Raw genomic sequence first — 57,671 nt, 5'->3', positions numbered from 1 at the left:
TCGTTCCGGCTATAACCCGCATAGTATGGCAGACTTCTTCGAAGTCATGCATCGCTCGACCAGTCGCTTAAGCTTCCTGCCGGATTTCTGGTTTACTCATCCATTGACGACTGAGCGTATGAGTGAAGCACGTTTACGTGCCAATCAGCTGCCTGCGGTCAAACCTAAGCTGAATGATCAGGACTTTGAGATTATCAAATGGTATAGTAGGGTGCTGTCTCGCCAGACCAGTGAGGAGCAGCTCAGTTTGATGAATCGGCAGAATAATTTTGCCGGTCAGCTTGCTTTGGCTGCCTACCAGATACAGCAAAGTGATTTTCAGGCCGCACAGGCTGCTTTAGATCAGGCGAAAAAGCATAACCAGATGCATCCTTTATTGGTCTTGTTTCAGACTGATATTTACTTAGGTCAGAACCAGTTGAATGCAGCGCTGAAAAGTGTGGCTTCAGCAGCGCGAATCATGCCGGAAAACCGCGCGCTCAATTATAAATATGCAGAAGTCTTGATTCGTGCCCAGCAACCAGATCAAGCTAAACAGATTGTACAAAAATTTTTGAATGCCAATTCCCGCGATGTGAGCGGCTGGCGACTGATGCAACTGGCGACCAATGCAGAGCCTGCATCGGCAATCAAGGCCGCCAATGTGCTGCGTTATCGTGCAGAAGTAGAATACTGGTCCGGTTATGAGGAAACTGCCATCAAGTCATTATTACATGCACAGCGTACAGCGAAAAATAATCAATCTTTATCTGCAACCATTAACCAACGCCTGAAACAGATGCAGCAGGCACGTCAATATAAAATTTAAGCCTTAGTCAGGTTTTAAGCTTTTTATATCAGGATGATATGGTCAGGATATACTGAATCGGGCTACAATCTTTTTTTAATGATCAGTGCGATTAAATCTGAAGCATGCTATGAAGAAAATATTATTGGGCATCTGTCTATTGGGGTGGAATTATGCGGTATTTGCTGCGAGTGCTGTTGAGTATGTAGATGCGGTAGAGCGTATTAATACTGACTATAAAAAGGAATCGCGTCAATTCTTGGGTGGTTTGAATCCGCAGCAACAAGGTTTTAGCGCAGCACAGAATTCACATTTTTGTAGTATTGTGCAACGTTATGCCGATCGCTTATATCAGGCGGCTGACCAAAATCGTGCTTATCTGGATCGTCAGTTTCAGAAGATAACTAAACAGGATGTGATTATAGAAGTGAAATCTTCAAAAGAGATGCAATTGCTGAAACGTTATCAGGTTGACTGTTATTTGCAATAAGAATACGTTAAGAACTGTCTTTTATAAAAAGTCAGTTCAACGTTAAAGATCGAATATTAGAGAAGTGGGATTAAGCAAGTTTCGCTTTAATTTTAGCTGAAACTTGTGCAGGATCGGCGCGCCCGGCTATGAGCGGACGCAGAGAATTCATCACCTTACCCATATCTTTCATGCTAGTAGCTTCTTGCGCTGCAATCGTTTGCGCAATGATGGAATCAAGTTCTTCCTCAGTCATAGCTTCTGGTAGAAATTGAGATAACACCTCAACCTCGGCTTGTTCCTTACTAGCTAAATCTTCTCGACCAGCACCATCAAAGGCCTTGATCGATTCTTTACGTTGTTTAATTTGTTTTTCAATGACCGCAAGAACTTGAGCGTCGTCAAGTTCTTTGCGCTCATCGACTTCTATTTGCTTAATTGCCGCCTGTAGACCACGTATGACCGTCAGCTTGGACATTTCTTTTGCACGCATTGTTGCTTTCAAAACATCCGTGATTTGGTCTTTTAAAGTCGTCATTATTTAATCCAGGCAGTCAATCACAAATTAATCTTAGTAAAGGCGAGTCGTACGTACTGATTCACGTGCCAATTTCTTTTGGTAGCGTTTAACAGCAGCAGCTTTTTTGCGCTTACGTTCTTGAGTTGGTTTCTCGTAGAATTCACGCTTACGTACGTCAGCTAGAACACCCGCTTTTTCGCATGAACGTTTGAAACGACGGATAGCTACGTCTACTGGTTCGCCTTCTTTCAATTTAACTTGTGGCATGAAGAATCCTCATAAAGTTATGGATAAGATCGCAGGCCGAATGCCTGTGATCACAAGTGAAGGTCAGTATTTTACTCATTTACATCTCATACCACAAGCATATAATAGTGACTGCAATAGAATTGATACAGGTTATAGGCAGTTTAATGATCGTTTTAGGCTTGGAAACGTCGTGTGATGAAACAGGACTTGCGCTGTATGACAGCGAGTTGGGTTTACGCGGGCAGGTGCTTTATAGCCAGATTAAACTGCATGCAGAATATGGCGGTGTGGTTCCAGAGCTGGCGTCACGTGATCATGTGCGTAAACTGATTCCATTAATGAATGAATTATTGGAGCAAACTGACGTCAAAAAATCGGAAATTGATGCCATTGCCTATACACGTGGGCCAGGTTTAATGGGCGCATTAATGACAGGTGCGTTGTTTGGTCGAACTTTGGCCTTTGCATTGAACAAACCGGCAATTGGTGTTCATCATATGGAGGGGCATATGCTCGCACCATTGTTGTCTGAAACAGCGCCAGAATTTCCATTTGTGGCGCTGTTGGTCTCTGGTGGGCATTCACAACTGATGGCAGCCTATGGCATTGGCCAGTATGAATTGCTGGGTGAATCGATTGATGATGCAGCCGGAGAAGCATTCGATAAAGTGGCGAAAATGATGGGTCTGCCCTATCCAGGTGGGCCAAACATTTCCAAACTGGCTGAACAAGGCAATCCTGCTGCTTTTGCTTTCCCACGTCCAATGCTCCATCAAGGGCTGGAATTCTCATTTAGCGGTTTAAAAACTGCTGTATCTGTACAAATGAAAAAACTGGGTGATGAAAACCGTGATGCAGATATTGCAGCAAGTTTTCAGGAAGCCATTGTCGATACCTTGGTGAAAAAGTCAGTTAAAGCATTGAAACAGACGGGCTTGAAGCGTTTAGTGATTGCCGGTGGTGTCAGTGCCAACAAACGCTTACGTGAGCGTTTAGAAGCAGATTTAGCCAAAATTAAAGCGACTGTTTATTATGCAGAACCGGCACTCTGTACTGATAATGGCGCGATGATTGCCTTTGCCGGTTATCAGCGTTTAAAAGCAGGGCAACAGGATGGCTTGGCGGTGACGACGACACCACGTTGGCCAATGACGGAATTAACCAATCCTGCGGAAGTATAAATTCAGCTTGACAGAAAGAGGCTTAGGCCTCTTTTTTTATTTGCTTAGTTACGGATGAGGTCAGAGTTGATCAGGCTGCCATGTTTTTGTTTTGACATCATATTTATACTGAACTTTATTTATATAGGTTGATTGGAAAGAGGTGTGTTTGCCTTCTTTGATCAGATGGAAGCAATTACGTATATTGCTATAAGTTTCATGTGTGCCAACATCACCATCGTACTGTGAACCCATGATACATACTTTTGAATCTTTCAATGAGTAAGTGTAACTAGGCTTTTTGATGATATTGTCTTTATCATCGTCCCAGCCAGTAAACTGATAAGTGAGTGGATATGCAAGACCTGTTCGAGTGTCTAATGCCACCATTTAATAGAATATATTGATAATTAAAATTTGCTTTTGATGTTTTTAAAGCATGTCGATATTGGGCAATATTTGTTTTTGAGCAAAAGTTTCCATTAAAAAGATCGGATTGACAGTCGGATGCTTTTTGAACCGACCCATTCGTTTGCGCATAGATTGCGGTAGTTGAAATCAGAAAATAGGCTTATAAATATTTTATTGAACATTGTTGTCATCGTTTTAGTTGTTTTAAGAATAAGAAAAGACGCTATCAATAGTTGTGAATTGATAGCGAAATTGTACGGGATTATAGGATTTTTAACTGCTGCGACCCAATCCAGTGCTTGGAAAACTGATACGCGGCACGTCCCGAACGTTGACCGCGTGCCTGACACCAGCGCAAGGCTTCGGCTCGGGTTTCCGGGGTCAATTCCATCTCAGCCTTTTTAAGATAATGCTCTACAATTTCCAGATATAAATTCTGATCCATTGGATAAAAAGACAGCCATAAGCCGAAACGGTCAGATAGCGAAATCTTCTCTTCAATTGCTTCCTGAGGATGTAGCTCAGTATATTGCGGAACATCGACCCGGGTGACAGGCGTATTTTCATGCATAAATTCTGGCAGTAAATGGCGGCGGTTACTGGTCGCATAAATCACAAAATTACTCGAACCCGATTGCAATGAACCATCTAATACACTTTTTAAACTGCGATAATTTTCATCTTCTGCATTAAAGGCCAGATCATCACAATAGACAATAAACTTTTCAGGACGGTCTGCAATCAGTTTTTGAATTTCCGGAAGTTCTGACAAGTCATCGCGTTCAATCTCAATCAGGCGTAAACCTTGCGCTGCGTATTCGGTCAGCAGGGCACGAACGATAGAGGATTTACCGGTGCCACGCGAACCAGTCAGCAAGACATCATTGGCAGGCAAGCCATTTAAGAACTGCAAAGTATTCTGGATGACTTTTTCTTTTTGTCGCTCAATCCCTTTTAAATCGGCCAGTTCCATCTGTCTAAGCTGATGAATGGGCTTGAGTTCACCCTGTTGCCATTTATAGGCATGTGCAGAAAAATCAGGAGCATGTTTCAGCTCGGGCAGGCTTTGCTGAAGTTGCAGCAGAACAGTCGAAAGGGTATTCAAGATATTGTCAGGTAACTCAATTTTCGCCATGATCTCAGCATTACAGATTTAAAATTATGTCTAGGATACTATCACCCTAAAATTCACAGTCAAAGCCTGAAAAGTGTGATAATTTGCTTAAAGCAGAGAATTTTCGCTATTGTTGTTATGAACAGATCGGTGCATATTTTCTACGCAGTGCAAGATGAATGAAAAATACAATATAGGGAAGAAGGCAGATGCTGTTTAAAGATTTTACTCAGGACATTAATCCACATCAGGCCTATCGTATTAAAAAACTCAAGCAGCAGCTGCAACAAGCTGAGTCCTATGAGGAATGGAAATATATTGCGCTAAAAATAGATGAAGAATCCGGGGCGCAAGAATGGAAATTCGACAATAGTTCTCCCTATTTTGATGCAGAAGTTATTGCGCATCGTTTGGGTAAATTAAGACGCTATAGACAACAGAAACGTACCCACGACCTGATGTATATTCTGCGCGAAGGTCTAAGTTACGATATCGCCAATATTGCCCATCCTTTATTGTTCACCGAAGCCTATGTCGGCACCAAAAGAATTATTGAAGATTATGTGGAGCAGGTTAGTCAGGGGCTGGCACATATCGCTTCAACAGACTGTAGCTGCTTAAATATGGAAGAAAAAATTGAATTTTTTAAAGGCTGTCAGCGTGCTTATGGTCAGCCAGCCTTGATGTTTTCCGGTGGCTCGACCTTGGGTCTGTTTCATACCGGCGTTTGTAAGGCTCTGATGGAGCAGGATTTATTGCCAAAGGTCATGTCAGGTTCTAGTGCAGGTGCCATCATGACGGCAATGTTGGGTGTATCCAAACCCTCGCAGTATGTCGATCTTTTGAAGGGGCATAATTTTTTTCATGAGGCTTTTCATTTCCGAACCATGAGTGAATTGCTGAAAGGCAATGGAGGTCTGGCAGATGTCAAATACCTGAAAAAATTTCTGGTCGAAAATTTAGGCGATCTGACCTTTGAAGAAGCACTCAAAACCTCAGGTCTGCATATCAATATTGCTGTTGCCCCCTATGATTCGGCGCAGGATGCCCGTATTTTAAATGCCTATACTTCTCCGGATGTGCTGGTCTGGAGTGCGGTATTGGCCTCTTGTGCAGTCCCTATTCTGTTTCCGCCAGTACGCCTGACCAGTAAGCGTTATGATGGTGAATATACCCCTTATATGGGAGCAACACGTTGGGTCGATGGCAGTGTACGCAGTGATTTCCCGCAGGAAAAAATGGCCCGGTTATACAATATCAATTACACCATTGCCAGCCAGGTCAATCCGCATATCGTGCCATTTATGCAAGATGATGTCGCACGTTTCCGCAAAGGTACCTTAAGCTGGCCACAACGGATTGTACGCCGTCAGGGTGCGGTGATTACCAAAGGAATGATGGATTTTGCCCGGGAACATGCCGGAAGCTTGCCACCTGTACGCCGCATACTCGATCACGGCTATGGGGTGGTCGATCAGCGTTATTATGGCGATGTGAATATTGTCGGTAAATATAGCCTGCGCCACTATAGCTATATGCTGCAAAATCCACGGCCCTATCTCTTTAAAATCTTGCAGCGCGAAGGCGAACGGGCCACTTGGCCAAAAATTTCCTTAATCGAGACTCAGGAACGGGTGGGGAAAACTATTCAGCATTGTCTGGAACTGCTAAATTATCAATATACTGCTGATCCAAAGCCTGAATATATTGCAACCACTTAATTTAGATCATCTTGATACTTTCGATTTTCAACCAAGAACCAAAACCCGCAGTCTGGGTTTTGGCCGACGCCTGTATTATGCTGCGGGTCAGCCCGCATTCTGGCTAAAAACTCAAGTGTCGACTAAATCTGACAGCTCAATATCATCTCCGCATGCAGAGCTGGGCTGGCAGCAGGAGCTGAATTTTTATCAAACGCATAGCCGTTCGAGTGATCTGAACTTTTTCCTTCCCCATCAAATTATTCAACAGCCATTCACCATTCAACATGAACAATTTGAACAGGCTTTGATTCTGGTCGATGCACCAGCACATTTTCAGATCATGCCAGATCAACTTTCTGTAACGCAGATTCGACAACATTTGCTGCAAGCGGTAGAACCTTTACTCTGCCTGCAACAGCTGGGCTATTTACATGCGGATTTAAAGCGGGAGCATTTTGTTGATGCTCAGGGCAGGGTATGTCTGCTTGATTTTGAACAAGTGCAAGCTCTGGATCAGAAAGTGGATGAGCTGAATGCCACACCACGTTATATGGCACCGGAATTATTCCAAGGAAAAGCCAAAAGCTTGCAGAGCGAAGTTTATGCTTTGGGCGTGATTTTTTATGAATGGCTGAGTGGACAGCGCTTGCAGGCAACTGACTATCTGGATTGGGCGTTTTTACATTGTCAGCGCCTAAAAGTTGAGTTGCCTGAACAAATTCAGATTTTTGAAAAGTTGTTAGCGCTGATGCTAGGCAAGCAAAAACAGCATCGGTTGGCAGATTTTAAAGCGGTTAAACACTACTTAGTGACTGAAATCGAATGAGAAAAATACAATAAAATCGGGATTGTTTCTTATTTAATCAAACGAGTGTTTTTTTCTTATAAACGGCTTGTCAGCTGGAAATGATCTCTATAATATACACAGCCATTGGGGACGTGGCGAAATTGGTAGACGCACTGGATTTAGGTTCCAGCGCCGCGAGGTGTGAGAGTTCGAGTCTCTCCGTCCCCACCATCATATTAAAGCAAGGCTGATGCCTTGCTTTTTTATTGCCTGAAATTTATTTAATCAAGATAAAAAGAAAAGTCCGTCGAAACGGACTAAAGATTGGAGAATAGAGTTGCTGAATCAGTGGAATAATTTATTTATTTTTCTGATTGAAAATAACCTGAATCAGGCTTTTAAATGATCTTCAAATTCCTCACCCAGCTGGATCGCGAGTGCATTGCCGGCCAGATCACAGGTGACCAGACCGTATTCTTTTTTGAAACTGAAACTGAAACCACGATCATCAGCCAGGGTGCGTACGGAATATCCTAATTTTTCTAACCATAGTCGAAATGCAATCAGATTTTTAGCTTTAACCACTTTTTTCACGAGATCACTCCTTCATCATTGTTCTATCTTAAATAAGGGTGAGAAATTTTGTTTTAAAGGGCAAATTCCCATATTTAATTAATTTAATCTAATTTGAATGTTTAGTGAACATCGTATGCTCGCTAAAGAAGCAGTTTATGACTTAAGTAAATGATTTTTATCATATTGAATAGGTTGTAACTAAATATTAAGTTTTTATAGCATGTAAATAAACTTAATTATACTTTAATTTCAAAGGCTTATTTTGCTATTGATCTAAATTTGAACTTTATCAACGCCATAAAATGTAAGAATAAGGGAATGCCGAAGCATCGGCATATTAAGCTTGCATTGATTATTTAATCGGATCATTAGCAGCTGCTGGTTTTCTGAGCTATCGTTTGAGATGCATGCCCTATACTATCAAAAATGTAATTCTTGAATTAAATACGATTGCCATGACTGAACTGACGATTGAACACAATGTGAATCAGAAAATTGAATGGATGCAGCAACAGGGCTTAGATCCGGTTGCTGTGATGCTGGGACATGAGGACTGGTTGAATTTTACAGTGCAATCGAAAGTAGCCTATACGCCGTTTGGTAGTGCACGTCGTTATCAACCGGCCTTAGCTGGTTTGCTGCTGGTACGTGTTGACGAAATGCAGGCAGTGCGTGTCGTCACTCAAGACGAACTGGATGCTTATGCGCAAAGTCACCAGATTCTTTAACATGGATCTTTAACTCTAGAACTGATCTTTCAGGGTTCTCAAGCGCTGAAACTCTTCCACACTATCCGCACGCAGGAAAGGATTGGTTTGTAATTCATCTTCAATGCTACTTGGCAGCGTACACTGGCCTAACATACGCAAGCGTTCGATATGCTCGAAGCGTTCCAGAATTGCCTGATTGTCCGGTTCGACGTGTTTGGCAAACTGGGCATTCGACAGGGTATATTCATGCGTGCAATAGACCTGCGTACGCGGCGGTAAGGCTGCCAGACGTGACAGTGAATGATACATCTGTGAATAAGTACCTTCAAAAACCCGGCCACAGCCCATGGCAAATAAAGTATCGCCACAGAACAGCACATCAATCGCATCAATGAAGTAAACGATATGGCCTAATGTATGGCCTGGTACTGCGATCACTTGAACATCTGCCCCATGAAAGCTGAACTGTTCTTCATGCTCAAGTGGATGCGTGATAAACGGAATTTTACTGAGTTCTGCACGCGGGCCATAAACAGGCAGATTTTGTCCCTGAATTAAGCCGGGCACACCGCCAATATGGTCTTTATGCCAGTGCGTTAACCAGATTTGACTTAAGATTAAACCGTGTTCGGCACAATAATCTTGCACCAATCCTGCTTCGGTCGGGTCAATGACTACGACCTGATGAGAAGCCGTATGTTCCAGCAACCAGATATAATTTTGCAGCGAGTTCTGGACATCAATACAGTGAATTTTAAAAGGCATCATAGCGCATCAGACCAAATGAAGATTGAGAATAAAGTAGCATAATTTCAGATGCTCTGGGCTTGCAGATATTATCTGCTCATCCGGGATAATTTTTGTTTATGTCCCATTTAAAAAATCATAAGTCCGAATCATCAACGCTTACCGCCTTGCCAATGCTATAAAATTGTACACCAGTCACATGATGAGTACTTTTCCATTCTTCACTCACTACATGATAATGCCAGTGACTGTCGCGGAAGACTGATCATCGGCATAGGCCGCAATCAGCTTGCCAATAAACAGATCATGCATTTGCTGGTTATGCGGCCCGGGAATCAGCTCGCAGAGTATTTATGCAGCACAGCCTTGCCCAGAGAAATATCAAAACCAGAGAATTTAAATAACCTTAGGCCAGATGGTGCCAATTTTTCAGGTACATCATGCAGGCTCAGCCTACCTAGCCGATAGGATTTTTCTAGGAGAATACTTTGAAGATGGGGGTTGGTCATACCGCATCATTCACTATATTGATGTATTTAAGTGGCTAGATTAGTTAGATTATTAGCATATTCAAGTTCACTCTTGCAAAAAAGCTTTTAAACTAGAGATTACTATATTCAGGACTTCAGAAAATGAAAATGTACCAGGTCGATGCGTTTACCACGGAACTGTTTAAAGGAAATCCAGCTGCAGTGATTGTGCTGGAGGACTGGCTCGAAGATGGCCTGATGCAAAATATCGCCTTGGAAAATAATCTGTCTGAAACAGCTTTTGTGAAAATAATTGATGCAGAAAATTATGCCATTCGCTGGTTTACCCCGACCAAGGAGGTGGATTTTTGTGGTCATGCAACCTTGGCCAGCAGCTTTGTATTATTCAATCAATTTGGTACGGCAAAAACGATCCAGTTTCATGTGAAAGATCTGGGGATCTTTGTGGTTGATCAGGATACAGATGGCAAGATCAGAATGAACTTTCCAATTCGCCGCGCAGTAGCCGTCACAGAATATCCTGAAGCCTTAAGACAGGCATTGAGCAAACCGTTTAAGCAGGTTTATCTGAATGCACAAGGTTATATTGTCGAATATGAGTCAGTACAGGATGTGCTAGATGAATCACCTGATTTTGAATTATTAAAACAATTAAATGGCAAGCGTACCGCGATTACTGCTCAGAATAGCTTTTTAGATGTCGCGATTACCTCGCAAGATACACAATATGATTGTATTTCACGTTATTTTGCACCGAGTAACGGAATCAATGAAGACCCGGTCACAGGGTCTATTCACACCGGAATTGCGCCACTTTGGGCAGACAAACTGGGTAAAAATGAACTGGTCGCTTATCAGGCATCAGCGCGCGGTGGTGTACTTTATTGTGCCTTGCAAGATCAGGAACGAATTGAAATTTCGGGTTATGGCAAATTATATATGCAGGCTGAACTTTATCTTTAATCTCTGATTACATAGATATGCATGTCGTCAGGCAAGGCGGCATGTTATTTTAATGATTCAATTTAGAAAAGACTATTCAGAATAAGAATCATTCTCTAAAATGAGCGCGAATAAAAATTTACATTTAAAATCTGGATGAATAATGTTGGTACGTTATAAGAATTTAAGCTTGGCGATTTTGTTGTCGGGTTGTAGTGCGCTGAGTTTTGCACAACCTGTTTTGGTGAAAACTGAACAGAATGTGGAGGAGTATCGTCTTGATAATGGTTTACGAATTATCCTGGCACCGAATGATAAAGAAAATAAAATTTTTATGAATACGGTGTATTTGACCGGTTCACTGAATGATCCTAAAGGAAAAGGTGGTCTGGCGCATCTGCTGGAACACTTGGCTTTTAAAGGCACTAAAAATGTCAAAGGTGATGAATTTCAGCGTCGGCTCGATCAATATACCTTAATGACCAATGCCAGTACCGATTATTATTCAACCAAATATACCAATGTCATTCGTCCTGAAAAAACGGCGCTAAGTGAAGTAATTTTCCTTGAAGCCGAGCGTATGGATCAGCTGGTTCTTCAGGAAAAATATGTACCGACCGAAATTGATATTGTAAAGCGCGAACGCGAAATTCGTCTGGATCAGCCATTTTCAGTACTCATGGATCAGGTGTTTAAGTCGGCTTATGGCAATCAGTATTTGGGCCGTTTACCGATTGGTGATCTGAATGAGCTGCAATCCATCAATATGCAGGAATTGAACCAGTTTTACCGGAGCTGGTATGCACCGAATAATGCCTTTATGGTGATTTCAGGCAAGTTTGATAAGGCAGAAGTATTAAAGCAGATTGATAGCCATTTCAGTCCGATTCAATCGCGAAGTGTACCGGCGCAAGTGAAAGTTCCGGCTTTAAAACCTGAGCAGATTCAACAGCGTGAATTTACTGTGCAAAAGGGCAGTGATCTGGCCAAATTCAATATTTACCTGAATGGCCCGGATGAAAAGATCAAGACTGCTTTGGCTGTTTCACCGACGCTCTATACCTTGCAACCGAGCGGGCATTTATATCAGAGCATGGTGGAAAGTGGAAAGTCGACCATGGTGCAATCTAGCACCTGGTTAGATAAAGACTTTAATCTGGTGTTTATGGGCGCGATCTATGCACCCAATCATCAGCCAAAAACTGTGGAACAAAGTTTGATTCAAGGCGTAGAGCAAAGCCAGCCATTTACCGAGGCCGAATTAAACCGAGTTAAAAATCTGACCCGCAATCAGGCTGATAATATTAAAAATAGCGCGACTGCTTTAGGTTCACGTTTAAGTGATTATGCCGTGGCTTATTCGGGTGACTGGAGCCAGTATTTTAAAGATCTGAATGCGATTGAAAACCTGAATGTGAGTCAGGTTAATCAGGTCTATAAAGGCTTTCTAAAACCTGAATATCGTATTTCTGGCAATATCCTGCCAACACCGGAAGATCAGAAAAAAGCGCAGGAAGTGACACAGACGGAAGCACCGAAAAAAACACTGGACCAACAGGCTGAGACAGAAGAGCCTTTAAAGGATGTCAGTGTTTATCAGGCGGAAGTGAAGCAGTATGTAGCGCAATCCAAGCAGTATTTATCTGCCAAGGACAAGCAGATTCAGCGTGGTAAGTTAAAAAATGGCATTAAATACGCGCTATTCCCAACCAATATTCGCGATGACAAGGTGTATGCCACAATTTCTCTGGATTTTGGGACTGCGCAAAGCCTGATGAATAAAGGCGAGATTCTGGATCTGACCGCGTATTTAATGCTGCGCTCATCGGAAAGCCAGAGCTTGCAGCAGATTGCTGACAAAATTATCGAAGTAGGCGGTTCAGCGACTGCCAGCCCATCGAGTAATGGCCTGAACATACAGATCAGTGCCAAAAAAGAGAAGTTTGCAGAGTTTTTCCAATATGTGGTTGATGTACTAAAAAACCCTGCATTTGAGCAAAGCCAGTTTGATTTGATCAAGGGTCAGACCTTATCCAGTCTGGATCGTCCTTATACTGAGCCAGATACAGTGTCGAGCCTGACTATGGCGCGAACCATTGAAGTTTATCAACCCGGTGACATTCGTTTCCATTTTGAACCTGAACTGGCCACCAGGCAGTTTAAAGCAGCCACTCGTGAGCAAGTGGTCGCTTTGTATCAGCAATTCTTTAAAACGCATCATGCACACATTGCAGTGACTGGGGAATTTCAGCCAAAATCTATACAGAAAATGCTGAAAAATAGTTTCGCGGACTGGAAAGCGGTACAGCCTTATGAACGCCTGAAATCAGAATATCGAAGCTATCCAGCCCAAAAAATTCATGCCTTGTCTGAACAACGTGAGTTCGGTAGTTATCAGGCATTGCTGACCTTCCCGGTGGGGGCAGACCATGCAGATGTACCTGCTTTACAAGTCTTCCGTCATATTCTGGGTGACTCTCAACTGTCTTCCCGTTTGGCTCAGGAATTACGTGAAAAAAATGCGCTGGTCTACGGTTTTAGTGCCCATGTTCAGTTTAATGAATGGGCCGATTCAGGTGCTTTGGCACTGGGTGCCAATTATACCGCAGGTAAATCTGCACAGGTTTCTCAAACGGTGCATCAGGTACTCAATGAGCTGTTAACAAGTGGTGTAACTGAACAGGAAGTGGAAGCGGCCAAAGCCAGCATTTTGAAAAAACGTGTCAATGCACTGGAAGATGATCGCCGTATTCACAGTATGTTGGTTCCTCAACTGGAAAAAGATCGTAAGCTGATTTACCGTGAAAAACGTGATCAGGCGATTGCCCAACTGACAAAAGCCGACATTGATGCCGTGATTAAAAAATACATCAAGCTGGATCAGTTGGTCGAAGTGATGGCCGATCAATATGGGAAAGAAATCAAAAAATCATAGAATTGATCTACATTAAAAAAAGTCCTCCTCTAATAGGGGGACTTTTTACTTCTCATTGTTATTAGAAGCTCTAATTTAAGTTGCTTTTCTGGTAAGCAGGATTCTACTTAAAACGCCAGATAGCACAGCACTGGGTAAGCTCCACCAGAAAGTGGCCAAAAGAAACAGGAAAATCCCAGCTGATACTAATATTGCTCCAACAGCGATATCTTTCTTAAAAGCGAAGTGAATAATATGTTGGTAATAATATGATGCGATTAAACTAGAAAAGATTGCTCAGCAAGTATAGAAAAGCCTATCTGACCCAGGACTCGTGATTATTTCCTTCCAGAGCATATGTATTTTCCTTCTTTCTTTAAAAATCCAGACGCTTCTTATAATTTATAAAATGCTTTGGCATTCTCATAAAAAACTGGCTTTAACGCGTTTTCATCATAGTCCTGCACAATATCGCTAAAAGCATCAATGATATTCACGAGTGAGCTGCTGACACTGTCCATTGGAAAGTTGGAGGCAAACATCAGGCGTTCAGAACCAAAGCAATCTAAGGTATGCTGAATCAGGGGAGCTGCACGTTCCAATAATTCCTGTTTAGTTGCCAGCCGTTTCTGCTGATGAAAATCATGACCCAGCACCGGCATAAACAGGCCAGACATTTTAGTCGATACATTTCTGCACTCGGACAGTTCAGCCAGTTGATCTTGCCAACTTGAAAATATCTGGGCACGATCTTGTTCGGTCTTGCCTGTAGCTTTGCCCACCTTGCCAAATAAGCCGGCAGGCGTACCGAGGTGATCTAGTACGATGGGTGTGTCCGGAAAGGCTTTGGCCAGTGCAGTCACATTCGCAATCTGGCTCGAATAGACCCAGGCATCAAAACTTAAGTCTTGCTGGGCCAGTTCTTCAAAGCCCTTCAGGAAATCTTTATTGCGATAGAGATGCGGCTCATCGGTCCAGGCATGAATCCCTTTGTCTGGATGTACCGCAGCCATTTTACGGATGCCGCGAAATTTTGGAGAAGCTTCGCGATGCAATTGAATCAATTGCTTAAAGTTTTTCTGCCGCGGATCCGCCGTAGCGACAATGCCACCGAGCTGGATATTATGCTGATCAAAAGGAAGTCCGGCCACAAAACGGGTTTCATCAACCACGCCTGTACCTTTCTGATCATGCCAGCTGGCTTCAACATGCACAATTTGTTCGACTTCATAATGCCCTAGATCTTTGTTGTAGTTCGCAGGCAGATAAGGGGCGGTCAGATGCTCGGTCAGGCCAATGGTCTCAATCACATCTTTAGGTTTGAGCAGCCGCACCATTTTGTCCAGTAATTTAGGATATTTGCCAAACAGTTTTACGGCAAATGCTGCCGCGTGTGGGGTGTTGTACGGATCCCATTGGTGAATATGTGGGTCAATGATCGGGAAGGGAAGTTGCTGCATGCTATGCCTTGTTTTAGTGTATTTATTATTCAATTTATATGGGGCTAAAATCAGTTCGAAGTCAAGATGATAAATTAAGGCAAATAAAAAAGCCCCGCGGGGCTTTTCATATTTTAATCAATGATCGTGCTTGTGATCATGGTTATGCTTGTTGGCATGAAACTCTTCATTGTGACGGAAACGTAAATAGTTTTCGAACTGTTCACAGTATTCATCATAGTTATCTTCCAGCATCATTTGGAATTGCTGCATAATATAAGACATCACCTGATCTTTGGCATCGCGCATTTCGTTGCCATCTTTAAAGTTATTCGCTGCCACCCAGGTATTGAAACGGGCAGTACCAAATAACATGGCTGCACTGACTTGACCGCGCTTATCACTCGGTTTTTCCTGCGAGCCTTTTTCTACGCGACAAAACTCGTTGGCTTGTTGAATAAATTCATCAGCACGTTCAAAGAATGCCGCATTTAACGCTTCTTCTTCGGTTACATCGGTTGCTTCAATCTTTTGAACCATGAATTTTTCCTGACCATCATAAAATCTTAATGGCTAATTATAGGCAAAGCCTTGCAGAAACTAAACCTTTGCCTTAATCTAAAAATAGCCTAAGCATATAAAAGTGAATGCCATGCAGGATGCGATTGCGGTACAAAGTCTGAAAAGTGATATTGCCTTATTGCGCCAGAATATCTGGCCACCGGCAAATCTGGCCAATGTCGAAGGTCTGCCGATTTATTATGGAACCAAATCGCAGGTCGAAGAATATTACACCCAGTGGCTTGGTCTGATTGAAAGGGCGCAGGATCTGTTCCAACCTTTCATGGACGATGAAACCCTAGATGCTATCCATCTTCCCAGTCATTTAAACTTGCCGCTGTTTTATTTTCATGTTGACCGAATCAGGCTAAATAAAACCCGGGCCAAAGAATCTAAAACTTTTCGTGGTGTGGCCAGCCTGATTGAAAAATGCGGGCAGTTTGAACCCGAACAGATCGCAGCCATGCGACACTGGCTCGACAGTGACGATACCGCGGCTTTGGTGGCACACCGCGAATTTGTAGACTTACGTACTTATGTGTTTCAGCATGGTCAAAGTGAATATACACGTACCCGTTTTTATGTGAATGGTATCGTGCTGAGTGTCGAGCCACATTTTGAGCTGATCGATGCCCGTGATAAACCACGTAAGCAACGCAGTGATAGTTATAATGACCCTCTGGCCGATAATAATACCTGGAAAGTGTTTGGTAAATATCGCTAGCCCGGTTTTTACCAGAAGGGTTTGGTATTTTCAGCAAACTGTTGTAAACGCTCGGCTGCTTCACTCGACAAACGCTGCTGTTCCGCGCTTATCCAACCCAGCACAAACCAGGCTTTACTATTTTGCTTGACATACGGTCTAAACAGTTCGTCTGCCACAAACAGGTCGTTATAATGCCCCAAGCTTTCCTGTAAGGGTTTTAGGGCTTTCAGATAAGTTTTCACATCCTTTTCAGGAAATAAGCTCTGTAAAAATTCTACGTTATAGCGCAAGCGTTTCACCCGTTTACGCGTGCGATGCCGCGATTCAATATCCAGTTCCTGATAGTTTTCGGTATCCTGACAAATTTGCTGATGTAACTTGCTCAAACCTTTACACAAAATTTTATGCGAAGATTTGGCTTTGCTATGCGTTTTTTCCTGACTAAAGCTGAGTAGTTGCAGTATCAAGTCCACTGTAGCTGAATGTCTGAACAGCGCGCTAATATCTGGCTGTTTTTGTCGGTGTGGTGGTAATTTTAATAAGGGTGAGCCGGCTTTTTCCAGTTGCGGAATCAGACTTTCTGCAAGGGCATCGCGATCTCGGGTAGAACCCAGTTGCTGAAAAATATCTCGCAGCTGTTCCGGCCATTCTGGCCGTACATGTTCAGTCACAGACTGAAAAATTTTAAAGGCACTGCGTAAGCGCCGGATCGCGACACGTACCTGATGCACATGATCGCTGTTATAATGATTAGCGGCAATCGCAGTTGCATTCGGAAAAAGATGAGCCAGACAGTTGGCTACGATTTTCTTTAAAATAGTAGCAATCTGATCTTTCTGCTCAAGTTCTAATGGCAGCTGATGCTGCACAGGCAGACTTTCTTCACCCTGTAATAGGGCATAACCGCGTTCCGATTTACTCCGCGTATCCAGCCATAAATCATAACGTTGAATCCATGGCCGAATGAAATCAATCAATTCGCTCAATTGACCGGATTTTAGCTCAAATTCGACTTCATAAATATCAATGGCTTGATCCTTATGGCGAATTTCCCCTACATCAAAGGCAATCTCAATCTGGCTATTTTGATGTGTTTCGGTCAGCACATAACGCGCGACATCTGTTTCAAATTGCAGAATAAGCGGTATATCCAAATCGCCAAGCGCCTGTTTCAGAATCTTTTTTGCCGGTTTGTGTTTGCGATATAACTGAAAATCACAGCTTTCAGGTGGGCTTTTTAATGTATGTTCAAGTTCAAAACGTTCAAATTGCTGCTCAGTAGGTGATTTCAGGGTTTGTACCCATTGCTGGTCTTCTAGACGTTGTCGCAAGGCGATTTGATGTTGTTGGAGTTGTTGTGCTTCAGTATCGAAGTAACGCGCACATAAACGATGCCGAGTCGGCTGAAGCTTCTGGAAGTCCTGTTCAAATTGTGCACGTGACTGTGACGGAATCTGGAATTTAAGCTCTATTTCTGCCATCGGGTCATTCCTTCTCGATGTAGGTTATACAGATCAATATAGCTCAAAGATTAGCCACAGTGTGATGTGCTTCTGCAACAAAAAAAGCACGCCGTAGAGGGAGCGTGCTTTGAAATGTTCTTAAAGATATTTATTTGAGGAATTTACGGCTCACCAGGAACTGTTCTGTCGCCTCAAGCAGTTTCTGGGCATAGACTTCCTGTTTAGCAGTCAGCCAGCCTAATACAAACCAGTCACTCGCTTCCAGTTCAGTTTGCTGAATATACACTGCCGAAGAGGCCAAGGTTTGATATTCACCGGCTGCAAGTTGTGCATCATTCAGCGCTTTGCTGTACTTCTGCAAGTTTTTGACGTCATAGATTGTGGTTAAAATCGGGAAGCTGAATTTGAGTTCCTGAATCCGGCTTGCCAATTGATCCAGACTTTCAAAATTGTTAATTTCAGTCTGGTTCATCTGTTCTTGCAGCACTTTATACTGTTGTTGCAGCGTGGTTTGTGCAGCAGTTTTTAAATCCAGAGCAGCATGTTCATCTTCAGTTAAACTAAAAGTCAATAACTCCAGATAATGATGCACATTTTGCGTTGATTTGACTAGATTGCCCAGTTTTTCCTGAGCATACAGAATATCTTTACTCAGATTTTCCGCAGTGGTCGGATTTTGCAGGAAGCTGGCCAAGCTGTTTTGCATATGCTGCAAATGTTGTAAATGCTCGAACTGCTGCTTAAAGGCAGCCATTTGATGTGCCCATTTGTCCGAAAGCTGCGGATGCCAGTCTTTAAACAGCAGCAAAGTGAGATATAGCTGATCCAGTGCCAGTTGAGCCTGCTGAATATGTTCCTGCTGTGCAACCTGAGCTGAAATCGCGGCGATATTTGGCAATAAATGTTGCATCTGCTGCGCAATCAGACTGCATAGGGTTTTACCAGCGCTGTCTTTTTTACTGATCTGGAACTCTTTGGCGAAGGTGGCCGGGCTCACGCGTTGTGAGGTGGCCAATAAATTACCAATTTCTGCCTTGCTGCGTACATCGAGCCAGAGCTGATATTTCTTGACCCATTCAAAACTGAATGCCAATAAATTGTGTATCAACCCACTTTTTAGCTCAAACTCGACTTCATGTACCTCTTGTTCAGCATTTCGGGTACGGATCTGCCCAATATCCAGACTGACTTCGATTTGTGTGTCTTGGTATTCAATTACACGCAAGGTGCGGGCAATATCGGTTTCGAATTGCAGTTGTAGCTGATCAGACTGATTGCCGAGCGCATGGCTCAGAATCGCCTGTGCTTCTGGGAACTGGGTATAAATACTTAAATCCAGTTCAGGAGATTCAGTTAATTCCCCCAGATCATGATTATGTTCAAAGCGTTCAATATGGCTTTTACCGGCAGCTTTCAGGGTTTGCACCCAGCGCGTACCTTCCAGACGCTGACGTAGTGCTACCCCGTGCTGGGCCAGTTGACGGTCGGCAGTATCATAATATTTGGCTTGAAGCTGGATCTGTTGAGACTTTTTCGGATCAAGTGCCTTGAGCAGCGCAGTGCGTCGTGCCGCAGGAATCTGGAACTTGAGTTCAACTTCAACCATAATGATTTTCCTATCTGTTTAGTACACGCCAGCATGTACTGATATTTTTCGCTTTAATGAGATGCTGAAAATTCGGCGGGCAATCGCCGCAATTATATTTTTAGATGTATGCGTGGCAGATTGTAACCAAAATCAAAATGCATGTAAGACTTGACCTGCATATAAAAATATTGAACAGGAATTTAAATATTGGCTTTGAGCTGTTAATAGGGTTGCAAAGCGAGAGGAATTGCGGCTTTGCTTGGAAAATATCTAAGAATATTCGAGCAAATCAAGAGACTGTTAATTGGCCAAAATATACGCTAAGGTAAAAGAAAACATCAGGACGATGAGAAATGAATGTACAAGTACAGCCAGAGAATACCCATGTGATCGCGCATCAACCCCAGATGCCGATTGGCAATTATCATGAGTTTTACCGCTTTTATTTGACCGAACACCGGCATATGGTCAGTCGCCGTTTACATGTCGCAGGTAGCAGTATCGGCCTATATTGTTTTACTCAAGCCATTCGTCAAGGCAAACCGCGATATTTTGCTTATGGTTTGCTTTCAGGCTATGCCTGTGCCTGGATTGGCCATTTTATCTTTGAACGCAATAAACCGGCCAGTTTTAAACAGCCGGTGTATAGCTTTATTTCGGACTGGCGTATGTTTGCGGATGTCCTGCGTGGTCGTCTCAGTCTGCTTGATCGCAAATACGATAAGATTTCAAGTTAAAATCAGGTAACTTTCATCGGATTGTGTGGCTAGGGAACATGATCTTTCGATAAAAGACTTGCAAGTCGCCATTTATTATTCTATTAATTGTGTTATTGCTTATTCAGTTTGATGGAATTTGATCAAAAGTTATAGTTTACTGAATAAAACAGTTTTCCAAGCCTGGAGCGACCTTCTCCGGGCTTTTTTTATATCTCTATTTTTTAAATAAATTTACTGACTTCGTTGCCATTATTGCGTAAATATTTATAGAACAAGTCATGCGGATCATACATAAAGAAAATGATCCTTTCTAGCTTTGAAACGTCTCCCCACAAACGTATTATTCAAAACTAGAAAGGATCGGGTGTCACCAACACAGGTATTTATTTTTCTGGTTATTTTCTGTGTCTAACGCTATTTAAGTCTCTTTGAGCTAATTGGGCCATCCCTGAAATTGGGTATTTTTTAATCTTTTTGAGTTTAATCTTAAAGAGGCTTAACAATATTGAAAATTTAAAGGTAAAAAAAACCGCTCTTAGAATTTTGCAACTTCTCCACCAAGTTATCTGCAAAATCCTAAAAGCGTTTGTCGGAGGGCGTAAGCATTAACACTTTATTATTTTTGTTATAAAGCGATTAAAACCCATATTTTATAGTCGGTATATCCCTGAAAATGGTGATATTTTAGATTTAACTGGAAAATTGCGCTAAAAAACTGCAAATCTGTTGCTACCCGGTCGCGGAAACAGCAGGACTGCGGCAATTAAACCGAGTTATGCCTATAATAGAGCCATCCTAGCAAGTGGCGAGCAAGATGCGCGGTTTATATTTAATTACCAATGATGATCCCGTAGAACTTTTATTGGCAAAACTGGAAGGCGCAATGGCCAATGGCGGCATTGCAGTATTGCAATATCGCCGTAAAAAAGTCGCCAAACAAGATCAAATTTACGAAATCGAGTATATGAAAGCCATGTGTGCTGAATATGGTGTGCTTTTTGTGATTAATGATGATCTTGAAATGGCCGTTAAATACGGGGTGGGTGTGCATTTGGGTCAGGATGACGGGTCTATTGTCGAGGCAGTTGCACGCTTGCCGAAAAATGTCTTGATTGGTCGTAGCTGTAATAACTCGCTTGAGCTGGCTGAACAGGCCATTGCCGATGGTGCAAACTATGTGGCATTTGGTGCCATCTATGCCACCGACAGTAAACCTGAAGCCGGTAATATTGGCTTGGAAACTTTAAAACTGGCCAAAGAGAAATTGAACGTGCCTTTATGTGCCATTGGCGGTTTAACGGTTGAAAATTCCAAAGAAGTCATTGAGTCAGGTGCGGATTATTGCGCCGTGATTAGTGATATATTGGGCTTGCCGATGAATGCCATTCCTGAACGTTTAGATGAATGGTCTGCGCTTTTTCAAGCTACAGCATAAAATTTTTTGATTGATTTAATTTTGAGTCGAGTGCCTTCATGAGCTTATCTCCAAAGCAAGAACAATTGTTCAAACAAGCCAATAAACATATTCCGGGTGGCGTCAACTCACCTGTACGCGCATTTAACGGCGTCGGTGGTACACCGGTCTTTATCGAAAAAGCCCAAGGCGCATATTTGTATGATGTAGACGGAAAACGTTATGTGGACTATGTCGGTTCATGGGGACCGATGATTCTGGGTCACGCCCATCCTGCAATTATTCAAGCCGTTCAACAGGCCGCAGTAGATGGTTTAAGCTTTGGTGCGCCAACAGTTCATGAAACCACGCTTGCCGATATTATTTGCGAGATCATGCCGTCGATTGAATTGGTACGTATGACCAACTCGGGCACGGAAGCCACCATGACAGCGATTCGTTTAGCGCGCGGTTATACCGGCCGTGACAAGATTGTAAAATTTGAAGGTTGTTATCACGGTCACTCAGACTCGCTTCTTGTAAAAGCAGGTTCGGGCTTGTTAACTAAAGGTGAGGGCGAAGCAACGTCTGCGGGTGTTCCAGCTGATTTTGCCAAGCATACTATCACGCTTCCATACAATGACATTGCGACTTTAAAAGAATGCTTTGCCAAGTTTGGTGCTGAAATTGCCGGCGTGATTGTGGAGCCTGTAGCTGGCAACATGAATCTGGTGAAACCAATTGACGGTTTTCTGCAAGCGATTCGTGATGTTTGTGATGAGCATGGTTCAGTCTTTATCATCGATGAAGTGATGACCGGTTTCCGTGTTGGCTTAGGCGGTGCGCAGGCACATTATGGCGTAACTCCGGATTTAACCACATTGGGTAAAATTATTGGTGCAGGTCTGCCAGTCGGTGCCTTTGGCGGTAAACGTGAAGTGATGGAATGCATTGCGCCACTGGGTAAAGTGTATCAAGCAGGAACATTGTCGGGTAATCCATTGGCAATGCGTGCCGGGATTGAGATGTTCAAGCATCTTCGTGCTGAAGGTTTCTATGAAAACCTATCTGCGCAGTTGTCAAAACTTCTTGCAGGTTTACAAGCAGCAGCAGACGAGGCGGGCGTACCCTTTAAAACCCAACAGGTCGGTGGGATGTTTGGTCTGTACTTCACCGATCAGGAAGACATCACCAGCTTTGATTCGATGTTGAAATGTGATATCGATGCTTTTCGTAAATTTTTCCATGGCATGTTGAATCGGGGGGTGAATTTAGCACCTTCTGCATTCGAAGCTGGCTTCTTCTCGGCTGCACACAGCGATGAAGATATTGAATTTACCATTCAGGCTGCGATCGAGACTTTTGCTGAGATGAAAGCTTAAATTTTAATTTTTTAAAAATCCTCCCTCTTGCGAAGCGGTGCTTTTCACTTTTCAAAGGAGGGAATTTTATCTGTACAAATAATAAATTTCCCCTCTTTTCCTTGTGCCATATCTGGCTCAGGGTTAGGGGAGATTAAATGCTAAAATTATGGATATTCATTCATGCAAACCAAACATTATTTGACTCTAAGTGATGCGGAATTTCTATTGGATCACACCCATCAATATGCAATTCAGAACAGCTTCAATGTCAGTATTGCCGTAGTCGATGAAACGGGCAATTTGCTTGCGATGAAACGTATGGATGGTGCAGCACCGATGACTGCAAATCTGGCCATTGAAAAAGCCAGATGCTCGGCGATGAGTCGTCGTCCATCCAAGCTGTTTGAAGACATTATCAAAAGCGGGCAGATGGGCTTTCTGACTATGGAAAGTTTCTCGGGAATGCTGGAAGGTGGCGAACCAATTCTGTATCAAGGGCAACTGGTGGGTGCGATGGGTGTATCAGGTGTGAAATCATTTGAAGATGCAGAGATTGCGCAGGTGGCGATTAAGAAGTTTTTGGCGCAGCAGGGCTAAACATTATACGCTTGAGAATGTACTTATCTTCTCAAGTCTAAGTTAAAAATAACTATCGGATAAGATAGTGATGCTGTTGTTTAACCATTTCATTATATTCTGTCGAGTTATACAGCTCTAAACAGCTCATTAATATGGCTGGCCTTGCTTGATTTTTATATACCTCAGTTTTTGCTTTCATAGATTGGTTTATATATTCTTTCAAATTTTTATACGCGGGTTCTTCATATGAACCCTGTTGGAAATACCCGCCCATCGCTAGAGCAGCCTCAGAACTGAGGGATTGATCCTGAGCCCTCGTCAGACAATAACTAAAGCCAAAATTTTTGATATTGAGCTCATCCGCATTTGATATGGATGGAATTAAGTCTTTTGCATAACATGCACTTATCACTAGACAACTAAAAAGTACAGCAATTATTTTCATTATCTTAAATTCCAAAACAGAATATCTGTGGTTCTTAGGCTCGGTGTATCATGAATAAAGTAGCAACTATCTCCACAATCATTTCCATTCCATAAAGTGACATGTCCAGAAGCATCTCCCCAGCCAGAGACTTTGAAAATAATAATTCCTTTTTTTTCTTTTAATTGTAATGATAAATCCTGGTTATTTTGAGGCTTGAAGGAGAGATCTGCATTTCCTAGATTTTGTTCAACAAAGGTGATCATCTCGCGAACCCTAAGTAAATAAGGTTTATGATCAGCGCCTCTGACTTTATAACCTCTGGTTGACTGTTTAATTGGCATTCCGCCGTAGTTGAAAGATCTACTTAATCTTAAAGCACAAGCATTTGCGTATCCTGTAGGATTTTCTTGATATAAAGCCATAGCTTGACCTCCCACCATAGAATACACATCACTTGCTGACATTTTTACCGGATAATATTTCCATAATTCGGAAAATAAAGGTCTTTTTGCTTGTATGGTCGAAGACCGACCACCAGCCCTTGCAGTTATACTCACCATATTTAATATTCCGTATCAATTATTATAGTTTTTCCTTTAAAAATATTTTTAAGTACTCCCTTACCTTCAGTATCAATATCAAGTGAAATCGTAAATGGATGAAATGAGTTGATCTCAGAAGATTCTGGTTTTATTTCTATATCAATAGTATCTCCTCGTGCATAACCTGAAGTTTCTATATGCAAATTCAAGTCATCAAAAAATCTAGATTTTCTTTTTAGAAGAATAAGGTTATCTCCATAACTCCAATAAATATTATTAATGATCTTTTCTTCTTTTTCTTCAATGTATTTAGTAGCTGTATCTGATATTAATTGATCAATTTTACTTGAGATAATACCATTACTTATGACAGCCAAATCAGAAGTTTTTAGAAATTTTGAACCACAAGTTGATGTGTCTCCTGCCGCAACAATGCTTCTACCCAGGACGACTATAAAGCCTCGGTTAGAAGCAAGAGCTTTCGCTAGGACATTACATTTAGGACAATAATGTACCATTCCATCCAAATGCACAGCTTTTCCTTCCACCAGAAAGGAAGGGTCGCCAAAAGTAATGATTCCCCCATGATCGGTTTTACAGCCGACTGTTATTAATGCTCTCATTATTATTTGGTTATTATTTTTATTAAAGACCATAATAACATGACAATATAAAATGAAAGGTTTAGTTTAAAATTCATTTAATCAGTTTGTATATAATGACTGAATGTATCTGAATATAGATACAAGCATTTTTGCTTTTAATTTTTTAAATATAGCCCTGTTGACTTTTAAAGTATTGAGTAATCCTCAATCTGAGTTAGCATATACAGTTACGAAAAAGCCGACTGTCTGAAGCCAAAGAGTCTCCCATGCTGTACCCAATGCCCAAAAAAATCCAACTTGCCCCATCTCAAGCCAAATGGCAGCTTGCATCGAACCAATCGGTTTTGGTCTTAGTCGGATTACAAAACTTGCGTATGCAACAGGGCATACAAGAAAGTGCACTCATGGCAAATTTGATTCAACTGACCAATAAAGCCAAAGCACTGGATATTCCCATTGTCGATTTATATGGTGATGACCTGATGCAGGGCATGCAACAGCTTGGTGAATATGCCTCCACGCATCCACAACTGATTTTTGCCGGGCAGGTCACACCGATGCTCAAGCAAATCTTACCGCATTTGATGAGTGTGACGGATCAAATAGGTGTGGTCGATGACGCAATCTTATTGGCCAATCAGGAACAGCATATTCAGTGGATCGAAAATATTTCCAGTCAAGGTGTGCATCACTTAAATACTTATAGTCTGACCCGGTTGTGGGATTTAAGTGCGCCCTCAGACTATGTCTTATCAACCAAAGGTATTATGTTGGCTGTGGCAGAACAGCTAGACATAGATGCTCTGGAGATTGATCCCTATGTCGATTTAAGAAATTATGGATTGGACTCTGTAGCCGTGGTGAGTTTGGTCGGTGTATGGCGTGCACATGGTGCCAATATTCGTTATGAAGATGTACGACAGCATGCATCTTTGCATGAATTGGCAGGCTTCATTTTACAATCCTCAGGTTGATACGCTGCGATTGAGCATTTTTATGACCTAAATCGGAAATTTCATCAGCATTTATATAAAAGCGCATTGTAATTATGGGCGAAGCTTTCTATCATGGCCGCCTTGTTTTTCGCGATCAGCCTGGGATTGAACTTTGAGTAATTTTCTAACCGAACATCTGATACATCGTGATGACGATTTCATGGTCATCCACAAACCTGCAGGTTTACTCACAGTTCCCGGGAAAACAGAAGATTTACAAGATTGCCTGATTAACCGATTATTAAAAATAGAACCAAAAACCTTACTGATCCATCGACTGGATCGCGATACTTCCGGCATTCTCGTGTTTGGTCTCACAAAATGGGGACAAAAAACCATTTCCCGCCAGTTTCAGGAACGCCAGACCGACAAAACCTATCAGGCCGTGGTTGCCGGTACACTCGAAGGTGAAGGTAGCATTGAGGTGCCCGTGGTATATGACCCAAGCCGTCCGCCCTTACATATCGCAGATCCCGCACATAACAAGCCGGCCATCACGCATTGGCAGGCGATCGAACACTTTAATATTCAGGAACAAGCCGTGACTCGGGTGAAACTTACGCCAATTACCGGCCGTTCGCATCAGTTGCGTGTGCATATGCAATATCTGGGGCATCCGATTATCGGCGATACCTTATATGCGACACCTGAACAGCAACAGCTCAGCTCGCGTCTACATTTACATGCTGAACGTTTGAGTTTTTATCATCCTCAAACAGATCAGCTGGTCGAATTTTATTGTCCGGCGCCGTTCTAGGAAATACTTCTTGAATCGGCGTGAATTATGCTCACTTTTTAGTGGGCTTTATGTCAAAATACATTGCTTGAAGGTGTGAAATTTTGCTCCAATGACGTTTCGTGATTGAGCCTAATATTCATAATCTTGTACTTAAGATAAAGGTGGAAAAATTGCAGCAATTTGCTATTGGTCAACGTTGGTTATCAGATACTGAAACAGAACTCGGTTTAGGCGTTCTTATTGATGTTGATGAGCGGTCGGTTAGCATTTTATTCCCGAAAAGCGATGAAACTCGCGTCTATGCACGTAGCAATGCACCCTTATCTCGTATCGTATTTAATGTGAAAGATGAATTACAGGATCAGGAAGGGACCAAATGGATTGTAGAATCCGTGGAAGACCGCAATGGCGTGGTGCGTTATCACGTCATTCGTACCCTGGAAGATGGGACTGAAGAACGTAAATCGCTGAATGAGACCCGCATTGGTGCCACCATCCAGCTGTCCAAGCCTCTAGACCGTCTATTGGCCAGTCAGGTCGATTATAAAGAATGGTATGACTTGCGCATTGAAGCGCTGCTGATGCAGGCCAATATGCAAAGCAGTCCACTGCGCGGTTTGGTCGGTTCACGTGTCGGCCTGATTCCGCACCAGTTGTATATTGCGCATGAAGTCGGTCAGCGTTTTGCTCCGCGTGTATTACTGGCCGATGAAGTCGGTCTGGGTAAAACCATCGAAGCGGGTTTGATTATCCATCAACAGCTGAAAACTGGCCGTTCTGAACGCATCCTGATTTTAGTACCAGATTCGCTGCAATATCAGTGGATGATTGAGATGCGCCGTCGTTTCAATCTTGAGTTCTCGTTATTTGATTTGACCCGTACTGCATCAATCAAAGAGCATGATCCTGAACAAAACCCATTCCTGACCGAACAAAAAATTATTGCCTCTGTCGATTTGATGGTCGACCATGAAGATCTGCGTGAACAGGCGCTCGAAGCCGGTTTCGACTTGCTGGTGGTCGATGAAGCACATCATTTGATGTGGAGCGAAGAAGATGGCGGTAATGACCGTTATGATCTGGTCGAAGAACTGGCTGAACATACGCCGGGCGTATTGTTATTGACGGCAACACCGGAACAGCTCGGGGTAGAAAGTCACTTTGCACGCCTGCGTTTACTCGATCCGCAGCGCTTTAACTCGCTGGATCGTTTCCTGGATGAAGAAGCGCAATATCAGCACACCGCTAAAATTGCAGAAGTGTTGATGTCAAATCTGCCACTTGAAGCAGAACATTTGACTGCGATTGAGGCCTTGTTGGGTCATTCAATTGAAGATCATCCTGAGCAGCGTTTCCGTGCCATTCACGAACTTTTAGACCGTCATGGTACCGGTCGTATCCTGTTTCGTAATACGCGTGAAGCCATTCAGGGCTTCCCGGGTCGTGACTGTCAGCCGGCACCATTACCAGCACCGGAACACTGGTCGAAAGATGGTAAGTTGCGTGAGCAAATGTGGCCTGAAGAAGCCCAGCTCGATGGTGCATGGATGGAAGCCGATCCACGCGTGATGTGGCTGATGGAGCGTTTACGTACCGATCTTAAACACAAGAAAGTCTTACTGATTGCGCGTAGCGGGCCAGTGGTTGAAGCGCTGGAAAATGTACTTCGCTTACATGCCGGTATTCGTACCGCGATGTTCCATGAAGGCATGAGCTTGTTAGAGCGTGATCAGGCTGCCGCTTATTTTGCTGAAGATTCGTATGGCGCGCAGATTTTACTTTGTTCGGAAATTGGTTCAGAAGGGCGTAACTTCCAGTTTGCATCTGATTTAATTCTGTTCGATCTTCCTGCCAACCCGGACGTTTTAGAGCAGCGTATTGGCCGTCTGGATCGTATCGGTCAGGAAAACCGGATTCAGATTCATGTGCCGTATCTGGTGAGAACTGCGCAAGAACGTATGTTCCGCTGGTATAACGAAGCTTTAAATATTTTCGGCAATATTTCCCCAACCGCACAAACCTTGCAAGAAAACTTTATTGTTCGCTTGAAAGACTGTCTATTGGCAGACAAAGGTCAAGTGTTTGAAGACCTGCTGGAAGAAGTCAGCGTGCAACGTGAAGCGCTGGAAGCTGAATTGCAGGAAGGCCGTGACCGTTTGCTAGAGTATAACTCTTGCCGTCCGGTGGTGGCACAGGAAATTGTCAAGGCACTTGAAGACTATGATGACAATACTACTTTGCCGATCTTCATGAAACGCTTTATGGCGTCCACGAATATTGACTTTGACGAGCAAAGTAACGGTACCGTGATCATCAAGCCAACAGATCAAATGCAGGTTCAAGGTTTGACGCTGGATGAAGAAGGCATCACTGCCACTTTCTATCGTGATCAGGCACAAATCCGCGAAGATGCGCAATACCTGACCCTGGAACATCCATTCACTGAAAGTGTGATGGAAATGATCAATACTCAAGGCTTTGGTAGCACCAACGTTGCGGTATTAAAATCTGCGGCACTGCCACAAGGTTCGGTATTGCTGGAAGTCTGGTTCAAGGTCGATGTGGTTGCACCGAAAGCATTGAACTTGCCATCAAGCCTGCCGCAACAATTGGTTCGTGTGTTATTAAGCGAGAAAGGTCAGGATCTTTCACAAAAAATTGCGCCTGAAATTTTAAAACCGTATCTGCATCATTTAGATGGCAACAGCTGCCGCCAAGTAGTGAAAGCACGTCGTGATGTGATTGAGGCACGTTATCAGCAAGCACTTGAATTGGCACGCAGTGCATTGCCAAACTTCAAGCAGCAAGCCAAAGAAGTGTATGGTAATAAATGGCAATATGAAATTGACCGTCTGACCTATCTGAAACAGTTTAATCCAAGTATCCGTGAAGATGAAATTTCACGTTTACAGAAGTTGCAGAAAGAAGGTCTCGGCCTACTGGATGGTTTATCTGTGACGCCAGAAGCCATTCAGGTGATGGTAGTCGTCAAGCCTTAAGTTTTAAGCAATTAAAAAATGCAGCTTTCGGGCTGCTTTTTTTATGGCCGAAATTCGGCTTTTATATTGTTTTGGTCGGGGAATACTGGCCTGTCATTTTTCTTGTGTTTAAAATCAGTCTAACCAATAACCAGAAATAATAAACATGTCCAAAGCCTTTATTGGTCTGGGAGCCAAAACCACCCACGGTGGTATTGTGGTAGAAGGTGAGCCGTCTTTGATTATGAATGGCATCGCCGTACATTTAAATGGCATGACGCATTATTGTCCCAAATGCCAGACCATGGTCACCGCAATCTCCAGCGATTTATCTATTACTGTCAAAGGACGGGCAATGCTTATCGCAGGGGATAAGACCAGTTGCGGCGCGACTTTTCTAGCCATGCAGCATTTGACGGTATCGCAGAAATAAATCTTAAATTCGTTTAATAAAATAAGAAGAGCTGACTTCAAGGTCATGCTTTGAGCGTTTTGGCACTATCACATGACTTTTCAGATCAGTAAGCTCATCCGATGATTTCAGGATGAATACGCGCTGCGTTTGGAAAATAATGAAACAAGCCCTACATTTTACCCATGCCAATGGCATCCCTGCGGCAACCTATCAGAAATTTCTGGACTGTTTCCAGCCAGAATATGAGGTCAAAGCGATTCCCTTGATTGGCATGAAGTCGCAATATCCGATTACGCCAGACTGGCGCTATCTGGTCGATGAAGTCATTGCAGATATCGAGCAGCAATTTCCTCAGCAGCAGGTGGTGGGTCTTGGACATTCCTTTGGTGGTCTGGTGACTTTGATGGCAGCGTATCGACGTCCGGAACTGTTTTCCAAACTGTTAATTATGGATCCGCCATTTATTATTGGAAAAAACAGCGCCATGTTTGAACTGGTTAAAAAGCTGAATCTGAAAAGTATCGATCGCTATACACCTGCAGGAATTACGCTAAAACGCAAGGATCACTGGCCATCGAAACAGGCCGCAGTTGATGCACTCAGATCAAACCGCTTATTTAGCAATTTTGATGAGCAATGTTTTGCTGATTATATCGAGAGTGGCATTCAGCCAGAACCTGAACGCGGTGGGGTGACTTTGAGCATTCCAAAACAGGTAGAAGCGGAGATTTTCCGGACTGTACCGGCATGGTGGTGGCGTACGCCAAGACGACCACCTGAAGTGCCGATTCATCTGATGACTGCAGAGCAGAGCCAGTTTTATCAGCAGGGTTTGCCTCAAGGCATGCACAAGATTTATCGGATCGATTATTCAGTGGTCGAGGGCGGACATATGTTTCCGCTTGAGTATCCGGAAGAGACTGCAAAGGCGGTCAAAGCTCAACTTGTACTGTTGTAATCGTCATAAAAAAGAGACGACTGGTACCACTACTGTTCCACAATTTTAACTAGGCTATAGTTTGAATTGTATGGAGTAATAAAAGCAATTCGATAGTGTTTTTAAATATCTGATATTTATACTTGGATATTGCGCAGCCTCATCTTTCCTTTAAAAGTTTAAATGGATTTGTGCAGGCGCAACCCTACTTTGGAAAGCCCCAAAGTAGGCAAAAGTCTCTTATTACCCATACACGACGTCCTGTCGTGATAGGTAGTGTGTGGCATCCCTGCCACACGCGCGTAACTTAAAGCTAATCACTTTAACTTTGGGACAGTAATCCGTCTAGTACGTCTCTTTTTATATCATTTTACGCAAATTGGAAAATTAACGCAGCTGCGAATCTTCCAGATGGCGAGCGCCTTCCAGAATCATCCGAATCATGAGCATGGTCTGTTCGGCAATTTCCTGGCGGTCTTCAGCCGGCATGTCAATGACATTGGCCCCCATGTTAAACACCAGTTGAGTAATGGCTTTGGCGGCAATATCGGCATGTAATAACTTTCTATTATTCAGGCGTTCCAGACGAATCAAATCATCCTGCAATTCCTGCTGAAAATAATTTAACTGGCGTTCTACAGCCTGTTTATACGATTTTGAACCGGTATAACCTTCACGCAATAACAGGCTTAAATTGCCTTCATCTGCATCCAGCTGGGCAATAAAAATTTCGACCGAACTACGAATAATACTGCTTTGTCGGGAGGCTTTTAAGCGTGCTTCATGCAGAATCTGACGTAATACAATCCCGGCACGATCAATCAGCTCAATGGCCAGCTCATCAATATCTTTAAAATGACGATAGAAACTGTTTGGCGCAATGCCGGCCTCACGTGCGACTTCGCGCAGGCTCAACGATGCAATACTTTTTTGTGGACCAATCAGATTTAACGCTGCCTGAAACAGTTCTTCTTTGGTAATGGTGGCCTTGCGACCGACACTCCGTACGATAATCGGCTCATCAATGCTTTTCGATTGTAGTAGAGATGCGTCACTGCTTATTTTCATTGAAGGCTCGTTCATCAATAGGTTCATGCATGAATCGTTTGATTATAACCGAGCACGACAGGCTTGTGAAATGAATGAAAACAATACACATGTATATACAAATATATATACATGTGTATAATAATTCAAAACCTCAAGATGATGTCGATAACGATGCATGTACTCCAAAAACTTAAAATGCCGTTGAATGCACTGTCTGACAGTGTCATTGATCAGCATGCGATTAATTTCTGGATTCAGAAACTCAATCCGATATGGTCGTTGAATCAGCCATTGGGCAAGATTGTGCACAAGGAAAATGCTGCACAGGATATGCTGAGTCTGAAAATTCAAGTGAATCGTTTATTTAAGTTTGGTGAAGCGGGGCAACACCATCCAGTGTATGTGGTGGTGAAGGGCATCCGTTATGAACGTAGCTATAGTTTGACCCGTATAGATGCCCAGCATGTGTTATTGACCGTGAAAAAAGTCCATGCCGGTAAAGTCAGCACCTGGTTTGCAGAGCAGGCGCAAGTGGGTGATGTCATCGAATTTGGTCAGCCTTATGGCGATATGACTGTGCCTCAGCAGGCGAGTCCACTGATCTTGCTTGCAGCAGGCAGCGGAATTACCCCAATGCTGAGCATGCTGGAAAGCCTGAGCAAAAAGGGTGAATTATCAACACCAGTGAGCTTGTGGTACTGGGTTAAAAAACATCAAGATGCAGCATTTAAAGCACGTTTCGAAGAACTTGCTCAGAAACATGCAAATTTCTCATTTCATGTTTATGCCACGCAAGAACAAGCTGCGGCAGCTCGTCTGAATGAAACTTATCTGACAGATTTGCAAAATCTGGAAAATAGCACGGTCTATTGCTGCGGCCCGTCAGGTTTTGTCTCGACTGCAGAGCAGCTGTTTGCTTCAGCCAAAGAGTTTAAGGGTGAAGCCTTTAGCATGAGTCTGGCGGATCAATCCGATATCGGCTTTATTAATGTCACCCTGACTCAGTCGAAAAAAATTGTCAGTATTCCAAAAGGCCAGTCCATTTTGGTGAGTCTGGAACAACAAAATATCAAACCGACACATGGTTGCCGTATGGGCATTTGTAATAAATGCGCCTGCAATAAAGTGGAAGGTTCGACCAAGAATTTGGTAAACGGCGCACGAAATACTGAGCCAGGTAATCTGCTCAAAATTTGTGTTAACTCAGCGCAGACTGATCTAGTCATCGACCTATAAGCGAGTTTTATCCTATGAATATGCCAGTAAAATTTCAATATTTTAAAAATCCTAAAAACCGTGAATTATCACAAGTAGAACTTGATGAACTTGCACGTGAACTCGATGCGATCAAGCAAGAAGTGCTGGATGACTTAGGTGAAAAGGATGCGAAATATATCCGTCGTGTCTATTCAACCATCCGTTATTCATCAATTGCCGGCCGTGCGCTCTTGTTTGCAGGCTGGTTTCCGCCAGCATGGTTACTCGGCACAGGTCTGTTAGGCTTTGCTAAAATCATGGAAAACATGGAGCTTGGCCACAATGTCATGCACGGTCAATATGACTGGATGAATGATCCTAAAATGAATGGCCAGACCTATGAATGGGATATTGTAGGTACGTCGGATAACTGGCGTCAAACGCATAACTTTAAACATCATACTTATACCAATATCAAAGGTATGGATGATGATATCGGTTATGGTCTATTGCGTCTGTTCCCAGAACAGCGCTGGAAACCGGGTTATTTATTACAACCGATTTATGCGGTGCCATTCTGTTTGCTGTTCCAGTGGGGCGTGGCCATTCAGAACCTTGAATTGGGTAAATATTTCAAAGGTCGCAAAAGCAAAGAGCAGACCAAAGAAGAATGGCGCCCAATGCAGAACAAAATCGGTAAACAATTGTTTAAAGATTATGTGTTCTTTCCATTGATTGCAGGTCCTGCTGCTTTGCCAGTTTTGACGGGTAATATGGTGGCCAATGGTCTGCGTAATATCTGGACGTTCAGTATTATTTTCTGTGGCCACTTTACCAAAGATGTAGAGGTGTTCCCGAAATCGGTACTGCAAAATGAGAGCCGTGGTCACTGGTATATGCGCCAGATTCGTGGTTCATCTAACCTGACCGGTTCTGAAGCATTCCATATCTTGACGGGTCATTTAAGTCACCAGATTGAACATCATCTGTATCCTGATGTGCCTGCCCGTCGTTACCGCCAAATGGCGCCAAAAGTTCAGGCGGTGTGTGAAAAATATGGTTTGAACTACAACAATGCCAGTCTGGTAAAACAGTATGGCAGCGTAATCAAACGTATTGTGAAATATGCATTTCCGTTTAAGAAATAATATTTCTTAAAGCTAAAAACCACCTTATTTGAGGTGGTTTTTTTATGGATGAAGCTTATATTTAAACAAAAAAGTCTGGATGATTCAGTCATCAGATCTGCCTTAAAAGTATCATTGAGCGACAACTCATCTGTCATTTAAGTGCTTGTTAAAGATTATTATGGCGTATCAATAAAGCGGAAATTTTAAAGCCCTAATATGTCATTGAATCGGATGGTAGATTAATTTTTGGCAATTGCTGATCTTGTCCTTCCAGATAGCGTTGATGTGCCAAACTCAGCATTTCCTGATCTTCTTCGCTGTTACCATAGGCATAAATTTCAGCATAATCTTCCAGACGATATTTTTCTAAAATTCTCAGTTTCTTCTGCGCATTACTACAATCTGGAGTCTGATAAAATCCTGTTATTTTTCCAGCTTTGATTTCAACTTCGCTACACAGTAAATCGATATTTAAATAGGTACAGACCGGTTTCAAGTATAAATCCAGTGATGCTGAAACCAGCGCGATCTCATGACCCAGTTGCTGATGTTGCCGAAGTTGCTGCAACAGTTTTGGATTAAACTTAAAGACCAGCTGCTGGGCATAGTCCTGCGCCAGTTGTAAAATTTCTTCTGCATCGCTGTCCTTAAACATGTTGCCATACAATTTTGGACGCATCGCATGGGCAGGGTACAGCTTCAGATAATAGGCCTGAATCCAGGGCAGGAGACGAATGCCGCGTCTTAAAATATGCCGTTTTTTCAAGGCATAGAAAATGAACCCGGTAAAACTGTCGTCTGTATACAGGGTGCCATCAAAATCAAATAAGGCTAGAGTTTTAGGTGTTTGATTTTGCGCATGCATGTTTGATATCGACCATCGACACGGGTGGCAAACCAGTTGGTATTGTAATCACGACTCAGTTTTGGTCCAGAAATGACCACTTCCGGCATGATTGCATACATCGGATCTTTGCCTGTTTTTTCCTGATAGAGCTTGCTGATCCCACGATAGGTCATGGTATCTTCAAAATCTTTCTCTTTTTCTTTCTTTAAATCGGCGCGGATTTGACGTTCGGTAATAATAAAATTATTTTTCGCAAATACACTGATCAGCTCACGCTCGGATTGACTCTTCTGCGAACGGATCGCGCCATCTTTGTTATAGAGTAATAAATCGCCATCCAGATCGAGTTCAGCTTCAGTTAAATCATTGAGCATGCTCTGAAAAGCGGCATTTCGGCTGGAATACATGCCCGAGTTATAGTCTGCAAAACGGTAGATCGGTTTGTCATAATCTGCAGGATACATCATCAGACGATGAATCCCGTAATATAGGCCGCCATATTGCGTATAGACATCGGAGCGTAAGGCTGCGATGTTGCCACCTTGACGTTTATATTCCTTGACATAACTAATATGCACTTGCATTGAACCCAAAGTGGTAATCGGATTCATTTTCTCGCCAATGTTCTGGCCGACCAGTTTTGCAGCACCGGTCAGTGCGCTGACATGGTAATGCTTCGACATATAGTCAAATATTTCACGATATAACTCATCCAGTTCGCGTTCGGTTTTTACCCGGCGCATCTGGCTTAAATAGTTATCTTCTGGGCTTGGATGGTTCTTGAGTACTTCCTGGAAATATCCCGCAACTGTTCCACCGATTGCTTGTCCGAGTTTATCTTTGAATTTTTCTTCAAGACGATCCTGAACTTCTTTAACCGCTTTTTCTCCCAGACCTGGTACTGTAGGGTCTGCCACAAAATTGGATTCCTGATCGACCACGGCCACAATCGTGCAGACATTTTCCTTGGTTTGAGGAATACCCAACTGTTCGGTGATGTCGTAAATATCTTGTGCCCAGGACGCACGCTGATTTACCCGACTCGGAATTGCTTTACGAATATGTTCAACTTCAAGTGTCGGTTCATCATCTTTTGACCACCATGAGCCATTGCCACAGCCGGCAAGACCCAGAGAAAGTGCAAGTACAGACAATGACTTAACAGAAAAACAATCAGCAAAAGTTTTATTCATGGTGTGGTAAATTAATTGAAAAGATGAGCGAATAAGGCAGATGCAGTATACTATGCCCATCAAAAAAGTGATGAATTTATATGTATATTGGTCCATATCAACTGTCAAACAATTTGATTGTCGCCCCGATGGCAGGTGTGACTGACCGTCCGTTTAGAACCTTGTGCAAGTATTTTGGTGCAGGTCATGCGGTCAGTGAAATGATGACCTCAGACAAAACTTTGCGTATGAGCAAAAAAAGTCTCTACCGTGCCAATTTTGATGGGGAGCTGGCGCCTATCTCAGCCCAGATTGCCGGTTCAGATCCACAAGATCTGGCTGAGGCTGCGCGTTATCAGGTGGCCAATGGTGCACAAATTGTTGATATTAATATGGGCTGTCCAGCCAAAAAGGTCTGCAATCGATTAGCCGGTTCAGCCTTGCTACAGGATGAAGATTTAGTTGCCCGTATCTTGGATACCGTCGTGGCTGCGGTCGATGTGCCGGTAACTTTAAAAACCCGTCTGGGGTATTTAAATGGTCATGAAAATATCATGCGGGTGGCAAAACGTGCGGAAGATGCCGGAATTGCGGCGCTGGCTTTACATGGCCGTACCCGTGAAGATATGTATTTAAATACCGCCCGCTATTCACTCATTAAAGATGTAAAAGACATGTTGAATATTCCCGTGATTGCCAACGGAGATATCGACAGTCCTGAAAAAGCCAAATATGTACTGGATTATACCGGTGCAGATGCCATCATGATCGGACGTGCAGCACAAGGTCGTCCCTGGATTTTTCGTGAAATTGCCCATTATTTAAAAACTGGCCAATATCTGGATGCGCCGAGTATTACAGAAGTTAAGGATGTTCTATTGGGACATTTGGCTGAGCTATATGAGTTTTATGGCGAGTATTCCGGTTGCCGAATTTCCCGGAAACATATTGCCTGGTATACCAAAGGTCTGCGTTCAAGCAACGAGTTTCGTCAGGGCATGTATCAGGTAGAAAATACAGCTGATCAATATCGTGTAGTAGAAGATTATTTTAATACTTTACTTGAACATGGTTTGACTATGAGTGATGTTCAGGTCGAACAGGTCAATTTATTAGAGACCAAATGATGGCAGGCTAGTAGGACGCAATCAAGAAATATATTTTGTGTGAAAACACTACCTTTTTTATCTTGAGCGCGTCGATTTTAGCACGCTGTTTACACTTCAGCCTGTCAAATACATAGCACAACATTTTGTTGACTTAAACCGGACAGGACTTGGACATTGCTTACTTAAACTTGTTCTATGATGGATTCATCTAATATGAACAGGAGGTGATCCTTCTTGTTTGTAGTCATCGTCAAGGGAGATCTGTAATGACAAATACCAATCGTCCAGTCACAGAATTTAGCCATAAAACGTCAACGGAATTGCCACAAGAACGCAGTGAAGGCTTAAATATAGATCCTACTGATGCCAATGCACGTCCGGATTTAAATACTCCTGAAAAAGATAATCCGAATGTGCCAGATATGAATGAAGGCAAAGATAATCTGGCCGCGACCGGTGCGGGTACAGTAGGTGGTGCTGCTGTAGGGGCCGTTGCAGGTCTGGTCGGTGGTCCTCCAGGTGCAGTGGTGGGCGGCATTATCGGTGGTGTGGTTGGTGGCATTGCCGGTAATGATATTGCAACATCAGATCGTCAAAAACAGGCAGATAACTACCAGCATCCAGAAATTCGAAGTGAGGCAGATAATTATCAGCATCCCGACCATTTGATTGCCGAAGATAATTACTGGCACGATGAGTATCATAATCGCCCGTATTTTAATGAAACGCGGAATACCTACAGCGATCTAGACTATGATCGTGACTATCGCGGCGCTTATCGTGTAGGTTATGAAAACCGTGCCATGTATGATCGTGATACAGATTTTGATCATGCGGAACCTGAACTACGGACCAAGTGGGAACAGGTGAAAGGTGAATCCCGCTTAAATTGGGAAGAAGCCAAGTTTGCAGTCAAAGATGCCTGGCATCGACTTACCCGCTAAGTCCGACTGAATAAAAAACCTCTCTAATTAGAGAGGTTTTTAATGTTGATAAATTTTAGAGATGTTTCATTTCCAGCACCAGCTGATTGATCAGATCGGATGCTTCCATTTCACGAATTTGTGCCACATTTGAGCCTGCCCAGAACGCGCCATAACCCTGATCACCATGCTCGGCTGCAGCAGCATGTAATTGCTTGGCCAGATCATAGGTATAAGGATAAGCCGGCACATCCAGACGATCGGGTGTGTCGACATCCATATGCCAGTGGTTGATGATTCCACGAGCAGGGCGACCGGAAATACTGGCACTGACTTGAGTGAGTGGCTTGGAAAGCAGGGCTTTACGATAAGCCTCATTGGCATTGGACGATTTGCACTGTACAAATGCAGTGCCAAGTTGCACGGCATCGGCACCGAAATCCAGCATTTGTCTTGCCTGTTGGCCGTCCATAATCCCGCCTGCTGCCACAATCGGCAGGGAACAATGTTGTTTGATCAGTTTCACCAGATTAGAGGTTTTGACCGAAGCATCGAATTTGGTACTGAAAATTCCACGATGACCGCCGGCTTCAATGCCTTGGGCAATAATAATATCAATTCCGGCAGCTTCAATGGCTTTGGCTTCGGCAAAATTGGTCGCAGAAACCATGGTTAAAATTCTCGCCTGTTTTAAGGCTTGAATCTGATGTGGATGCGGAATGCCAAAATGAAAACTGACCGCCCGTGGTTTGGTTTCCAGCACCAGATTCAGGAAGTCATCATTGTCTTTAAAGCTCGGATAAATACAGTTTAAATGCTCGGGTGGCTGCGCCCCATATTCAATAAATTTATTTTTAAACTGTGCGATCCATGCCTGCGCGACAGCTTCATCTAGGGGCACACTGTCATGACAGAAAAAATTCACCTGAAAAGGGCAGTCTGTCAATTCCTGAGTTTTTAAAATCTGTTGTCGTGCTGCCTCGATACTGCTGGCTCCCAAACCGAGTGAACCCAAGCCGCCTTGATTGGACACTTCAGCTGCAAGTTCAGCTGTAGAGACACCTGCCATCGGCGCCAAGAAAATAGGATGTTTAATTCCGAGATTTTCTAATAAAGACATAGATTTGCTCCTTGTTATGTTTTTACTTTGCCCTTGAGTTCAAAATTAAGCAAATCATATTGGTTATTTTATTTTGAAATACTTAAACTTTGCTTAGCTGTCATTTACATTTCTCACGACACGCTATGTCGCTAGCCAGACAGATCAACTATAGCGCTGCAATTGAAGACTTTATAATAGCATTTTGGTCAAATCTTTCTGAGCTCATGTCTGATCGTATCCGTGAAAAACTGCAAATTTTAGCCGATGCTGCCAAGTATGATGTGTCCTGTTCATCCAGTGGAAGCAATCGTAAAAATAAAGACAAAGGGGTAGGAAATACCGGCAATGGTATTTGTCATAGCTACACCGAAGATGGCCGCTGCGTTTCCTTGCTGAAAATTCTATTTTCCAATGTCTGTATTTTTGATTGCTCTTATTGTGTTTTGCGCCGTTCCAATGACGTCAAGCGAGCAGCATTTACCGTGCAGGAAGTGGTGGATTTGACCATGAACTTTTACCGCCGTAATTATATTGAAGGTCTGTTTTTAAGCTCGGGTATTTTCAAATCGGCGGATCACACCATGGAGCGGATGCTACAGGTGGTGAAAAAACTGCGACTAGAAGAAAACTTTAATGGCTATATTCATTTGAAAACCATTCCGGGTGCATCTCAGGAAATCATTACCGAAGCCGGACTATACGTAGACCGGATGAGTATTAATCTGGAAATGCCGACTGAAGCCGGATTACAGAAATTTGCGCCTGAAAAAACCCATGCCGAAGTACAAAAAGATTTGGGGATTGTGCGGGATCGACTGATCCAGCTCAAAGATGAACGCAAATTGATTAAAACGGTGCCAAAATTTGTACCTGCCGGACAAACCACACAGATGGTGGTAGGCGCACATAGCGAAACTGACCAAGACATTATTTTAATGGCCGATCGGCATTACAAGGAATTTAAGCTGAAACGGGTGTATTTTTCCGGCTATATTCCGATTAACCCTGAAGAAAAAGCCTTACCGGCTGTTGGTTCAGCGCCGCCTTTGTTAAGAGAAAACCGTCTATATCAATCCGACTGGTTAATGCGTTTTTATGAATTTTCTGCCGATGAAATTGTCGATGACCAGCATCCGAATCTGGATCTGGATATTGATCCCAAACTCAGCTGGGCCTTGCGACATCCTGAAGCTTTTCCAGTTGATATTAACCGTGCCGACTATAAAATAATTTTGCGTGTACCGGGTATTGGGGTACGTTCGGCCAAAAAAATTGTACAGGCACGCCGTTTTGGTCAGATTCATATCGATCAGCTAAAACGCATGGGTGTGGCATATAACCGCGCACAGCATTTTATCCGCTGTGCTGATACGCCAAAATTTAAGAAAGATCAGCAATCGTATCAGATCCGTCAGCAAATTTTACAGTCTGGTCAATCTAAATATCAGCAGCAGCTTTCACCACAGCTTGGACTGGCATTCTGATGGCCTGTTACTGTTTTGATGGCAGCATGACCGGCTTGCTCAGTTGTGTATTTCGGGCTTTTGAGTTTAAGGAATTGAATGCCCGCATCACTGCCAATCCACAAGCACAAAATGGCCTGTTTGATGAATTTATTTATGTTAGCTCTAATGATGAGCATGGACAGCGGGTCTGGCAGGGGCTCAAGCAAAAAGTCTCCTCCAGCAGCTTGCGTGCCTTTTACTATACTTTTCTGTCGGAACAAGAAGCAGCGTTTCAGATTCTATTTGATTTCGCGGTTTATGTATTTAAAAACCAGCGACCTGTCGATAAAGATTATGGTCATCATGCGGTTATTGGTATGTCGCAATGGGCCAAGCAAGTCGGACGGGAAAAGCACCGTATGGAGGCATTTGTACGCTTTAAAAAGGCCAAGGATGGACTATTCCTGAGTCTGGTTAAGCCAGACTTTAATGTTCTACCGATTATTTCCCGACATTTTCAGGAGCGCTATCAGGATCAATCCTGGCTGATTTATGATGAGCTGCGCAATTACGGGATTTATTATGATTTAGAGCAGGTACATCAGGTCGAGATGAATGCTGAAGCAATTGATTCACAAATCCAGATTGGGCACAGTCAGTCATTCAGTATCGAACTGGATGATGATGAATGGTTGTATGATCAGCTCTGGAAAGATTATTTTAATAGTGTGAATATTCAGACACGTAACAATATGAAACTGCATATTCAATATGTACCGAAACGCTACTGGCGTTATATGAATGAGAAAACACTTTAAACAGTACATCTGGCATCTTTCAGGCATAATAAGCGTTTATATTTAGATTGAGTGCATAGATATGAAGGTATGGCTAACGTCATTGGCGCTGCTCATTGGATTAACCGCATGCTCGAAAGAGCCACAAAAACCGGTCGTCGATCCAGTCAAATATCAGGTTCAGACAGCGCAGGAATTGCAGCAACGTTTTGATGCACTCAATAGCCAATTGGCTCAGGATTTTCAGAAATTTAAAAAACTAGAAAGTATTGCTTTCTCACACCAGTTTCCTTTAGATGTGAATAATCTGCAAACTTTAAACCGTCATTTGGTCAGCAGTACGGCATTAAAACCAAGTAAAATTGCCTATTGCGATATGATGAATGCTTATTTTGCCGATATGTATCGTTTGGGGCATTATAATCTGGAACTGGTCGATGACATCCAATTGCCGAATGCTGCCAATGAAAATCTAAAAGACAATTTTTCGAATGCCGATCACTTCTATACTTTTATTCTGGATCGCTATACTACTTATCGTCAGGTTCAGCAGACCATGGGTTATGGTTGTAATTTAAAAGCCGCGCTTTAAATCTTAAAGATAAAAAAGCCTATCATTAAGATGGGCTTTTTAGTTTAAATAATTAACAACCTGTAATTTTTTCAGCTTGTGGTTTTTCTTCCGGGAAGAAGATTGGACGAAGTTTCACCCCAATACCATTACCGATAAAGGCAAACACCAGCCATAACCAGCCATGTAAACTGCCTGAAGCGATGCCACTGAAATACGCACCAATATTACAACCATAGGCCAAGCGTGCACCATAGCCGAGCATGATGCCACCGACAACAGCAGCAATGAGCGAGCGTTTCGGAATGTTGAAATTCGGGGCAAACTTACCTGCCAGACTGGCTGCCAGCAAAGCACCGAGCATGATGCCAAAGTTCATCATCGAGGTAATATCAAACCACAACGACTCTGTAAGTGCTTTGGCATTGCCAGCTTTCTGCCAATAATCCCATGCAGTTACATCAACACCCACTAAAGTGGCGCCTTTTGCACCCCAAACTGCCAGGGCAGAAGTCACGCCCCAAGGACGACCTGCAAGTGCCAACGTCGCAAAGTTGAGCAGGGTCAGAATAATCCCGCCCCAAATCAGAGGCCATGGACCACGAATAAAGCGTTTCCAGCCTTGATGCTCACTGCTTGGTTCTACTTCCAGACGACCATGACGTTTCTTTTCGAAATAAACAGTCGCCGCAGCAATCAGTGCAAAAATAACAAAGCTCAGCAGCAATCCAGGCATCACCCCTAAACTCTGTACCAGAGAAATAGGTTCCAGATGCGGCAAAGCAAACCACCAGTCTAAGTGTGAGGTTGCAATCACAGAGCCGATACAGAAGAACAAGAGTGTTACCAGCATACGTGCACTACCACCACCCACGGTATACAGCGTACCCGATGCACAACCGCCACCGAGCTGCATGCCGATGCCGAAAATAAAGGCACCAATCATGACTGACATGGAAACAGGACTGACGTTACCTGTGACCGGGTTGCCAAACAATTCACCCGCACCTAAAGCGGGGAAGAATAACAATACTGCTAGAGCGAGCATAATCATTTGTGCACGCAGACCACGACCGCGACGTTCCTTGATAAAGACGCGCCAACTCGAGGTAAAACCAAATGAGGCATGGTACAGGGTCATGCCTAGCGCACCACCGATTAAAAATAACAGAGCCTGATTTAAGCCAACGATCTGATAGGCACCGATTGTACCGATTACAAGTAAAATAAAAGCCACCCAGACCGAAATATTCGACCGTTGGGAAGCAGCAGCAATGACTGACATGGGAGATTAAATTTTAAAAATAAAGGCTGGTATTCTACTGAATTTCAGCTTAAATGCAGCCCATTTTGGCCAATGAGTGAGTATTAAGTCATTCTTATAGTTGATAAGTTTTATCACTTTATCTGATTTGTGGGAGTGAATTATAAAAATAAATCTAATGGAACATCTCATTATTCTGTAATTCTCTACACTTAAGCAGCTTAAATAAATTGCAGATTTAATCGTATGGTTTTATGCCGATAGATCAGTATCGAGCATTTTTGAGTTTCTAGATTTTCAAATGAAGTACATAAAAAAGCCTGCAAATTGAATCGCAGGCTTTTTAAGCATTAAACTGAGAGCTAAAATCAGTTTTCAGCTTTTTCTCGAACATTGCCAGCACCTTCTTCAACCGCAGCTGCAGTGGCCGCAGTGGCTTTTCGTGCTGCTTCAGCAGTAGCATCTGCTGCTCGAGACGTTGCAGCAGCAGCTTCGTCAGCTGCTTGAGCTGTATTTTCCGCTGCATTATCCAAGGCTCTTTCAGTGTCTACCGCAGCTTCACGGCTTGCATCTTGCATATCATGACCGGCTTGATCTGCTGCATTTTCTAAATGCTCACCTGTCGTTGCCCCGGTTTCAGGTGCTTTATCTTTGTTACAGCCGACCAAGGCAACAGTTGCCGCTAAACCTAAAGCAATCATTAATTTATTCATCGAGTAATATCCCTTGTTGTTGTATAGCTGCCAACTAATTTAACAGTCATTTCTTAAAGTTTATGCTAGAAAATAGATCAAAATTTGTTGATTAACTGTAACTTTTTTCAATACTTATGCTGCTTTAACTCGCTCATAACTTATTTAATAAGTTGTTTTAAGTGTATTAGATGAGTCAGATCCAGAAACTAAGAAATTTCTAATTTAATAAGCATTCAAGGATGATGGAGGTGAACAGGGTATATTATTAATCTTGCGATTTAAGCTGTCAGTCGTATAAAAAAGATGATTTTAAGCAATAAAATCCCAGTCATAAAAAAAGCCCGCAGGGTGCGGGCTTTTTAAAGAGAAAATTAGAGACCAGCAGAGGCTTTAAGCGCTTCCACTTTGTCGGTTTTTTCCCAAGTAAAGGCCGTATCAGAGCCTTCACGGCCAAAATGACCATAAGCCGCAGTCTGCTTATACATTGGCTGAATCAGATCCAGCATGCGGGTAATGCCATATGGGCGTAGGTCAAAGTGCTCACGAACCAAGGCAATAATCAATTCTTCAGATACTTTTGCAGTATTAAAAGTGTTGATTGAAATTGAAGTGGGTTCAGCAACACCAATTGCATAAGACACCTGGATTTCACACTTGTCTGCAAGACCAGCCGCAACGATATTTTTTGCTACATAACGCCCTGCATAGGCAGCAGAACGGTCAACCTTAGATGGATCTTTGCCAGAGAAAGCACCACCGCCATGACGCGCCATACCACCGTAGGTATCTACGATAATTTTACGACCTGTCAAACCACAGTCACCGACAGGGCCGCCAATCACGAACATACCCGTTGGGTTGATGTGGAATTTGGTCTCTGCATGGAACATATCGGCAGGAATGATTTTCTTCACGATTTCTTCAATCACAGCTTCTTTAAGATTGGCTTGTGAAATTTCAGGATCGTGTTGAGTCGACAAAACCACAGCATCTAAACGAACAGGTTTGCCATTTTCATAAGCAAAGGTCACTTGGCTTTTCGCATCTGGGCGTAACCAAGGCAAAGTTCCATTACGACGAAGCTCTGCTTGTTTTTCCATTAAGCGATGTGCATAGGTAATTGGCGCAGGCATTAAAACGTCAGTTTCACGGCTGGCATAACCAAACATCAAACCTTGGTCGCCGGCACCTTGATCTTCAGGTTTCTGACGGTCTACACCCTGAGCAATTTCAGGTGACTGTTTGCCAATCATGTTGATTACGGCACAGGTCGAACCATCAAAACCCAGATCAGAATGGTGATAACCAATACCGTTCACGGTATGGCGTACTACCGCTTCAAAATCGATATTGGCCGTCGTTGTGATTTCACCGGCAAGTACAACCGCACCTGTTTTTACAAGCGTTTCACAAGCAACCCGTGCATAAGGGTCTTCTTTTAAGATTGCATCCAAAATAGCGTCACTGATTTGGTCAGCCATTTTATCTGGATGGCCTTCGCTTACAGATTCCGAAGTAAATACAGCGTACTCGCGCATAGTCCTATCACAGTTAATTTTAAAGACCCGATATGTTACATCGAGTTGCGCTCTAGGACTAGCTTAACACGACAAAATTGGTCGAAATTGTTTCAAATTATTGTGTTTTTAATTGATTAATAGAATTAAAAAAATTGATATGTCGATTTAACCGTCATTGCTGATTTGGCAAGGAGCGACAAATTAATCCGGATTTTCCCAGATGTAGCAAAATTAAACAGTTATATTCTCGAATAAATTTTAAAAGATCGCTGATTGGAAAAATATAAAGCTAAAATCTGAGCAATTTTCAGGAAAATGATTATTACATTAATACGCTCGCATGTGATTCAACATGATTCGACTAGCTGTATTGTTGTTGCATCGGCTTCTCTGCATATTAGGCCTAAGGTTTCACTACTGGCCGGTTAAGCATGGCCAAGATTCTTTTTGTATGGGCTTCTTGAAGTAAGACTGTACGGAGATAAGTCATGATGTATCAAAAGGCATTTACCTTAATTGAGGTGATGATTGTACTGACGATGATGGCGATTTTAGCCACCATGGCGTTTATGAGCTATCAGGGCTATGTGGTACGCGCTCAACTGGCTGAAGTGTTTGAGCAGGCTGGCACATATCGAACTCAGTTCATTGCCTCAGGTCAGCATTGTGATGCTGGACGCGAGATTGGAGGGAATACACGATATATCGAAAAAGTGGTGATTAATGCAACATGCCGAATTGAGTTTAAGCTGCGACAGCAAGGCCTAGATGCAGCGATTCGGGGTAAATCAATTGCATTTGATGTCTATACGGGAAAATGCTTCTCGACTGATATTTATCAGCGCTATTTACCTAAAAGCTGCCAGGGGCGCTAAGCACGCTTGCTGCTTATGATTGAGCCTAAATAGATGTAAGCTTTTCATCTAAAAAATAAATACGTTGATCCATCTATTGATAAGAATGAATCATCAATGCTCTTCATCATCGACGAGAAAATTATATGACACATCTCGCTTTGAACGGATGGAGCCGACTTTAGATTAAAAACGAATTAACAGCCAATTCTAAAAAATCCAGAGTTGAAAAGCTCAATCAGACAACAATATGCTAACTATCATGTCTAATAAATCCATCGCAAAAGTGACCAGAGAAAACAGAACTAGAGAGAAAAATGTGGAATAATTACCCGATAAGGAAATACAAGACTAATAAACTGATAAATGTTGTTGCTTAGTCTTTACCCCTCGCTGTTTTTTTAAGACAATAGACCATAGTTTTGAAAGTCTTTTCATCATTTCCTATTTCTGAATATTTTGGACTCTGATTTATGACAACCCCGCTTAATGAACGTCGTATTGCAAACGCAATTCGTGTATTGGCAATGGATGCTGTGCAAAAAGCAAACTCAGGACATCCAGGTGCTCCAATGGGGATGGCAGATATCGCTGATGTGGTTTGGCGTGAATTCCTGAACCACAACCCGACCAACCCGAATTGGGCTAACCGTGACCGTTTTGTATTGTCAAATGGCCATGGCTCTATGCTTCAATATGCACTGCTTCATTTAACGGGCTACGATCTTTCGATTGAAGATCTAAAAGCATTCCGTCAACTTCATTCTAAAACACCTGGTCACCCGGAATTGGGTTATGCACCCGGGATTGAAACGACGACTGGTCCTCTAGGTCAAGGGATCGCCAATGCTGTTGGTTTTGCGCTGGCTGAAAAAACCTTAGCCGCACAATTTAATAAAGATGACCTCCAGGTTGTGGATCACTTTACTTACTGCTTCCTGGGCGATGGCTGCCTGATGGAAGGTATTTCACATGAAGTGTGTTCATTGGCAGGTACCTTAGGTCTTGGTAAGTTAATTGCTTATTATGACGACAATGGTATCTCGATTGATGGTGAAGTTGAAGGCTGGTTCTCTGACGATACCGAACAACGCTTCTTGGCTTACGGCTGGCAAGTACTTAAAGTAGATGGTCATGATAGCGAAGCACTTCGTGCTGCAACTTTAGCAGCTAAAGCTGAAACTGCTAAGCCAACCATCATTATTTGTAAAACAGTGATTGGTTTGGGTTCACCAAACAAGCAAGGTAAAGAAGACAGCCATGGTGCGCCACTCGGGCATGATGAAATTGTCTTGACGCGTGCAGCATTAGGCTGGACTGACGAAGCATTTGTTATCCCTGAAGATGTGTATGCAGCTTGGGATGCCAAAGACAAGGGCGCTAAAACTGAAGCAGCGTGGAATGAAACATTTGCTGCCTATGCTGCAAAATATCCGACTGAAGCGGCAGAGCTAAAACGCCGTATGTCAGGTGATTTGCCAGCGGACTTCGTTGCAAAAGCAGATGCTTATATCGCTGAAGTGAATGCTAAAGCTGAAACCATCGCGACACGTAAAGCAAGCCAAAATGCATTGCAAGCACTGGTTCCATTATTGCCAGAAGTTCTAGGCGGTTCTGCGGACTTGGCTGGTTCTAACCTGACGCTGTGGAAAGGTGCGCAAGGTGTACAAGACAATGCAGCGGGTAACTACGTACATTATGGCGTGCGTGAATTCGGTATGACTGCAATCGCCAATGGTGTTGCGCTGCATGGCGGTTTCATTCCTTATGTGGCTACATTCCTGATGTTTATGGAATATGCACGTAATGCAGTACGTATGTCTGCCTTGATGAAGCAACGTGTGATTCATGTGTACACACATGACTCTATTGGTCTAGGTGAAGATGGTCCTACGCATCAGCCAATCGAGCAAATTGCATCTTTACGTGGTACACCAAACCTGAATACCTGGCGTCCATGTGACACCGTTGAAGCTGCAATTTCTTGGAAGTCTGCATTGACTCGTTCTGAGGGTCCGACAGCGTTAATCTTCTCTCGTCAAAACTTAGCTTTCCAAACTCGTACTCAAACACAAATTGAGAACGCTGCGAAAGGTGGTTATGTATTGGCTGAAGAAAAAGGCGAATTAAAAGCGATTATTATTGCAACAGGTTCAGAGGTTGCTTTGGCAATGGAAGCTTATGCACAGCTTGAGGGCGTGCGTGTCGTGTCTATGCCATGTGCTGAAGAATTCATGAAGCAAGATGCAGCGTACCGTGAAGCGGTTCTTCCATCCAATATTCGTGCGCGTGTTGCGGTTGAAGCAGCGCATGTAGATTATTGGTGGAAATTCGTTGGTCTAGATGGTCGCGTGATTGGTATGAGTACTTATGGTGAATCTGCACCTGCAAAAGACTTGTTCCAGCACTTTGGTATTACCACTGAAGCCGTTGTTGCAGCAGTAAAAGAAATTACTGCTTAATCAGCCCCTTAAAAGTTTAAAATGGCGTCCCAGTTTTGGGGCGTCTTTTTGTTTTTGGTCTTTTTAGCTCTGTTTTCATGTGACAAGAGTTGAAGAGTTCTCTTGATAATTGAATGCAAAAAGTGAGATGAACATGAGCTTGTACGAGCAAATTAGCGAAGAAATTACTCTGATGGATGCAGGCGAACAGAAATGGATCGGGCAGGATCTACCTCTTGAGGCCATGATGGCGGTTGAGTTAATGCTGCAAGAACTCGCGGAAGAAAAAGTCATCAAAGTCCGCCGTAAAAACCATGAAAAGACGACTGGCCTAAAACAGGTTGATCGTATTCTGGTTGAAAAACTGTAAAGCTAAAATACTAAAAAGTCCCTGATTGGGGCTTTTTTTATGCCAGATGATTTTTGTCTGGAAGTTGCTTATCAAAACCAGATGAGATAAAGATAAGCTTGTAACTCGCTATAGAACTCAGCATCCTATCGAAACGGCTTATATTGATGAAATAGGCAAAAGAAGTTGGTAAACATGAAAATAAATTCCCAGATTCAGATCAAATCTTTAGAGCAAATATCACAGTACCAATGGCTGCCTTTATGGCAAGAATATCAGGCTTTTTATCATGCGAAGATCTGTGACGAGGTCAGTGAAAATACCTGGGCGAAATTACACAGTACTGAGCTAGATTCGATGTATGGATTTGCTGCATTGCTTGATGAAAAAGTGGTGGGCATTGTACATGTGGTCGAGCATGACAGCAGTTGGACGCTACGGCCTTATGCTTATTTGCAGGATTTATTTGTGCCTTCGCAGTATCGAGGTCAAGGTATCGCTTGCAAGTTGATTGAACAGGTTTATCAGGTGGCAGAACAGCGTAATTGTGACCGCGTTTACTGGCTCACGCATGAATCAAATCGTCAGGCACAAATGCTCTATGATAAAGTGGCCAAAAAGACCGGATTTATCCAGTACCGTATGGATTAATAATAGAAATTTAAAAAATAACTTACAAATTTATCGTTTCATCGCTGCAACAAAACGTTTTATCTTTAGAGCTGTAAATATTTCTGAATTCTATACACTGAATAACATCCAAAACGAGAGATAAAAACATGAATTTCAAAACATTAGCATTAGGCTTAGCGGTTTCATCTGTAGCAACATTTTCTATTGCAAAACCAGTAACCTATACAATTGACCCGACCCATACTGCAGCCGTATTTAGCTGGGATCATTTCGGTTTTTCTACGCCATCTGGTAATTTCTCTGATATTCAGGGCAAAATCGTGGTGGACAATGAGCAACCGGCAAAGTCAGCTGTGCATGTGACAATTCCAGTATCCAGTATTAATACCAACGTGACAGCTTTAGATGATCACTTAAAGAAAGCCGATTTCTTTGATGCAGCAAAATATCCAAACATCAGCTTTAAAAGTACCAAAGTAGAAACGCGGGACAAAAAGAACTTCAAAATTACTGGTGACTTAACTATTAAAGGCGTGACCAAACCTGTGGTATTGGATGCTGTTTTAAACAAACAGGCTGAACATCCAATGATGAAAGTTCCAGCAATTGGTTTCAATGCAACCACTTCATTTGACCGCTCTGCATTTGGTTTAGGAGCAAACGTACCGAGTGTGGGTGATAAAATTACTGTTCAGATTACCACTGAAGCAACTGTACCTGCGCCTACAAAGAAATAAGATTCTCTGTATGGATAGTATGAAAAAGCACCTGATTCAGGTGCTTTTTTATCGAATAAAATGACTTAGATCTAATCACGATTCAGAATCAGCAGACAGCCAAAACTGATAAAGATCCCGCCTGTAACTCCATCAATCCATTTGGCAAATTTTTGATAATAAGTCGTCATTTTCGGCATTGAAAAAATAATGGCTACAACCGTAAACCAGAGCAAACTTTCGATAAAGACCAGAGCTAAAAGAGAAAATTGTTCTGATAGTTTTGCATTAGGGCTAATTGCCAATGCAAATACACTGCTAAAGTAAATCAGGGCTTTGGGGTTGGCCATGTTGGTGAAAAAACCTTGCAGCAATAATTTAAGATACGACGGCTGAACGATAGAAAGAGCTTCTGCTTTCGAATTTGTTAACGGTAGAGGTGTCTTAAAGCTCGACTTCAACATCAAACTGCCCAGATAGAGCAGATATAATCCACCCAATAGCATTAAGATCTGCTGTAACCAGACCATTTTCTGAAATAAAAAATGCAGGCCGCCAAGTGCACAAATTGACCAGACCAGAATGCTCAATGAAATACCGAGGGCTGCACATAAAGCATGCTTTCTGGACTGCCGGATGGCACTTTGTGTGACAAAGAAAAAGTCCGGTCCTGGACTAATCAGGGCAAAAAAATGAATCACGGCAATGCCGAATAATGCGCTCATAATGTTTCTACAGTCGAGAGGAATAGTTTAGCCTGGAATGCATCTTGAGACTAGGATACGATATTTAATTGCGCCAGATATTGCTTTAGTACAGTTTGCGAGGTAGTTTCCAGTACAGGCGCAAACTGAAGATTGGCAGCGCGTAGTGCAGGAATATCAATTTTAGCCTGACTTAATTCACCGCTATGGCCAATCAGCCATTTTTCCAGACTATCACTGGCGACTTCAGGATGGAATTGTAGTGCCAGAATATTACTGCCTATACGAAAGGCCTGATTCGCATAGAGCTCAGTACTTGCCAGTAATTCAGCCTGTTCAGGTAGGTCAAAGGTATCGCCGTGCCAATGTAGCACTTCAATATTTTCCAGATTTCGCAGTGGATTATTCTCGATAGCTGCAAGATTGAGCTTAGACCAGCCCATTTCTTTGCTCTGTCCTGCATAGACTTTGGCACCAAGCGCATGCGCAATCAATTGAGCACCCAGACAGATTCCTAAAGTGGGTAAATTCTTATCCAAACGTACTTTAAGCAGGTCTATTTCTGCTTGTAAGAAAGGAAAGTTTTCTGTTTCATAAACCCCAATTGGGCCACCGAGAATCACGGTTAAACCAGGATGCTCATACGCCTTACGCAGGTCATCAATCCCGGCTTCAAAATAGCGGACACGTAGCCCCAGCTGATAAAATACATCTTCCCAAGCACCGAGGTCTTCAAAAGCGAGATGTTGGATTGCATATACAGTATCGGGGAAATGGTCCAGGTTCAGCATGGTCATTCGATCTAAAACGGGAAATATTTATTTAACGTCATTCTGTAAAAAAATAGAAGTCTTTTTAATCCCGTAATTTATGAAGCAAGATATTCTCAATCTGAATAGTGAATCCTGGTGCAGAGCTCTGAACCGGCTTTGTATCATTATGCAGCTCAATTTCATTTCCCACTAGAAAGGCAGTAGAGTAGAGGTGAATATAGAATAAAAAGACTGAGGAAGAAAAATGCACAATATCTGTCTCTATATCGATAAAAAACGTATCAGTCCCTATGTCATGTCAGTTTACGTTGCTTTAAAAGAAAAAGGCCTGAATTTTCAGGAAAAAACGGTTGATCTAGATCAACTGGAACAACAAAGCATGGCATATCGCAGAATTTGCCCCAGTAGAAAAGTCCCTTGTCTGGTGATGGATGATTTTCATTTATTTGAATCTTGGGCGATTACAGAATATCTGGAAGATGCTTTTCCGGCGCCAGATTATCCAGCTTTATACCCCAGAGAGAGTCAGGCCAGAGCAAAATGCCGTGCAGTTCAGGCTTTAGTCAAAACTGATTTTATGGCAATCCGCCAGGCCATGCCTTCAGACTCAATCTTTGTTGCGCCTAAAGGACTTTTTATTGCATCAGCCGAAGTCTTGCAAGATATTCAGCGTTTATTGGCAGTCACAGAGAGTTTGCTCAGTGAATGCTGGCTGACTGAACAGTGGTCAATTGCAGATTTTGATCTGGCCTTTATGCTGCACCGCCTGCTTAGCCAGCAGATTGAACTGCCTGATAAAATTCGGGTATATATCCAGCGAAATTTCCAGCGTGCTTCAGTTCAGGCGTGGCTAACAGAAAATGAAAAGCTCAAACTTTAAGCTGCCAAAACTTATGAACTAGAGGATACAAAAAAGACTTAAATAGATAAAAATCAAGCGTAATATAAATCAGAACTGTGTGGAAAATTACGAGAAATAATGTCCTTGTTGCATCATTATTAAGGAGTGCGGGGTGGGGAATTCACATCATCATGAGCATAGTCATGTCACTGTGACTGCGAAAAATATCAAAAAATTATCGATTGCTCTGGCACTCACGACCAGCTTTTTAATTGTGGAAGTGATCGCCGGCTTTATGACGCAAAGTCTGGCCTTGCTTTCCGATGCAGCACATATGTTTACCGATGCTGCTGCACTGGCCATTGCGCTGGCGGCCATCAAGGTTGGGCAAAAACCGGCAGATAATAAACGCACTTTTGGTTATCAACGCTTTGAAATTCTGGCTGCCTTATTTAATGCCTTGATGCTCTTTGTGGTGGCGATTTATATTTTATTTGAAGCCTATCAACGTTTAAGCAATCCTCCAGAAATCCAGAGTCTGGGGATGATGGTTGTGGCGAGCTTAGGACTCATCATTAACCTGATTTCGATGAAAATTCTGGTGTCAAGTAGTCAGGAAAGTCTAAATATCAAAGGGGCTTATCTGGAGGTACTGAGTGATGCATTGGGGTCAGTCGGCGTGATGATCGGGGCGCTGCTGATTTATTTTACTGGCTGGATGAGGGTAGATACACTGATTGCGGTCTTGATCGGATTTTGGGTTTTGCCACGTACCTGGATTTTACTCAAACAGAGCATCAATATTCTGCTGGAAGGCGTACCGGATGAAATTGATATTGAAAAACTGCGTCATGATCTTTTAGCACTCGAAGGCGTACAAGATATTCATCAGCTTAAAGTCTGGGCGATTACTTCCAAAAAAGTCATGTTGACGGTACATTTGGTTGCACCGAATGTAGATTATCAGAAACTGCGTCATCAGGCTTTTGAAATGTTGAGCCATCAGCATCATATTACTGAAATGACTTTACAGATTGAGGCAGAAAATTGTCCACCGGAACAACGAGGGCATTCGACCCATCAGCACTGAAATATAATCATCTGAGCATCGCAGGGCTTAATTGTTTTTTAGAAGTGAACGGATGACATCCAAATAACTTGGTGGAGCATCGACATACTGACGCTCTCTTAACATTTGATGCATTTTCGCCAGCTTTTGATGCGGAACAGCGGCCATTAAATGATGTTCAATATGATAGTTCACATGAATCGGTGCTACAAAAGCTCGTGCCAGATAACCTGCGCGGGTTGTACGGGTATTGCTGAGGGCAGAATGACTGGTTTCCAGACCCGCATGTTCAGCCATTGCGCGAATACGGATAAATAAAGGGAATGGTGTGATATAAGCCAAAGGCCATAGCAAATACAGCTTAGGATGGCCACTGGCCCAAAGCACAGAGAAAATCGTGGCATTCGCGAGCAGCATACCGGAACTGTTTTTCAGCAGATTTTTGGCCAAATCTACCTTGCTACGATCGCCACGTGGAATAGGTTTGGGATCGTTGGACACACTCCATTCCAGAAGCTCAAAATCCATCAATACCCGACCTGCCAGAAATTTAAGTCCAGATTGCCCGTTTAAGTCGCGAAAGAATTTTCGGAATAATGAGCTTTGAGTAATGGGGAAGTTTTTCACCAGGCCTAAATCCGGGTCGTCTGGTTGAGAGGTTTTAGCATGATGTTTCAAATGATAAGGACGATATTTGCTGACCTCATTCCAGATTGGGCGTGCACACAGCCAATCGGTCAAATGTGTATTTAGCCATTTGGTTTTAAACAGGCTATGGTGTGAGGCATCGTGCATCAAAATCGCCATGGCCAGCTGACGACCTGCCAAAATCGCCAATGCCACTGCACACATTAAAAATTTTCCCCAAATGGGCAAATATTCCCAGCTATAGGCCACTGTACCGAAGGTCATCACAATCACAGCCCAAGTTGAAGCTATAGACCAAGCACCATGTAAGTCAGAAGTCGTGGTGAGTTCTTTAATTTCTTCGCGGCTAAAAAATTCGGTGACACTGAGCTTAGTGTTCATTGTTTTGCCTATTGCGTTCTTATCATTACTTTCAATATATTTGTCCTAAATATTACAGTCAATTTATTTTTGTGAATAAATATGAAATAAGTTATACACCCTGATTGTTAAAATATTGTTGCCATAAAAATTGCCCCTGTTTTTCTATTTTACGAACCGCCAGTTCAAATTGTTGCCGAGCTTCGGCATCTATCCATTCTGCAGGAAGTAGGGGATCGGCACGTAAACTAAATAAGGCAGATTTACCGAGATAGAAGGCAGTTTTTGCTGCATCAGGTAAAGGCAAGCTTTGAGAGTGATCAAACCATTGATGAATGTCTTGATTCACCTCCAGATAAGTTTGATGTAAGGCTTGAACATCCCAAAGTGCACTGACATCTATTTCCTGATCTATCTCACTGACTTGAAAAAAACGTGCATCTGGATCTAATCCAAACTGGATTGCAGCCGCTTTTAATTCGGTTAAGCTCAGCATTAAGTTGTCTGGACGAATAAAAACATTCTGCTCCATTTCCTGAAAGCCATAATAACCTAGTGCTTTTTCCCGTTTGGATAATGCAGTGCGATCTACACGTCCCAAAGCACCGGTATAAACCAGTACATATTTTCCATTCCACGCGGTCGCCATTTGCATATTGGGATGCTTGTTTAAACTGATAAAAGAAGTATCAAATTTTTTTTCTAGCAATTGATACACGCCGCGCTCTACAGCTTGAATGATATTTTCCTGATTCAATCGGGCTACAGCAACTCGCAGGCTATTGTGAGAAATGCTTAATAGATCTGCTGCACATAGCATCTGTTTAATGCTGGCGGTAGAATTTTGAGACGCATATAACAAGTCTAAAACCAGATGACGGGCATTCAATTTATAAGTCATGAATTAATAACATTGTTAGAAATCGGATATTTAGTTGACGATAGCAGTTCAGATAAAATAAACCAAATAAATTCAGACTAAAGTATTTCAAAAATTTAATGCAGAGTATAAAAATAGTTTTTTATATAATATATATTTTTAATTTATTTTTAATAATCATAAAATTTTTTAAAATTTATAGATTAATTGCAGCATAGTTGTGTAATTTTTAAATATATTTAATATGTTCTATAAGCTAAAAATTAAGAACTAAATTATTTACTTGCTTATCAAGTGTATATTAATCATTTAAAAAATGAGCTTTAGAAAAACTTAACTATATGGCCATCATAGTATAGATGGTTAAAAATAACTTTATAAAATATATAATTAATACTTGAAAAGTGGGGTGAATCACAGTTTAATCCAACTAATATGCTTGGTTTTTTGAGGTTTTTTATGCAGGTTCAAGTTATTTCAAAAGTTGAAGGTAGTAATCAATTAATAAAAGAATATCTGGGAAAAATATCATTAAATAAAGGGTCTGTAGTTCTGGTAGATATAAGAATCGAAGATATAGAAAAAATCGAATATTTAAATAATCAAGCTGCCATTACTTTAAAAAATGGTGAAAAAATATTAATTGAGAACTTTGATAAAGAAGAAAGTTCATTGGTTTTTAGAAATGAAAACTCAGAATTATATTTATTTGATTTTGAAACTATAAGTTACAATCCGATCGATAAAATTGAGCCTTTACTATATCCAACTTCGGAAGTAGATAAGGGAGCCTTGTTCATTTGGCCAATAGCTTTGGCTAGTGGGGCAGGAATTATTGCTGCAGTAGCGAACGTTTTGGATAGTAAAGATAGTCTTAATGGTAAGTCTGCATATGAGCTATATGTAGAAGAAGCTAGAAAAAATGGTGAAGAACCACTTTCACAAGAAAAATGGCTTGAGTCATTAAAAGGTACCAATGGTGCCTCAGCATATGATATTTACGTCAGTACGGTGCCGGCAGGTGAAGAACCACTCAGCAAAGAACAATGGTTAGATTCATTGAAGGGTGACTCTCTCTATGAGATCTATTTAACGACGGTAAAAGAAGGTGAAACACCACTTACAGTTGAAGAATGGGTTAAGGCACAAAAAGGTGAACAAGGTGATTCAGCCTACCAAGTGTATGTAAATGGCTTGGCAGAAGGTGTAACACCACTGACAGAAGAGAAATGGCTTGAGTCATTAAAAGGTACCAATGGTGCATCTGCTTATGACATTTATCTCAGCACATTAGCTGAAGGTGAAACACCACTCAGTAAAGAAGACTGGTTGGCATCATTGAAGGGTGATTCACTTTACGAGATCTATTTAACGACTGTAAAAGAAGGTGATACCCCACTTTCAGCTGAAGACTGGGTTGCGGCGCAAAAAGGTGATCAAGGCGATTCGGCTTACCAAGTGTATGTCAATAGCTTGGCAGAAGGTGTAACACCACTGACAGAAGAGAAATGGCTTGAGTCATTAAAAGGTACCAATGGTGCATCTGCTTAT

55 protein-coding genes, 1 tRNA gene and 2 pseudogenes (1 of these 58 running past the window's edge) are annotated in these 57,671 nt (G+C 42.5%); 34 read left to right on the top strand and 24 right to left on the bottom strand.

All coding sequences use genetic code 11. The features are described 5' to 3' along the window. Window positions 1-808 carry the 3' portion of a M48 family metalloprotease gene (locus tag GVV58_RS02125; RefSeq protein WP_171502618.1) on the top strand. It extends 632 nt beyond the left edge of the window, so only the last 808 of its 1,440 coding nucleotides appear in the window; its start codon lies beyond the left edge, outside the window; the stop codon is at window positions 806-808. Between the two features lie 109 nt (window positions 809-917). Then, window positions 918-1,277, top strand: a complete 360-nt coding sequence (locus tag GVV58_RS02120) for a hypothetical protein (RefSeq protein ID WP_004729945.1) — start codon at window positions 918-920, stop codon at window positions 1,275-1,277. Between the two features lie 70 nt (window positions 1,278-1,347). Here GVV58_RS02120 and GVV58_RS02115 read toward each other — a convergent pair whose 3' ends face one another. After that, complete coding sequence (locus GVV58_RS02115) at window positions 1,348-1,794, bottom strand: GatB/YqeY domain-containing protein (protein WP_004729943.1); 447 nt, start codon at window positions 1,792-1,794, stop codon at window positions 1,348-1,350. Between the two features lie 33 nt (window positions 1,795-1,827). Then, window positions 1,828-2,043 (bottom strand): 30S ribosomal protein S21, encoded by a 216-nt coding sequence (rpsU, locus tag GVV58_RS02110; protein ID WP_001136722.1) that lies wholly within the window; start codon window positions 2,041-2,043, stop codon window positions 1,828-1,830. 146 nt (window positions 2,044-2,189) lie between these two features. Here rpsU and tsaD point away from each other — a divergent pair, with 146 nt between their 5' ends. Further along, window positions 2,190-3,206: a tRNA (adenosine(37)-N6)-threonylcarbamoyltransferase complex transferase subunit TsaD gene (tsaD, locus tag GVV58_RS02105; protein WP_005171546.1), complete on the top strand. Its 1,017-nt coding sequence runs from the start codon at window positions 2,190-2,192 to the stop codon at window positions 3,204-3,206. A 652-nt stretch (window positions 3,207-3,858) separates the two neighbouring features. Here tsaD and GVV58_RS02100 read toward each other — a convergent pair. After that, on the bottom strand, window positions 3,859-4,731 hold the full coding sequence (locus tag GVV58_RS02100; RefSeq protein WP_159515900.1) for an ATP-binding protein: 873 nt from the start codon (window positions 4,729-4,731) through the stop codon (window positions 3,859-3,861). A 188-nt stretch (window positions 4,732-4,919) separates the two neighbouring features. Between GVV58_RS02100 and GVV58_RS02095 the strand changes: the two genes are divergently transcribed. From GVV58_RS02095 to GVV58_RS02085, 3 genes are all read left to right on the top strand, one after another. Then, on the top strand, window positions 4,920-6,431 hold the full coding sequence (locus tag GVV58_RS02095) for a DUF3336 domain-containing protein (protein WP_005171529.1): 1,512 nt from the start codon (window positions 4,920-4,922) through the stop codon (window positions 6,429-6,431). Continuing rightward, on the top strand, window positions 6,418-7,239 hold the full coding sequence (locus GVV58_RS02090; RefSeq protein WP_159515899.1) for a protein kinase: 822 nt from the start codon (window positions 6,418-6,420) through the stop codon (window positions 7,237-7,239). The genes GVV58_RS02095 and GVV58_RS02090 overlap by 14 nt, the downstream gene beginning before the upstream one ends. 107 nt (window positions 7,240-7,346) lie before the next feature. Next, a tRNA-Leu gene (locus GVV58_RS02085) sits at window positions 7,347-7,431 on the top strand. Between the two features lie 159 nt (window positions 7,432-7,590). On the opposite strand, the gene GVV58_RS02080 is transcribed toward GVV58_RS02085, so the two are convergent. After that, window positions 7,591-7,794, bottom strand: a complete 204-nt coding sequence (locus GVV58_RS02080) for a hypothetical protein (protein WP_005096596.1) — start codon at window positions 7,792-7,794, stop codon at window positions 7,591-7,593. A gap of 437 nt (window positions 7,795-8,231) precedes the next feature. Between GVV58_RS02080 and GVV58_RS02075 the strand changes: the two genes are divergently transcribed. After that, the gene (locus tag GVV58_RS02075) at window positions 8,232-8,504 is read left to right on the top strand and encodes a hypothetical protein (protein WP_074383176.1); all 273 of its coding nucleotides are present in this window, start codon (window positions 8,232-8,234) and stop codon (window positions 8,502-8,504) included. 15 nt (window positions 8,505-8,519) lie between these two features. On the opposite strand, the gene gloB is transcribed toward GVV58_RS02075, so the two are convergent. Then, window positions 8,520-9,254, bottom strand: coding sequence for a hydroxyacylglutathione hydrolase (gene gloB, locus GVV58_RS02070; RefSeq protein ID WP_100329732.1), 735 nt, complete (start codon window positions 9,252-9,254; stop codon window positions 8,520-8,522). Window positions 9,255-9,369: 115 nt separating this feature from the next. Then, window positions 9,370-9,700: pseudogene (locus GVV58_RS15750) on the bottom strand (flavin reductase); the annotation flags it as partial. 165 nt (window positions 9,701-9,865) lie between these two features. Between GVV58_RS15750 and GVV58_RS02065 the strand changes: the two are divergent. Both GVV58_RS02065 and GVV58_RS02060 read left to right on the top strand, forming a co-directional pair. Further along, window positions 9,866-10,687, top strand: a complete 822-nt coding sequence (locus tag GVV58_RS02065; protein ID WP_100329731.1) for a PhzF family phenazine biosynthesis protein — start codon at window positions 9,866-9,868, stop codon at window positions 10,685-10,687. Window positions 10,688-10,829: 142 nt separating this feature from the next. Then, window positions 10,830-13,601, top strand: a complete 2,772-nt coding sequence (locus tag GVV58_RS02060; protein ID WP_159515898.1) for a pitrilysin family protein — start codon at window positions 10,830-10,832, stop codon at window positions 13,599-13,601. Window positions 13,602-13,975: 374 nt separating this feature from the next. Here GVV58_RS02060 and GVV58_RS02055 read toward each other — a convergent pair whose 3' ends face one another. Further along, window positions 13,976-15,040: an amidohydrolase family protein gene (locus GVV58_RS02055; protein WP_159515897.1), complete on the bottom strand. Its 1,065-nt coding sequence runs from the start codon at window positions 15,038-15,040 to the stop codon at window positions 13,976-13,978. Between the two features lie 117 nt (window positions 15,041-15,157). Beyond that, the gene (locus GVV58_RS02050; RefSeq protein WP_005096603.1) at window positions 15,158-15,559 is read right to left on the bottom strand and encodes a DUF3144 domain-containing protein; all 402 of its coding nucleotides are present in this window, start codon (window positions 15,557-15,559) and stop codon (window positions 15,158-15,160) included. Window positions 15,560-15,671: 112 nt separating this feature from the next. Between GVV58_RS02050 and GVV58_RS02045 the strand changes: the two genes are divergently transcribed. Continuing rightward, on the top strand, window positions 15,672-16,304 hold the full coding sequence (locus GVV58_RS02045; RefSeq protein WP_005096604.1) for a hypothetical protein: 633 nt from the start codon (window positions 15,672-15,674) through the stop codon (window positions 16,302-16,304). A gap of 8 nt (window positions 16,305-16,312) precedes the next feature. Here the strand turns inward: GVV58_RS02045 and GVV58_RS02040 are convergent, their stop codons facing one another. After that, complete coding sequence (locus tag GVV58_RS02040; protein WP_159515896.1) at window positions 16,313-17,767, bottom strand: CYTH and CHAD domain-containing protein; 1,455 nt, start codon at window positions 17,765-17,767, stop codon at window positions 16,313-16,315. A gap of 130 nt (window positions 17,768-17,897) precedes the next feature. Further along, a complete protein-coding gene (locus GVV58_RS02035) occupies window positions 17,898-19,355 on the bottom strand; it encodes a CYTH domain-containing protein (protein WP_100329727.1) in 1,458 nt (485 codons plus the stop codon). 335 nt (window positions 19,356-19,690) lie between these two features. On the opposite strand from GVV58_RS02035, the gene GVV58_RS02030 reads away from it, so the two are divergent. From GVV58_RS02030 to GVV58_RS02015, 4 genes are all read left to right on the top strand, one after another. Beyond that, on the top strand, window positions 19,691-20,074 hold the full coding sequence (locus GVV58_RS02030) for a DUF962 domain-containing protein (protein ID WP_005171513.1): 384 nt from the start codon (window positions 19,691-19,693) through the stop codon (window positions 20,072-20,074). A gap of 796 nt (window positions 20,075-20,870) precedes the next feature. Continuing rightward, window positions 20,871-21,491, top strand: a complete 621-nt coding sequence (gene thiE, locus GVV58_RS02025; protein WP_005171511.1) for a thiamine phosphate synthase — start codon at window positions 20,871-20,873, stop codon at window positions 21,489-21,491. A gap of 38 nt (window positions 21,492-21,529) precedes the next feature. Next, the gene (gene hemL, locus GVV58_RS02020) at window positions 21,530-22,831 is read left to right on the top strand and encodes a glutamate-1-semialdehyde 2,1-aminomutase (RefSeq protein ID WP_159515895.1); all 1,302 of its coding nucleotides are present in this window, start codon (window positions 21,530-21,532) and stop codon (window positions 22,829-22,831) included. A 162-nt stretch (window positions 22,832-22,993) separates the two neighbouring features. Beyond that, entirely contained in the window at window positions 22,994-23,410 is a 417-nt protein-coding gene (locus GVV58_RS02015) for a heme-binding protein (protein ID WP_159515894.1), read from the top strand. Between the two features lie 52 nt (window positions 23,411-23,462). On the opposite strand, the gene GVV58_RS02010 is transcribed toward GVV58_RS02015, so the two are convergent. Genes GVV58_RS02010 through GVV58_RS02000 form a run of 3 tightly spaced genes read right to left on the bottom strand, consistent with a single transcriptional unit; the run spans window position 23,463 to window position 24,984 of the window. After that, entirely contained in the window at window positions 23,463-23,837 is a 375-nt protein-coding gene (locus GVV58_RS02010) for a hypothetical protein (RefSeq protein WP_159515893.1), read from the bottom strand. Next, window positions 23,837-24,379, bottom strand: coding sequence for a type VI secretion system amidase effector protein Tae4 (locus GVV58_RS02005; protein WP_159515892.1), 543 nt, complete (start codon window positions 24,377-24,379; stop codon window positions 23,837-23,839). The genes GVV58_RS02010 and GVV58_RS02005 overlap by 1 nt, the downstream gene beginning before the upstream one ends. A 2-nt stretch (window positions 24,380-24,381) precedes the next feature. Further along, window positions 24,382-24,984 carry a PAAR domain-containing protein gene (locus GVV58_RS02000; protein ID WP_100355068.1) on the bottom strand — a complete coding sequence of 201 codons (603 nt, stop codon included), beginning with the start codon at window positions 24,982-24,984 and terminating at the stop codon, window positions 24,382-24,384. 248 nt (window positions 24,985-25,232) lie between these two features. Between GVV58_RS02000 and GVV58_RS01995 the strand changes: the two genes are divergently transcribed. The 5 genes from GVV58_RS01995 to GVV58_RS01975 all read left to right on the top strand — a co-directional run bounded on the left by GVV58_RS01995 (window position 25,233) and on the right by GVV58_RS01975 (window position 31,051). Next, window positions 25,233-25,940 (top strand): phosphopantetheine-binding protein, encoded by a 708-nt coding sequence (locus tag GVV58_RS01995; RefSeq protein ID WP_005096618.1) that lies wholly within the window; start codon window positions 25,233-25,235, stop codon window positions 25,938-25,940. A gap of 133 nt (window positions 25,941-26,073) precedes the next feature. Beyond that, window positions 26,074-26,718 (top strand): RluA family pseudouridine synthase, encoded by a 645-nt coding sequence (locus GVV58_RS01990; RefSeq protein WP_100355067.1) that lies wholly within the window; start codon window positions 26,074-26,076, stop codon window positions 26,716-26,718. Between the two features lie 143 nt (window positions 26,719-26,861). Then, entirely contained in the window at window positions 26,862-29,699 is a 2,838-nt protein-coding gene (rapA, locus tag GVV58_RS01985) for an RNA polymerase-associated protein RapA (RefSeq protein ID WP_159515970.1), read from the top strand. Window positions 29,700-29,844: 145 nt separating this feature from the next. Continuing rightward, window positions 29,845-30,111: a PAAR domain-containing protein gene (locus GVV58_RS01980; protein WP_100328728.1), complete on the top strand. Its 267-nt coding sequence runs from the start codon at window positions 29,845-29,847 to the stop codon at window positions 30,109-30,111. Between the two features lie 139 nt (window positions 30,112-30,250). After that, complete coding sequence (locus GVV58_RS01975) at window positions 30,251-31,051, top strand: alpha/beta hydrolase (protein ID WP_159515891.1); 801 nt, start codon at window positions 30,251-30,253, stop codon at window positions 31,049-31,051. Between the two features lie 366 nt (window positions 31,052-31,417). Here the strand turns inward: GVV58_RS01975 and fabR are convergent, their stop codons facing one another. Next, window positions 31,418-32,098: an HTH-type transcriptional repressor FabR gene (gene fabR, locus GVV58_RS01970; protein ID WP_005096625.1), complete on the bottom strand. Its 681-nt coding sequence runs from the start codon at window positions 32,096-32,098 to the stop codon at window positions 31,418-31,420. 153 nt (window positions 32,099-32,251) lie between these two features. On the opposite strand from fabR, the gene GVV58_RS01965 reads away from it, so the two are divergent. Further along, the gene (locus GVV58_RS01965; RefSeq protein ID WP_159515890.1) at window positions 32,252-33,316 is read left to right on the top strand and encodes an iron-sulfur cluster-binding domain-containing protein; all 1,065 of its coding nucleotides are present in this window, start codon (window positions 32,252-32,254) and stop codon (window positions 33,314-33,316) included. 14 nt (window positions 33,317-33,330) lie between these two features. After that, on the top strand, window positions 33,331-34,425 hold the full coding sequence (locus tag GVV58_RS01960) for an acyl-CoA desaturase (protein ID WP_005096627.1): 1,095 nt from the start codon (window positions 33,331-33,333) through the stop codon (window positions 34,423-34,425). A gap of 193 nt (window positions 34,426-34,618) precedes the next feature. Here GVV58_RS01960 and GVV58_RS01955 read toward each other — a convergent pair whose 3' ends face one another. Then, a complete protein-coding gene (locus GVV58_RS01955) occupies window positions 34,619-35,272 on the bottom strand; it encodes an HAD family hydrolase (RefSeq protein ID WP_005096629.1) in 654 nt (217 codons plus the stop codon). Further along, complete coding sequence (locus tag GVV58_RS01950) at window positions 35,239-36,447, bottom strand: DUF1615 family protein (RefSeq protein ID WP_159515889.1); 1,209 nt, start codon at window positions 36,445-36,447, stop codon at window positions 35,239-35,241. The genes GVV58_RS01955 and GVV58_RS01950 overlap by 34 nt, the downstream gene beginning before the upstream one ends. An 80-nt stretch (window positions 36,448-36,527) precedes the next feature. On the opposite strand from GVV58_RS01950, the gene dusB reads away from it, so the two are divergent. Both dusB and GVV58_RS01940 read left to right on the top strand, forming a co-directional pair. Continuing rightward, on the top strand, window positions 36,528-37,553 hold the full coding sequence (gene dusB, locus GVV58_RS01945; RefSeq protein WP_159515888.1) for a tRNA dihydrouridine synthase DusB: 1,026 nt from the start codon (window positions 36,528-36,530) through the stop codon (window positions 37,551-37,553). A gap of 248 nt (window positions 37,554-37,801) precedes the next feature. Then, on the top strand, window positions 37,802-38,479 hold the full coding sequence (locus tag GVV58_RS01940; RefSeq protein WP_159515887.1) for a hypothetical protein: 678 nt from the start codon (window positions 37,802-37,804) through the stop codon (window positions 38,477-38,479). Window positions 38,480-38,534: 55 nt separating this feature from the next. On the opposite strand, the gene GVV58_RS01935 is transcribed toward GVV58_RS01940, so the two are convergent. Beyond that, window positions 38,535-39,578, bottom strand: coding sequence for a nitronate monooxygenase (locus GVV58_RS01935; RefSeq protein WP_159515886.1), 1,044 nt, complete (start codon window positions 39,576-39,578; stop codon window positions 38,535-38,537). A 206-nt stretch (window positions 39,579-39,784) separates the two neighbouring features. On the opposite strand from GVV58_RS01935, the gene GVV58_RS01930 reads away from it, so the two are divergent. From GVV58_RS01930 to GVV58_RS01920, 3 genes are all read left to right on the top strand, one after another. Beyond that, window positions 39,785-41,044: a putative DNA modification/repair radical SAM protein gene (locus GVV58_RS01930; RefSeq protein WP_159515969.1), complete on the top strand. Its 1,260-nt coding sequence runs from the start codon at window positions 39,785-39,787 to the stop codon at window positions 41,042-41,044. Then, window positions 41,044-41,823: a TIGR03915 family putative DNA repair protein gene (locus tag GVV58_RS01925; protein ID WP_100328722.1), complete on the top strand. Its 780-nt coding sequence runs from the start codon at window positions 41,044-41,046 to the stop codon at window positions 41,821-41,823. Before GVV58_RS01930 ends, GVV58_RS01925 begins: the two co-directional genes overlap by 1 nt. A gap of 61 nt (window positions 41,824-41,884) precedes the next feature. Continuing rightward, window positions 41,885-42,394, top strand: a complete 510-nt coding sequence (locus GVV58_RS01920) for a hypothetical protein (protein WP_005096639.1) — start codon at window positions 41,885-41,887, stop codon at window positions 42,392-42,394. Window positions 42,395-42,446: 52 nt separating this feature from the next. On the opposite strand, the gene GVV58_RS01915 is transcribed toward GVV58_RS01920, so the two are convergent. From GVV58_RS01915 to metK, 3 genes are all read right to left on the bottom strand, one after another. Further along, window positions 42,447-43,658, bottom strand: coding sequence for a YeeE/YedE family protein (locus GVV58_RS01915; protein ID WP_074382887.1), 1,212 nt, complete (start codon window positions 43,656-43,658; stop codon window positions 42,447-42,449). Between the two features lie 347 nt (window positions 43,659-44,005). Further along, window positions 44,006-44,350 (bottom strand): hypothetical protein, encoded by a 345-nt coding sequence (locus GVV58_RS01910; RefSeq protein WP_159515885.1) that lies wholly within the window; start codon window positions 44,348-44,350, stop codon window positions 44,006-44,008. Window positions 44,351-44,703: 353 nt separating this feature from the next. Continuing rightward, window positions 44,704-45,870, bottom strand: coding sequence for a methionine adenosyltransferase (gene metK, locus GVV58_RS01905; protein ID WP_005096646.1), 1,167 nt, complete (start codon window positions 45,868-45,870; stop codon window positions 44,704-44,706). 473 nt (window positions 45,871-46,343) lie between these two features. Between metK and GVV58_RS01900 the strand changes: the two genes are divergently transcribed. The 5 genes from GVV58_RS01900 to GVV58_RS01880 all read left to right on the top strand — a co-directional run bounded on the left by GVV58_RS01900 (window position 46,344) and on the right by GVV58_RS01880 (window position 50,866). Continuing rightward, the gene (locus tag GVV58_RS01900; RefSeq protein WP_074382886.1) at window positions 46,344-46,727 is read left to right on the top strand and encodes a prepilin-type N-terminal cleavage/methylation domain-containing protein; all 384 of its coding nucleotides are present in this window, start codon (window positions 46,344-46,346) and stop codon (window positions 46,725-46,727) included. Between the two features lie 452 nt (window positions 46,728-47,179). Further along, window positions 47,180-49,168, top strand: coding sequence for a transketolase (tkt, locus tag GVV58_RS01895; RefSeq protein ID WP_074382885.1), 1,989 nt, complete (start codon window positions 47,180-47,182; stop codon window positions 49,166-49,168). Between the two features lie 133 nt (window positions 49,169-49,301). Continuing rightward, the gene (locus GVV58_RS01890) at window positions 49,302-49,517 is read left to right on the top strand and encodes a hypothetical protein (RefSeq protein WP_005096650.1); all 216 of its coding nucleotides are present in this window, start codon (window positions 49,302-49,304) and stop codon (window positions 49,515-49,517) included. 174 nt (window positions 49,518-49,691) lie between these two features. Then, window positions 49,692-50,147 carry a GNAT family N-acetyltransferase gene (locus GVV58_RS01885; RefSeq protein ID WP_005171309.1) on the top strand — a complete coding sequence of 152 codons (456 nt, stop codon included), beginning with the start codon at window positions 49,692-49,694 and terminating at the stop codon, window positions 50,145-50,147. Between the two features lie 128 nt (window positions 50,148-50,275). After that, a complete protein-coding gene (locus tag GVV58_RS01880; RefSeq protein ID WP_100534965.1) occupies window positions 50,276-50,866 on the top strand; it encodes a YceI family protein in 591 nt (196 codons plus the stop codon). Window positions 50,867-50,937: 71 nt separating this feature from the next. Here the strand turns inward: GVV58_RS01880 and GVV58_RS01875 are convergent, their stop codons facing one another. Beyond that, window positions 50,938-51,570, bottom strand: coding sequence for a LysE family transporter (locus tag GVV58_RS01875; protein ID WP_159515884.1), 633 nt, complete (start codon window positions 51,568-51,570; stop codon window positions 50,938-50,940). A 50-nt stretch (window positions 51,571-51,620) separates the two neighbouring features. Beyond that, window positions 51,621-52,340, bottom strand: coding sequence for a glutamine amidotransferase (locus GVV58_RS01870; RefSeq protein ID WP_159515883.1), 720 nt, complete (start codon window positions 52,338-52,340; stop codon window positions 51,621-51,623). A gap of 226 nt (window positions 52,341-52,566) precedes the next feature. Here GVV58_RS01870 and yfcF point away from each other — a divergent pair, with 226 nt between their 5' ends. Together yfcF and GVV58_RS01860 are read left to right on the top strand one after the other, a co-directional pair. Continuing rightward, the gene (gene yfcF, locus GVV58_RS01865) at window positions 52,567-53,202 is read left to right on the top strand and encodes a glutathione transferase (protein ID WP_159515882.1); all 636 of its coding nucleotides are present in this window, start codon (window positions 52,567-52,569) and stop codon (window positions 53,200-53,202) included. A gap of 133 nt (window positions 53,203-53,335) precedes the next feature. Next, on the top strand, window positions 53,336-54,253 hold the full coding sequence (locus tag GVV58_RS01860; protein ID WP_159515881.1) for a cation diffusion facilitator family transporter: 918 nt from the start codon (window positions 53,336-53,338) through the stop codon (window positions 54,251-54,253). A 27-nt stretch (window positions 54,254-54,280) separates the two neighbouring features. Here GVV58_RS01860 and GVV58_RS01855 read toward each other — a convergent pair whose 3' ends face one another. Together GVV58_RS01855 and GVV58_RS01850 are read right to left on the bottom strand one after the other, a co-directional pair. Further along, entirely contained in the window at window positions 54,281-55,261 is a 981-nt protein-coding gene (locus GVV58_RS01855; RefSeq protein WP_159515880.1) for a fatty acid desaturase family protein, read from the bottom strand. 91 nt (window positions 55,262-55,352) lie between these two features. Next, entirely contained in the window at window positions 55,353-56,141 is a 789-nt protein-coding gene (locus tag GVV58_RS01850; RefSeq protein ID WP_159515879.1) for a PaaX family transcriptional regulator C-terminal domain-containing protein, read from the bottom strand. Window positions 56,142-56,579: 438 nt separating this feature from the next. On the opposite strand from GVV58_RS01850, the pseudogene GVV58_RS01845 reads away from it, so the two are divergent. Continuing rightward, a pseudogene (locus tag GVV58_RS01845) lies at window positions 56,580-57,671 on the top strand (hypothetical protein); the annotation flags it as partial.

The organism is Acinetobacter sp. 18QD2AZ41W, from assembly GCF_009829025.1.
GTDB lineage: Bacteria > Pseudomonadota > Gammaproteobacteria > Pseudomonadales > Moraxellaceae > Acinetobacter > Acinetobacter pseudolwoffii.
The sequence above is the reverse complement of the archived record's forward strand: the minus strand, read 5'-3'. Positions and strand labels throughout refer to the sequence as shown.

Coding starts and splice junctions, on each gene's coding strand:
- fabR (WP_005096625.1), bottom strand. CDS start 32,098: ATGAAAATAAGCAGTGACGCATCTCTACTACAATCGAAAAGCATTGAT.
- GVV58_RS01855 (WP_159515880.1), bottom strand. CDS start 55,261: ATGAACACTAAGCTCAGTGTCACCGAATTTTTTAGCCGCGAAGAAATT.
- GVV58_RS02015 (WP_159515894.1), top strand. CDS start 22,994: ATGCAAACCAAACATTATTTGACTCTAAGTGATGCGGAATTTCTATTG.
- GVV58_RS02060 (WP_159515898.1), top strand. CDS start 10,830: ATGTTGGTACGTTATAAGAATTTAAGCTTGGCGATTTTGTTGTCGGGT.
- GVV58_RS01910 (WP_159515885.1), bottom strand. CDS start 44,350: ATGAATAAATTAATGATTGCTTTAGGTTTAGCGGCAACTGTTGCCTTG.
- GVV58_RS01850 (WP_159515879.1), bottom strand. CDS start 56,141: ATGACTTATAAATTGAATGCCCGTCATCTGGTTTTAGACTTGTTATAT.
- GVV58_RS01950 (WP_159515889.1), bottom strand. CDS start 36,447: ATGAATAAAACTTTTGCTGATTGTTTTTCTGTTAAGTCATTGTCTGTA.
- GVV58_RS01980 (WP_100328728.1), top strand. CDS start 29,845: ATGTCCAAAGCCTTTATTGGTCTGGGAGCCAAAACCACCCACGGTGGT.
- GVV58_RS01900 (WP_074382886.1), top strand. CDS start 46,344: ATGTATCAAAAGGCATTTACCTTAATTGAGGTGATGATTGTACTGACG.
- rpsU (WP_001136722.1), bottom strand. CDS start 2,043: ATGCCACAAGTTAAATTGAAAGAAGGCGAACCAGTAGACGTAGCTATC.
- tsaD (WP_005171546.1), top strand. CDS start 2,190: ATGATCGTTTTAGGCTTGGAAACGTCGTGTGATGAAACAGGACTTGCG.
- GVV58_RS02010 (WP_159515893.1), bottom strand. CDS start 23,837: ATGAAAATAATTGCTGTACTTTTTAGTTGTCTAGTGATAAGTGCATGT.
- hemL (WP_159515895.1), top strand. CDS start 21,530: ATGAGCTTATCTCCAAAGCAAGAACAATTGTTCAAACAAGCCAATAAA.
- GVV58_RS02100 (WP_159515900.1), bottom strand. CDS start 4,731: ATGGCGAAAATTGAGTTACCTGACAATATCTTGAATACCCTTTCGACT.
- GVV58_RS02040 (WP_159515896.1), bottom strand. CDS start 17,767: ATGGCAGAAATAGAGCTTAAATTCCAGATTCCGTCACAGTCACGTGCA.
- GVV58_RS02120 (WP_004729945.1), top strand. CDS start 918: ATGAAGAAAATATTATTGGGCATCTGTCTATTGGGGTGGAATTATGCG.
- GVV58_RS01995 (WP_005096618.1), top strand. CDS start 25,233: ATGCTGTACCCAATGCCCAAAAAAATCCAACTTGCCCCATCTCAAGCC.
- GVV58_RS02075 (WP_074383176.1), top strand. CDS start 8,232: ATGACTGAACTGACGATTGAACACAATGTGAATCAGAAAATTGAATGG.
- GVV58_RS01955 (WP_005096629.1), bottom strand. CDS start 35,272: ATGCATGCGCAAAATCAAACACCTAAAACTCTAGCCTTATTTGATTTT.
- GVV58_RS01915 (WP_074382887.1), bottom strand. CDS start 43,658: ATGTCAGTCATTGCTGCTGCTTCCCAACGGTCGAATATTTCGGTCTGG.
- GVV58_RS02095 (WP_005171529.1), top strand. CDS start 4,920: ATGCTGTTTAAAGATTTTACTCAGGACATTAATCCACATCAGGCCTAT.
- GVV58_RS01975 (WP_159515891.1), top strand. CDS start 30,251: ATGAAACAAGCCCTACATTTTACCCATGCCAATGGCATCCCTGCGGCA.
- GVV58_RS02030 (WP_005171513.1), top strand. CDS start 19,691: ATGAATGTACAAGTACAGCCAGAGAATACCCATGTGATCGCGCATCAA.
- tkt (WP_074382885.1), top strand. CDS start 47,180: ATGACAACCCCGCTTAATGAACGTCGTATTGCAAACGCAATTCGTGTA.
- GVV58_RS01965 (WP_159515890.1), top strand. CDS start 32,252: ATGCATGTACTCCAAAAACTTAAAATGCCGTTGAATGCACTGTCTGAC.
- GVV58_RS01930 (WP_159515969.1), top strand. CDS start 39,785: ATGTCTGATCGTATCCGTGAAAAACTGCAAATTTTAGCCGATGCTGCC.
- GVV58_RS02045 (WP_005096604.1), top strand. CDS start 15,672: ATGCAGGATGCGATTGCGGTACAAAGTCTGAAAAGTGATATTGCCTTA.
- GVV58_RS02005 (WP_159515892.1), bottom strand. CDS start 24,379: ATGGTGAGTATAACTGCAAGGGCTGGTGGTCGGTCTTCGACCATACAA.
- GVV58_RS01960 (WP_005096627.1), top strand. CDS start 33,331: ATGAATATGCCAGTAAAATTTCAATATTTTAAAAATCCTAAAAACCGT.
- yfcF (WP_159515882.1), top strand. CDS start 52,567: ATGCACAATATCTGTCTCTATATCGATAAAAAACGTATCAGTCCCTAT.
- GVV58_RS01880 (WP_100534965.1), top strand. CDS start 50,276: ATGAATTTCAAAACATTAGCATTAGGCTTAGCGGTTTCATCTGTAGCA.
- GVV58_RS01890 (WP_005096650.1), top strand. CDS start 49,302: ATGAGCTTGTACGAGCAAATTAGCGAAGAAATTACTCTGATGGATGCA.
- GVV58_RS01935 (WP_159515886.1), bottom strand. CDS start 39,578: ATGTCTTTATTAGAAAATCTCGGAATTAAACATCCTATTTTCTTGGCG.
- GVV58_RS01925 (WP_100328722.1), top strand. CDS start 41,044: ATGGCCTGTTACTGTTTTGATGGCAGCATGACCGGCTTGCTCAGTTGT.
- GVV58_RS02065 (WP_100329731.1), top strand. CDS start 9,866: ATGAAAATGTACCAGGTCGATGCGTTTACCACGGAACTGTTTAAAGGA.
- dusB (WP_159515888.1), top strand. CDS start 36,528: ATGTATATTGGTCCATATCAACTGTCAAACAATTTGATTGTCGCCCCG.
- GVV58_RS02055 (WP_159515897.1), bottom strand. CDS start 15,040: ATGCAGCAACTTCCCTTCCCGATCATTGACCCACATATTCACCAATGG.
- GVV58_RS01940 (WP_159515887.1), top strand. CDS start 37,802: ATGACAAATACCAATCGTCCAGTCACAGAATTTAGCCATAAAACGTCA.
- GVV58_RS01875 (WP_159515884.1), bottom strand. CDS start 51,570: ATGAGCGCATTATTCGGCATTGCCGTGATTCATTTTTTTGCCCTGATT.
- GVV58_RS02035 (WP_100329727.1), bottom strand. CDS start 19,355: ATGGTTGAAGTTGAACTCAAGTTCCAGATTCCTGCGGCACGACGCACT.
- GVV58_RS02115 (WP_004729943.1), bottom strand. CDS start 1,794: ATGACGACTTTAAAAGACCAAATCACGGATGTTTTGAAAGCAACAATG.
- gloB (WP_100329732.1), bottom strand. CDS start 9,254: ATGATGCCTTTTAAAATTCACTGTATTGATGTCCAGAACTCGCTGCAA.
- thiE (WP_005171511.1), top strand. CDS start 20,871: ATGCGCGGTTTATATTTAATTACCAATGATGATCCCGTAGAACTTTTA.
- GVV58_RS01920 (WP_005096639.1), top strand. CDS start 41,885: ATGAAGGTATGGCTAACGTCATTGGCGCTGCTCATTGGATTAACCGCA.
- metK (WP_005096646.1), bottom strand. CDS start 45,870: ATGCGCGAGTACGCTGTATTTACTTCGGAATCTGTAAGCGAAGGCCAT.
- GVV58_RS02050 (WP_005096603.1), bottom strand. CDS start 15,559: ATGGTTCAAAAGATTGAAGCAACCGATGTAACCGAAGAAGAAGCGTTA.
- GVV58_RS01885 (WP_005171309.1), top strand. CDS start 49,692: ATGAAAATAAATTCCCAGATTCAGATCAAATCTTTAGAGCAAATATCA.
- GVV58_RS01870 (WP_159515883.1), bottom strand. CDS start 52,340: ATGCTGAACCTGGACCATTTCCCCGATACTGTATATGCAATCCAACAT.
- GVV58_RS02000 (WP_100355068.1), bottom strand. CDS start 24,984: ATGAGAGCATTAATAACAGTCGGCTGTAAAACCGATCATGGGGGAATC.